Genomic DNA, 57,671 nt, shown 5'->3' with positions numbered 1-57,671 from the left:
GCGCGCTCAGCCGGCCGGACCAGCCGGCGCTGACGAGCCGGATCGCCGGGGACAGCGGAAGCAGTTCGCAGACGGAGGCGATCCGGTCGGGCAGGACCTCGGCGGGGATCGCGATGCCGGAGCCCATCATGGACAGGAACACCACCGGGACCGCGGTGACCTGCGAACTCTCGGTGGTCCGGGTGAAGGACGCGGTGAGCGCGGCCAGCGCGGCACTCAGCACGAGTCCCGAGACCAGCCCGAGCAGCATCAGATACGGCGCCTTGGGCACCCCGGCGTGCAGCAGCACCGCGCAGCCCGCGCACAGCAGCAGGGCCTGGGTGAGGCCGAGAACGACGGCGGGCAGGGCCGTGCCGGTGAGGATCTCGGCGTCGGAGAGCTCGCCGGTGCGCAGCCGCTTGAGGACGAGTTCCTCGCGGCGGGCGACGTAGGCGTTGACCAGGGAGGTGTAGACGGCGAAGAGGAAGGAGAAGCCGACCGCGGCCGTCATCATCACCGCGCCGGCGGTCAGCCCCTCCTTCTTCAGGTCCAACTGGTCGATGGCCGGCCGCACGCTGAACGGCAGCGAGAGCGGTACGACGAGTGCGACGAACACGACACCGCGGTTGCGGCCGAGGAGGGTGAGCTCGGCGCGGGTCAGCGCGCGCAGTCGGCGGCCCGCCGGTGCCCAGGTGACGGTGCCCCCGCTCATGCCCCGACCTCCTGCTCCTGTGCGATCCCGAGGAACGCCTCCTCCAGCGAGGCCGAGCGCACCTCCAGCCGGCGCAGCTCGACCCCGGCCCGCTCGGCCCAGGCCAGCACCCGGGTGGCGGTCCGCTGGAGTTCCCGGGTGCGCAGCCGTACGACCCTGCCGTCGAGCTCGTGCCCGCACACCCCCAGTTCGGCGAGCGGCGGCAGGTCGCCGAGGAAGTACCCCGCGGGCAGTTCGAAGGAGATCCGGGACGGTCGGCCCGCGGTCACCTCGGCGGGGGTCCCGGACGTGGCGATGCGCCCCTCGTGCAGGATCGCGAGACGGTCGGCGAGGCCCTCCGCCTCCTCCAGGTAGTGCGTGGTCAGCAGCACGGTGGTGCCCGCGTCGCGCAGCGCCCGTACCAACTCCCAGGTGTCCCGGCGCCCTTCGACGTCGAGCCCGGTCGTCGGCTCGTCCAGGAAGAGCACCTCGGGCTCGCCGAGCAGCGCGAGCGCCAGGTCCAGGCGCCGCCGCTCCCCGCCGGACAGCTGCTTGACCCGCACCTGGCTCTTCCCGCCCAGCCCGACCAGGCCGAGGGCTTCGGCCTCGGGACGGGCGCCGGTGGTGCATCCCGCCCACATCCGGGCGGTCTCCGAAACGGTCAGGTCCGAGGGGAATCCGCCCTCCTGAAGCATCACGCCGGTGCGTGGGCGTACGGCGGCCCGCTCCAGGAACGGGTCGTGGCCGAGGACCCGCACCCGGCCGCCGGACGGAGGCGCGAGCCCCTCCAGCAGTTCGACCGTCGACGTCTTTCCGGCGCCGTTGGTGCCCAGCAGCGCGAAGACCTCCCCGCGGGTCACGGAGAAACCGATGCCGCGCACCGCCTCGAACCCGCCCCCGTAGACACGCCGGAGGTCGGTGACCTCGATCACGTGCTCGTGCTCGTCGATGTTCATGGCTCAAGCGTCCCGGCGCCCCGGGCCGGGCAGCAGTGCGCGCTGTCATCACTCGGCATGACAAATGTCAGACGCGTACGGGAACGAAAAAACCCCGGTCGCGTTGACCGGGGCTTCCCTGGAGCGGACGACGAGGCTCGAACTCGCGACCTCAACCTTGGCAAGGTTGCGCTCTACCAACTGAGCTACGTCCGCACTGCTCCCGATCGGCTCCCACCGATCGGTGCGAGCACCAGCCTACCTGATCCACAAGCGTGCTTGTGGCGGTAGTGGTGCCAGAGCGGGTGACAGGAATTGCACACTGCGCCTTCCCCCTGGAAGGGGGATGTTCTGCTACTGAACTACACCCGCATGTACTCCGTGGGTCTCGGCCCTTCGGCCTCGCCCCTCGGCGTGCTCCAGACATTAGCTGATCAGCAGGGGGGTAGCGCAAGTCGGTTGCCCGCGGCGCCGCCGCCGGCCGCTCGCGGCGGCCAAGTCGGCTGTCCTCAGGGCCCGGTGACGGACCCTGAGGACCACCCCTCGCGGGCGTCACTGTGCCGCGCTGAAAGCCTCGTAGACCTTCTTGGGGATGCGGCCGCGTGCGGGCACGTCCATCTTGTTCGCCTGCGCCCAGGCGCGGACGGCGGCGGGGTCGGGTGCGACCTCCGTCTGGCGGTACGCCTTGCCCGACTTCGCCCGCTTGCGGCCGGCCGCCACGTAGGGCTCCAGGGCCTTGCGCAGTTTCTTGGCATTGGCTTGATTCAGGTCGATCTCGTACGACTTGCCGTCGAGTCCGAAGGCGATCGTTTCCGCCGCTTCCGAGCCGTCGATGTCGTCAAAGAGCGTGACCACGACCTTCTGCGCCACGAATATCGGTCCCTTCGTGCGACACCCCGTCTTGCGATGACGTGCCAAGACGCCACGGCGTTACGGCGGAGATGTCGACTGTCCGCCTGTTATTGGGCAAAGTATCGGCTATTGCCAATTCATTTGTACAGTGCCCGGCATTGCAATGTGAAGCCCGACTAAATCCTTCCGCGTGTCCGGGCGCAATAGGTGCCACGGACGGATCACCGAACTTTCCCAGATTTTTTCGCCAGGTCCCCTGCTCGACACCTGATCGTGATGCCCATCACGTAGTTTCCTACAACTCTACCCGCGTAGAAATTTTGTGCAGGTAGTCTGAAGGGACCTGCTCAGCACCACACACCGGGAGTGCCAGTGGCACGCGTCGTAGTCGACGTCATGCTCAAGCCGGAGATCCTCGACCCCCAGGGCCAGGCGGTGCAGCGCGCACTGCCGCGGCTGGGATTCGAAGGCATCTCGGACGTCCGTCAGGGAAAGCGATTCGAACTGGAAGTTGACGGGCCGGTCGACGAGGCCGCGCTCGCCCGCATCCACGATCTTGCGGAATCCTTCCTCGCCAACACCGTGATCGAGGACTTCACCGTCAAGGTGGAGGAAGTCGCGGAGGCCGCGAAGTGACCGCTCGTATTGGCGTCGTCACTTTCCCGGGAAGTCTCGACGACCGGGACACCCAGCGCGCGATCCGCCTCGCGGGCGCAGAACCGGTCGCCCTCTGGCACAAGGACAAGGACCTCAAGCAGGTCGACGCCGTGGTGCTGCCCGGCGGTTTCTCCTACGGCGACTATCTGCGGGCCGGGGCCATCTCCCGGTTCTCGCCGGTGATGGAGACCGTCATCGAGCAGGCGAAGGCCGGACTTCCGGTCCTCGGTATCTGCAACGGCTTCCAGATCCTCACCGAGGCCCACCTCCTTCCCGGCGGGATGCTCGGCAACGACCACCTCCACTTCATCTGCCGCGACCAGAAGCTGCGGGTGGAGAACGCGGAGACCTCCTGGACCAGCGACTACACCGCCGGTCAGGAGATCCACATCCCGCTGAAGAACATGGACGGCCGGTACGTCGCCGACGCGTACACGCTCGACAAGCTGGAGGCCGAGGGCCGGGTCGCCTTCCGGTACCTGGACTTCAACCCGAACGGCTCGCTGCGGGACATCGCCGGCATCACCAACGAGGCCGGGAACGTCGTCGGCCTCATGCCGCACCCCGAGCACGCCGTCGAGCCGCTGATCGGTACGGGCCGTACCGACGGCCTCCCGTTCTTCACCTCGATCCTCAAGAAGCTGGTCAACGCATGAGCCGGACGCCTCTGGACACGGTCGAGCACGCGGCCGGGACCCCCGACGTCGCGCTGCCCTGGGCCGAACTCGGCCTGAAGAAGGACGAGTACGAGCGGATCGTCGAGATCCTGGGCCGTCGCCCGACCGGTGCCGAGCTCGCCATGTACTCCGTCATGTGGTCCGAGCACTGCTCGTACAAGTCGTCGAAGGTGCATCTGCGCCAGTTCGGCGAGAAGGCCCCGCAGAGCGACGCGCTGCTCGTCGGCATCGGCGAGAACGCCGGTGTCGTGGACGTCGGCCAGGGCTACGCGGTCACCTTCAAGGTCGAGTCGCACAACCACCCGTCGTACGTCGAGCCCTACCAGGGCGCGGCCACCGGCGTCGGCGGCATCGTCCGCGACATCATCGCGATGGGCGCCCGCCCGGTCGCGGTCGTCGACCCGCTGCGCTTCGGCGCCGCCGACCACCCCGACACCAAGCGCGTCCTGCCGGGCGTCGTCGCCGGCATCGGCGGCTACGGCAACTGCCTGGGCCTGCCCAACATCGGCGGCGAGGTCGTCTTCGACTCCTGCTACCAGGGCAACCCGCTGGTCAACGCCGGTGCCATCGGCGTCATGCGGCACGAGGACATCCACCTCGCGAAGGCGTCCGGCGCGGGCAACAAGGTCGTCCTGTACGGCGCCCGTACCGGCGGCGACGGCATCGGCGGCGCCTCGATCCTCGCCTCCGAGACCTTCGACGACGCCAAGCCCTCCAAGCGTCCCGCCGTCCAGGTCGGTGACCCCTTCCAGGAGAAGCTCCTCATCGAGTGCACCCTGGAGGCCTTCAAGGAGAAGCTGGTCGTCGGCATCCAGGACCTCGGCGCGGCCGGCCTGTCCTGCGCCACCTCCGAGCTCGCCTCCAACGGCTCCGGCGGCATGCGCGTCACGCTGGACGATGTGCCGCTGCGCGACTCCACGCTCTCGCCCGAGGAGATCCTCATGAGCGAGTCGCAGGAGCGCATGTGCGCGGTCGTCGAGCCGGAGAAGGTCGACCGCTTCCTGGAGATCTGCGCCAAGTGGGACGTCATCGCCACCGTCATCGGTGAGGTGACCGACGGCGACCGCCTGGAGATCTACTGGCACGGCGGCAAGATCGTCGACGTCGACCCGCGGACCGTGGCCCACGAGGGCCCGGTGTACGAGCGCCCGTACGCCCGCCCGTCCTGGCAGGACGAGCTCCAGGCGGACGACGCGAACAAGCTGCCGCGCCCGGCGACCGCCGCGGAGCTGAAGGACCAGGTCCTGAAGCTGGTGGGCTCGCCCAACCAGGCCTCCAAGAAGTGGATCACCTCGCAGTACGACCACTTCGTGCAGGGCAACACCGTCCTCGCCCAGCCCGAGGACTCCGGCATGATCCGCGTCGACGAGGAGACCGGCCTCGGCGTCGCGATCGCCACGGACGGCAACGGCCGGTACGCCAAGCTCGACCCGTACGCGGGCGCCCAGCTGGCCCTCGCCGAGGCCTACCGCAATGTGGCCACCACCGGTGCCAAGCCGCTGGCCGTCTCCGACTGCCTGAACTTCGGCTCGCCCGAGGACCCGGCCGTCATGTGGCAGTTCGCCGAGGCCGTGCGCGGTCTGGCCGACGCCTGCCAGCAGCTGGGCACCCCGGTGACCGGCGGCAACGTCTCGCTCTACAACCAGACGGGCGAGGTGGCCATCCACCCGACTCCGGTCGTTGCGGTCCTCGGCGTCATCGACGACGTGGCGCGCCGCACGCCGGTCGCCTTCCAGGAGGAGGGGCAGCTGCTCTACCTCCTCGGCGACACCCGTGAGGAGTTCGGCGGCTCGGCCTGGTCCCAGGTCGTCCACGACCACCTCGGCGGCCTGCCCCCGAAGGTCGACCTGGAGCGCGAGCGGCTGCTCGGCGAGATCCTGATCTCCGCCTCCCGCGACGGCATGATCGACTCCGCGCACGACCTGTCCGACGGCGGTCTGATCCAGGCGGTCGTCGAGTCGGCCCTGCTCGGCGGCAAGGGTGCGCGGCTGGTCGTACCGGACGGGCTCGACGCGTTCACCTTCCTGCTGTCCGAGTCGGCGGGCCGCGCGGTCGTCGCCGTGCCGCGCTCGGAAGAGGTCCGCTTCAACGACATGTGCGGTGCGCGCGGCCTCCCGGCCACCCGCATCGGTGTCGTCGACGGCGACGCGGTGGAGGTCCAGGGCGAGTTCGCGCTCTCCCTGACGGAACTGCGCGAGGCCCACGAGGCGACCATCCCGGCGCTGCTGGCCTAGTTCCCGCACACCGCGAAGGCCCCGCCCGTTTCGACGGGCGGGGCCTTCGGCCTGCTCGGGCTCAGGCCGGCACCGTCTCCCGTACCGGCTCCGCCAGGGCGGGCCGGGGCCTCGGCAGGCGCAGGGCGAGCAGCAGGCACAGCGCCATCACACCGGCACCGCACAGGTACACCGTGTCCATCGCCGAGACGTACGCCTCGACGCCGGCCGTGTGCGCCGCGCCCCGCAGCGAGGCGAGGGCGCCGACGTCGCCGGGGCCGTCGTACAGGCGGGTGAGCAGGCTGCCGAAGAGGGCGACGCCGAGGGCGGTGCCGAGGGTCTGGAAGAAGCGGACGCCGGTGGTGGCGACGCCCAGCTGTTCGCGCGGGGCGGCGTTCTGGACCAGCTGGACCAGCTGGCCGAGCAGCTGGCCGAAGCCGATGCCGACGAGCAGCAGTTCGGCGCGCAGCTGCGACAGGGAGGTGTTGCCGGTGGTGGTGGCGAGGAGCAGGAAGGCGGCCAGGGAGACGGCCGACCCGCTGATCACGAAGGTCCGCTCGGACCAGCCGCGTTCGGCGAGGTGGCCGGTGCCGACGCCGACGACGGCGATGCCGAGGGCCATCGGGAGGAGGAAGAGCCCCGCCGAGGAGCTGGTGATGCCGCGGGCCACCTGGAGGTAGACCAGCACGTAGTACATGGCGCCGACCATGGCCGCGCCCATCAGACCCTGGATCGCGAAGCCCAGGCGCAGTTCCGGGACCCGGAACAGGGTGGGCGGCAGGATCGGTTCGGCGGTGGTGAACTGGCGCCGCAGGAACAGGGCGAGCGTGCCGGCGCAGGCCAGGGCGAGCCCCATGATCTGCGGGGACGACCAGGCGTACTGCTTGCCGCCCCACTCGGTGACGAGCAGGAGGGTGGTGGAGAAGGCGGCCGCGAGGGCCGCGCCGGTGAAGTCGATCGAGCGGCTTCGGGCCTGCTGGGGCAGCTTGAGGACCACGACGGCCGCGGCGAGGGCGGCGAGACCGAGTGGCAGGTTCATGTAGAAGGCCCAGCGCCAGCTCGCGTGGTCGGCGAGCACCCCGCCGAGCCACGGGCCGACCGCCATGCCGCCGCCGGCCACCATCCCGCCCGTCCCGGCGCCCTTGCCCTTCTTCTCCTCCGGCCCCTTGAGCTGGGCGATCACCACCATCGTGACGCTCATCAGACCGCCCGCCCCGATGCCCTGCACAGCCCGGGACGCGATGAGCTGGCCGATCGACTGGGCCGCGCCGCAGAGCGCCGAGCCCGCCAGGAAGGTGCCGAGGGCGCCGAGGAACACCCGCTTGGCACCGAGGACGTCGCACAGCCTTCCGTACAGCGGGAGCATCGCGGCCGACGCCAGCGAAAAGGCGCTGACCAGCCAGGGGATCTTGTCGATGCCGTGGCCGGGGTCCAGGTCGCGGACGATCGGCACGGTGGCGGCGGACACGATCTGCATGTCCAGGACGGCCAGGACGATCGTCACGAGGCAGACGAGGAAGCTGATTTTGCGCTGGGTCTCGGTCATGGGCACCACCATGCAGCCTTTTTGTGTACTGAGTCAATGTATTGGCTGGGATTAGATTTCATCCCGGCTCAAATCTGAGCTCGGCTTAAACTTCATCTTGGTAAGGTGGTTGCATGGCTGAGGCGATGGGGCTGCGCGAGCGCAAGAAGCTGCAGACGGCGATGCGGATCTACCAGGTCGCGGTCGGGCTCTTCGCCGAGCGGGGTTTCGACGCCGTCTCCGTGCAGGAGATCGCCGACGCCTCCGAGGTCTCGAAGATGACCGTCTTCAACTACTTCGGTACCAAGGAGGACCTGGTCTTCCGGCCGATGGAGGAGCACTTCGGCGACGCGGCCCGCGCGGTGCGCGAGCGGCAGCCGGGCGAGTCCGCCGTCGACGCCGTACGCCGCCAGTTCCTGGAACTGGTCGAGACGAGGGACCCCTCCATCGGCCTCAACCCCGAACCCTTCACCCGGCAGGTGCGCCGGCTCGTCCTGGAGACGCCGGTCCTGATGGAGCGCGTCTTCCTCGCCGTACAGAAGGGCACCCGGGAGCTGGCCGACGTGCTGGCGGCCGAGACCGGTGACCTGATGGTGGCCACGGTCGCCGCCGCCACGCTCAGCGCCGCCCGCAACGCCCTCGTCGAGGAGCACCACCGCCGCATCGACGAGGGCGAGAGCCCCGACCAGGTCGCCGCCGACGCGCCCGAACGCGTCCGCAAGGCCTTCGACCTGGTCGAAAAGGGCCTGAAGGACTACGCCGTGAAGGCATAGGGTCGCCGTCATGCCCACGGCCAGGAAGCGCGCCCGTACCTACGACCCCGCCAAGATCCGCGGGGCGGTGTTCGCCCAGCTCGACAACGTGCGCGAAGCCGTCCGTGGCCTCGGCCCCGAGCAGCTCGCCCTCCCCACACGGCTGGGCGAGTGGACCGTACGGGACCTGATCGCGCACATCGGGATGGCGGTCACCGCCGTCCACCGGTCCCTCGAACTGCCGGCCCCGGCCCGGCAGGACGTCACCGTGGTCCAGTGGCCCTTCGCCACCGCCGCCAACTCCGCCGCCATCGCGGACTTCACCCGGCACCTCGCCGAGGAGCACCCCGATCTCGACGCCTACCTCGCCGACATCGACCGGAGCCTCGGCCTGCTCCTCGACGAGCACCCCGGCTCCCGGCTCCTCGACACCAGCGCGGGCTCCCTGCCGCTCGACGACTACCTCGTCACCCGCACCGTCGAACTCGTCGTCCACACCGACGACCTCAACGCCGCCGTGCCGGGCCTGGACGTGCCCCACGACCGGCAGGCCCTCGCCGCGGCCACCCGGCTCCTCGCCGACGCGCTCGCCGAGAAGGCGCCCGGCGGTTCCACCGAGGTGCGGATCCCGCCGTACGCCGTCGTGCAGTGCGTCGAGGGGCCCCGGCACACCCGCGGCACCCCGCCCAACGTCGTCGAGACCGACCCGCTCACCTGGATCCGGCTCGCCACCGGACGCCTCGCCTGGCCGGACGCCCTGAAGGCGGCACAGGTCAGCGCGAGCGGGGAGCGGTCGGACCTCGGCGGGCTGCTGCCGGTGATGTCGTAGCGGGAGCGGGCCGACGTGTCCTGACCGTGGCCCACGGGCCGCGCCGCCCCCAGGGGAACCGCCCGCCGCGCAAGCCCGTCGAATCGGCATGTACAGGCACACGCAGCGCATGGTCCTGACGGCCGCCGCGGCCCTCGTCCCGCTCGTGGCCGCCTGCGGCGCCAAGACCGGCGGCAGCGCGAACGTCGGCGGTGGCTCCGCGGGCAGCGGGAGCGCCGGCGGTGGATCCGCAGCGGTCCGGCAGCAGGTCACCGGCGTGGGCTGGGCCGTGGACAGCCTCACCGTGGACGGCGTCACCCAGCGCGCCCCGGCCGGTGCCCGGCTGGAGATCGACGACCGGGGCAGGGCCCAGGGCAACTACGGCTGCAACCTCTTCGGCGCGCGAGCCTCCTTCGACGGCGACCGCGTCCGGCTCAGCGACACCTCGGCCACCGAGATGGCCTGCGCGTCGCGGCCCATGGCCTTCGAACGCACCCTCGCCCAGGCCCTCGCCGGGGGCCCGCTCACCACCGCGGTCAAGGGCGACAAGCTCACCCTGACCACCGCCACCGGCGACCGCGTCCGGCTCAGCAAGGAGGAGGACGCCCCTCTGTACGGCACCGAGTGGATCGTCACGACACCACGTGCCAAGGGCCGGGCCCACCTCACCTTCGACAAGAGGACGGGCAAAGTGACCGGCAGCCTGGGCTGCAATCACGTCACCGCCGATGCCACGGTGCGCGACGCACGTATCACGCTGGGCAGGGCCGCCACCACCCGAATGGTGTGCGACGCCTCACTCATGCACGCGGAAAAGAGCCTGCTCCGGCTCTTCGACGGAGTGGTCAGCTACCGGCTGGATTCCCGCACCCTCACGCTGACCAGCAAAAACGGCGAACGAGTAGCCGCCGTCGCGGCCGGCTGAGCGCCGAGGGCCGCGCGGGCCGGGGCACTCACCAATTCGGACCAGTGGTCGATCTCGCCTACACTCGGTGCCGTGGCACGTGGTGACGGTCGACTCAATCACGATCTGCTCCCCGGCGAGAAAGGCCCCCAGGACGCGTGTGGCGTCTTCGGTGTCTGGGCTCCGGGTGAAGAGGTCGCAAAGCTCACGTACTTCGGGCTCTACGCCCTCCAGCATCGGGGTCAGGAATCCGCGGGAATCGCGGTCAGCAACGGCTCCCAGATCCTCGTCTTCAAGGACATGGGCCTCGTGTCCCAGGTCTTCGACGAAACCTCTCTCGGTTCGCTCCAGGGTCATATCGCGGTCGGACACGCCCGCTACTCGACCACCGGAGCCTCCGTGTGGGAGAACGCCCAGCCGACGTTCCGTGCCACCGCGCACGGTTCCATCGCGCTCGGCCACAACGGCAACCTGGTGAACACGGCGCAGCTCGCCGAGATGGTCGCCGCGCTGCCCAAGGACACCAACGGCCGCTCCACCCGGGTCGCGGCCACCAACGACACCGACCTGCTCACCGCGCTCCTCGCGGCCCAGGTCGACGAGGACGGCAAGCCGCTGACCATCGAGGAGGGCGCGCACGCGATCCTCCCGCAGGTCAAGGGCGCCTTCTCGCTCGTCTTCATGGACGAGCACACCCTCTACGCGGCCCGTGACCCGCAGGGCATCCGCCCGCTGGTCCTCGGCCGCCTGGAGCGCGGCTGGGTCGTCGCCTCCGAGTCCGCCGCCCTCGACATCTGCGGCGCCAGCTTCGTCCGCGAGATCGAGCCGGGCGAGTTCATCGCCATCGACGAGAACGGCCTGCGTACCTCTCGATTCGCGGAAGCGAAGCCCAAGGGCTGCGTCTTCGAATACGTGTACCTGGCCCGCCCGGACACCGACATCGCGGGCCGGAACGTCTACCTCTCCCGCGTCGAGATGGGCCGCCGCCTGGCCAAGGAGGCCCCCGTCGAGGCCGACCTGGTGATAGCGACACCGGAGTCCGGCACCCCGGCCGCCATCGGCTACGCCGAGGCCTCGGGCATCCCGTTCGGCGCCGGCCTGGTCAAGAACGCGTACGTCGGCCGGACCTTCATCCAGCCCTCGCAGACCATCCGGCAGCTCGGCATCCGCCTGAAGCTGAACCCGCTCAAGGAAGTCATCAAGGGCAAGCGCCTGGTCGTCGTCGACGACTCCATCGTGCGCGGCAACACCCAGCGGGCCCTCGTGCGCATGCTCCGCGAGGCGGGCGCCGCCGAGGTCCACATCCGGATCTCCTCGCCGCCCGTGAAGTGGCCCTGCTTCTTCGGCATCGACTTCGCCACCCGCGCCGAGCTCATCGCCAACGGCATGACGATCGACGAGATCGGCACCTCGCTCGGCGCCGACTCCCTGGCCTACATCTCCATCGACGGCATGATCGAGGCGACCACCATCGCCAAGCCGAACCTGTGCCGCGCCTGCTTCGACGGCGAGTACCCGATGGAGCTCCCGGACCCCGAGCTGCTCGGCAAGCAGCTCCTGGAGACCGAGCTGGCCGCAGGGCCCGCAGCCACGGCCGCGGCCGACGCGATCCGTCGCCCGTAAGCCCCGTAGAAACCAACCCGAAAGATCCCAGGCAATGTCTGAGACCCGTTCCACCGGTGCTTCCTACGCGGCTGCCGGAGTCGACATCGAGGCGGGCGACCGCGCAGTCGAGCTGATGAAGGAGTGGGTGAAGAAGACGCAGCGCCCCGAGGTCCTCGGCGGCCTCGGCGGCTTCGCCGGCCTCTTCGACGCCTCCGCCCTCAAGCGCTACGAGCGTCCGCTGCTCGCCTCCGCCACGGACGGCGTGGGCACCAAGGTCGACATCGCGCGCCAGATGGGCGTGTACGACTCGATCGGCCACGACCTGGTCGCCATGGTCATGGACGACATCGTGGTGTGCGGCGCCGAGCCGCTGTTCATGACCGACTACATCTGCGTCGGCAAGGTCCACCCCGAGCGCGTGGCCGCCATCGTGAAGGGCATCGCGGAGGGCTGTGTGCTGGCCGGCTGCGCCCTGGTCGGCGGCGAGACGGCCGAGCACCCGGGTCTGCTGGGCGAGGACGACTTCGACGTCGCCGGCGCCGGTACGGGCGTCGTGGAGGCCGACCGGCTGCTCGGCGCGGATCGTATCCGTACGGGTGACGCGGTGATCGCCATGGCGTCCTCCGGGCTTCACTCGAACGGGTACTCCCTGGTCCGGCATGTCCTGCTGAACCGGGCCGGGCTGTCGCTGGACGCGCACTTCGAGGAGCTCGGCCGCTCGCTCGGCGAGGAGCTCCTGGAGCCCACCAAGATCTACTCGCTGGACTGCCTGGCGCTGACCCGCACCACCGATGTGCACGCCTTCAGCCACATCACCGGCGGCGGGCTCGCCGCCAACCTCGCCCGGGTCGTCCCGGACGGCCTGCACGCGATCGTGGACCGCTCCACCTGGACCCCGGGCGCGATCTTCGACCTCGTCGGCAGGACCGGCGACGTCGAGCGCCTGGAGCTGGAGAAGACCCTCAACATGGGCGTCGGCATGATGGCGATCGTGCCGCAGGATTCGGCGGACGCGGCGCTCGCGACGCTGGCCGACCGCGGGGTCGAGGCCTGGGTCGCGGGCGAGATCACGGACCGGGGCGAGCACGAGACCGGCGCCGCCCTGATCGGCGACTACGCCTGACACCCGAGGGGCCCTGCCGCCTGAGCGTCAGGGCCCAAGGCCTTGTGGCCCCGGTGGGCAGCACGAAACCCGGTCCGGCGCTGAGGCCCCGGACCGGATGAAGTGCAGTCGCTACGAAACCGCGAAACCGCGAAACGCGCTACGTCAAGCGCCGCGACGATGCGACGTGGGACCGGACTGGTCGTCCTCGTCGTCCTCATCGTCGTCGTTGTAGAGATCCGCGTACTGGGCGTACGGGTCGTCTTCCTCGTCGTCGTCCTCGAACGGCTCGCCGTTCGGCGGCTGGCTCGAAGTCGAAGCGCCCAGCTCGCTGGCCAGACGCGACAGGTCAGTCCCGCCGCTGTTGTACTTCAGCTGGCGGGCGACCTTCGTCTGCTTGGCCTTGGCCCGGCCGCGCCCCATGGCTCGACCCCCTCGGTGACGGGGCTCGACGGCCCCAGAGTCTTGACACGCGTTCATGATCTGGAACGGACTCTCTGGAGAGAGACCGGTCCGTAGGGCTTCCACGGTACCTGAGCCCGCGCCCATACGGTACGTCGCCCGCATGACGTGCCTCGGCCCAGAACCCGCGGGGCGCCCCGTCCCCGCTGGTCAACCGCGATTTTAACCACTTATTGGCGGCCGACCCGCCGACGAACGTGAGAGTTCTCTCCAACTGTCCGCCGACGGGTACCGGCAAACCCCACGGAACCTCAGCGTCCGCGTGCCGCGGCCGCCTCGTGCATCCGCTGCTCGGCGATCCGGTCGGCCGCGGCGGCCGGCGGGATCCCGTCTTCCTTCGCACGTGCGAAGATCGCGAGCGTGGTGTCGAAGATCTTCGCCGCCTTCGCCCGGCACCGCTCGAAGTCGAACCCGTGCAGCTCGTCGGCGACCTGGATGACACCGCCGGCGTTGACCACGTAGTCCGGTGCGTAGAGGATCCCGCGGTCGGCGAGGTCCTTCTCCACGCCCGGGTGGGCGAGCTGGTTGTTGGCGGCGCCGCACACGACCTTGGCCGTGAGCACCGGCACCGAGTCGTCGTTCAGGGCCCCGCCGAGCGCGCAGGGGGCGTAGATGTCGAGCCCCTCCACCCGGATCAGCGCGTCGGTGTCGGCGACCGCCGTCACACCCTCGGGGTGCTGGTCGAGGATCCGTCGTACGGCGTCCTCGCGCACGTCCGTGATCACGACCTCGGCGCCCTCGTCCCGCAGGTGCCGGACCAGGTGGTGCCCGACCTTGCCGACGCCGGCGATGCCGACCCGGCGGCCGCGCAGCGAGGGGTCGCCCCACAGGTGCTGGGCGGAGGCGCGCATGCCCTGGTAGACGCCGAACGCGGTGAGGACGGAGGAGTCGCCCGCGCCGCCGTTCTCGGGCGAGCGGCCGGTGGTCCAGCGGCACTCGCGGGCCACGACGTCCATGTCCACGACGTAGGTACCGACGTCGCAGGCGGTGACGTAGCGGCCGCCGAGCGAGGCCACCATTCGCCCGTAGGCGAGCAGCAGCTCCTCGGTCTTGTCGCGCTCCGGATCCCCGATGATCACGGCCTTGCCGCCGCCGTGGTCCAGGCCGGCCATGGCGTTCTTGTACGACATGCCGCGCGCCAGGTTGAGGGCGTCGGCAACGGCCTCGGCCTCGGTCGCGTAAGGGTAGAAGCGCGTACCGCCGAGCGCGGGGCCCAGAGCGGTGGAATGGATGGCGATCACGGCCTTGAGGCCGCTGGCGCGGTCCTGGCAGAGCACAACCTGCTCATGGCCCCCCTGGTCCGAGTGGAACAGGGTGTGCAGGACATCAGCAGGTGCGCCGGTTACGTCGGTCACTGTGGTGACTCCTGAGTAAGTAGCGGCGGGTGGTGACCAGCTCCCGTGCGGGTGGCGGGTGCCGTGGCATGAGCGTAGAGCCTGTGCCCGCCCACCATCCGCGCAGTGTTCAGGATCACCCCCGCGGGGCTTCGGCGCACGTATTCGCGTGGCACGATTTGCAGTGGTTTCCCGCTCGGCCGGGCACGTCACCCACGAGGCCCGTACGGGTTTCGAGCCGGGTCCGATGGGGAGGGAGCAGGCGTGCCCAAGGTGTCCTCGGTGATCGTGCCCTACGCGACGTACCTGCGCGTGTACGAGCCGCTGGCCGCCTTCCCGGAGTCGGAGCGCGGTCACTGGGCGCGCTACGCCCGCCGCCCCGAACACCCCTCCTACCAAGACGAACTCCGCCGCTCCCTGGCCGACTTGCTGCCCACCCCGCCGGTCGTGGTGCCGGTCCAGGAGAGCGCGGACGCGTTCGTGCTGGACGTCGACGGGGTGGTCTGTGTCTGTCCCTGGCGCACCCGGCTGCGCGGCTGGCAGGCCCTGGGCGGACTCGCCGACGAGCTCCCGCCGCCGGTCCTGGACGCCGTACTGCCCCCGGTCGTGCGCCGCCAGGCCGGCCAGGACTACGAGCGCTGGCTCGCCCGCAACCCGGACGCCCGCCCCTGGATCCGCACCGCCACCTGGCAGGTGCCGCTGAACTGGTTCGTGCTGGTGTCCGACGAGGAGCGGGAGTACGCCAAGGGGAGTGCCGAGGAGGCCCCCCTGCTGCGCTACCGGACGCCCATGGTGCAGGCCAGACGGCGGGTGGCGCGGGCGCTGCGCACGCTCAGGGACTCCATCGAGGAAGGGCCGCTGATCGACGGCCTGGTGGATGTGGGGCGCTGGCTGGAGGAGTTCCATCCGCGATCCCTCGTGGAGTTGGACTACGGAGGCCTGGTGCACGTGGTGCCGGCCGACGAGCTGGAGGGCGATCACTCGGCGGCCGACGTCGCGGAGGGCATCGACGCGCTGCGCCGGGGCGACGGGCTCGCCGCGGGCGCGGCGTACGGGCGGCTCGTGGACCGCTGGCGGACGGTGCGGGACCGGCGTTCGGCGAACTGACGGTGTCACGCGGGTGGACCACAGGCAGCCAGCGTGACGCGTGTGACCTGAATCACAGCTGAGGAGTCGTCTAACAGCGTACCGTCATGGCGTTTAGGTCACTTGACGGGATGTTGGTCCTGATCCGGGCTTTTGCGTCAAGGGTGATGGAGCGCACTTACGCGGACCTTGCGCCGCTTGCCCTCCCTCATGCCAAAATAGGACAAGGAGTCCGGGGAGACTCCATCCGTCCAACTGTGCTCCATTCTGGCCGGAATCTCTGCATTGCACGCTTTGGGGGGTCTCGTGACTCCTGATCGCCGCTGTGACTGATCGTCACAGTGGCGTGACTGTCCGCTATGGCATGGTCCATCGGCTTCCGCGGCTGATGACTACCTGGGATGGCAATTCCATCGGTTTGGCCGACGCGGCTGGACAGATGGTGTAGTTGTAGTGCCGAGGACAAGCCGTTCGTCCTATAACCGACTCGACCCGCGTCCACCATTTCGGGCAACGCGGGTCAAGGTGCAGAATTTAGAGGAAAGAACCGAGAAGGTTCGGTTCTCCCGAGGAGGCCGCTCATGACCGCTCGCACCCCTGATGCCGAGCCGCTGCTGACCCCGGCTGAGGTCGCCACGATGTTCCGCGTCGACCCCAAGACGGTCACGCGGTGGGCGAAGGCCGGCAAGCTCACTTCGATCCGTACGCTCGGCGGGCACCGCCGCTACCGCGAGGCTGAGGTCCGCGCTCTGCTCGCGGGCATCCCGCAGCAGCGCAGCGAGGCCTGAACAGAGGCCCGAACAACTGCATAACCGGGTAATGCGGCGGTCCCCCAACCGGCCGAAACGCCCGAACCCCTAGCTTCAAGCGACGCGGGACCTGCCCCAACAGGGCCCTCGCCCAGGCCGATCAGAAGTTTCTAGGCAAGCGATACAGGGTGCGTCGTAGATCGCGCTGGACTCCGCCGGGTCCAGCGCGATCTTTTTTGTGTGCTGGTCACCTGGGCGTGGGGGCCCTGTGAGCGGGCTTGTCGGAGTCTGGGGAGGGGTGTCGGATCCTCTGCGGACACCCTCCGAAGGCCGTGCAATTGCACATATTAAATTGACCCGTTGTAGGTGGGTTGTAAGTACCGCCGTTTCAAAAACTCATGCGGTGACACCCGTCACATGTCGGGGTGCTTGTTGGCTTCGGCCCCGGTGCGCTAGAGGAGGCGTGCGTTCCAGCGTCCCACGGTGGAGCGGGTGTTGGAGCCGGCGGGGGTCGGCCGCCGGAGTGGATCACGCCGTGGAGGGGCTCTCGTCCCCGACGGCTTCCTCGGTCGTCTCGGGCGTACTGGAGCCGGTGGCCATCGCCAGCCGCAGCAGGTGACGACAGATGGGGCAGTGGCGCGTCAGATGTCGGTAGGGCGAGGCGGCCGACAGATGCGCCCGGAGCAGCGCCCGCGTCTCGTGCCTGACCGATGCCGCCATACGCCACCTCCAGGGGCCGTACGAGGGGGAACGGGCCCTGCTTTCTGGGTACCGACGGAATGTGACGCCGTCAAGAAGCACAGCGCCACCCGCCTCGGGCGGGTGGCGAACAAGCAGAAGGCCCGCATCCGTTTCCGGATGCGGGCCTCGATCGCGGTCCTGACGGGATTTGAACCCGCGGCCTCCACCTTGACAGGGTGGCGAGCACTCCAAACTGCTCCACAGGACCAGATTTCGCTGCGCCCGCCCGGCGGAGCCGGATATCGGCACTGCGTGCGTTGCGCTGCGAGAACAGACTGTACAGGAGGGTGAGGGTCCTGGTCGAACTCACCCAGCGTGCACGCCCGGCTACGGAACCTCGGCGTCGATCGCCTTGACGATCCGCTTGTCGGAAACGGGGTACGCCGTGCCCAACGCGTGGGCGAAGTAGCTGACCCGGAGCTCCTCGATCATCCAGCGGATGTCCAGGACGGAGGACGGCACGGGACGGCCCTGCGGCAACTGCTCCAGCAGCCAGGCGTACTCGTCCCGCATCTCGTGGACCTTCTCCATGCGCGTGGTGTCCCGTTGGACACCCGTCGGCATCTGCTGGAGACGCCGGTCCGCCGCGACCAGATAGCGCATCAGGTCGGGCAGCCGCCGTATCCCCGCCCACGTCACGAAGCCGGGCTTCACGAGGTCGTCCAGCTGGGCGCGTACGTCCGCGAGGTTCGCCAGCAGGGCGGGGCTGCGTACGGCCTTCAGGCGGCGCTCACAGGCCTGCCAGGCGGCGAGGACCTGCTGCACCTGCGCGACCGTACGGACCGTCGTGTCGACGATCTCCGCGCGCACCTTGTCGTACAGCTTCCGGTACGACTCCTCGTCCCACACCGGCCCGCCGAAGTCGCCGACCAGCTTGTCCGCCGCCGCCATCGCACAGTCGTCGAACAGCGCCTGGATGGAGCCGTGCGGGTTCGCCGACAGCGCGAGCTTCTGCGCGTTCGTCAGCTTCTCGGACGCGAACTTCGCCGGATTGACCGGGATGTTGCGCAGGATCAGCCGGCGTGTGCCCTTCCACATCGCCTCCGCCTGCTCCGCCTCCGTGTCGAAGAGCCGCACGGAGACCGTGTCGCCGTCGTCGACCAGCGCCGGGTACGCCTTCACCGGCTGGCCGGCCCGACGCGTCTCGAAGACGCGGGTCAGGGAGCCGATCGTCCAGTCGGTCAGGCCCGCGCGCTCCAGGGACTCGCCACCCTGACGCTCGGCGGTGGCCGCCGCGGCCTGCGACAGCGCCTGGCGGGCCTTCGGCTTCAGTTGCAGTCTCAGCGCCTCCAGGTCCTTGTCCTCGGCCAGCTTGCGGCGCCGTTCGTCGACGATCCGGAAGGTGATGCGCAGATGGTCGGGCACCTTCGCCCGGTCGAAGTCGTCGGCGGTGAACGGGACGCCGACCATGCGCTTCAGCTCGCGCGCCATCGTCACCGTCAGCGGCTCCTGCAGGGGCACCGCCTTGTCCAGGAACGCCTTCGCATAGTTCGGCGCGGGCACGTAGTGGCGGCGGATCGGCTTCGGCAGGGACCGGATCAGCTCCGTCACCAGCTCCTCCCGCAGACCCGGGATCTGCCAGTCGAAGCCCTCGTCCGTGACCTGGTTGAGGACCTGCAGCGGGACGTGGACCGTCACACCGTCCGCGTCCGCGCCCGGCTCGAACTGGTACGTCACCCGGAACTTCAGCTGCCCCTGCCGCCACGTGTCGGGATAGTCGGCCTTGGTGACCGCCTCCGCCGACTCCCGGATGAGCATCGCCCGTTCGAAGTCGAGGAAGTCGGGCTGCTCCTGCCGCTTGTGCTTCCACCAGGAGTCGAAGTGCGCGCCCGAGACCACGTGCTCGGGCACCCGCTGGTCGTAGAAGTCGAACAGCGTCTCGTCGTCGACGACGATGTCCCGGCGCCGGGCACGGTGCTCCAGCTCCTCGACCTCGCTCAGCAGCTTGCGGTTGTCGGCGAAGAACTTGTGGTGGGTGCGCCAGTCGCCCTCGACGAGCGCGTTGCGGATGAAAAGCTCCCGGCTGAGCTCGGGGTCGACCCGGCCGTAGTTCACCTTCCGCTGCGCGACGATCGGTACGCCGTACAACGTGACCTTCTCGTACGCCAGCACCGCCGCCTGGTCCTTCTCCCAGTGCGGTTCGCTGTAGGTCCGCTTGAGGAGGTGCTCGGCGAGCGGCTCGACCCACTCGGGTTCGATCCTGGCGTTGACGCGGGCCCACAGGCGGCTCGTCTCCACCAGCTCCGCCGACATCACGAACCGCGGGGGCTTCTTGAAGAGGGCCGAGCCCGGGAAGATCGCGAACTTGGCGTTGCGGGCGCCCAGGTACTCGTTGCGGCCGCCCTCCTTGCGGGGGCCGGAGTCCTTGGACTCCTTCACGTCCTTCATGCCGATGTGCGAGAGCAGACCGGCGAGCAGGGAGACGTGCACGCGGTCCGCGCCGGCGTCCTCCTCGTTGAGGTGGATGCCCATCTGCTTGGCGACCGTGCGCAACTGGGTGTAGATGTCCTGCCATTCGCGAATGCGCAGGAAGTTGAGGTACTCCTGCTTGCACATGCGCCGGAAGGACGAGGAACCCCGCTCCTTCTGCTGCTCGCGCACGTACCGCCACAGGTTGAGATAGGCGAGGAAGTCGCTCGTCTCGTCCCGGAAGCGGGCGTGCTGCTGATCGGCCTGCGTCTGCTTGTCGGCGGGGCGCTCGCGCGGGTCCTGGATGGACAGCGCGGCGGCGATGACCATGACCTCGCGGACACAGCCGTTCTTGTCGGCCTCCAGCACCATGCGGGCCAGCCGGGGGTCGACCGGGAGCTGGGCGAGCTTGCGGCCGTTGTCGGTGAGCCGCTTGCGCGGGTCCTTCTGCGCCGGGTCCAACGCGCCCAGCTCCTGCAGCAGCTGCACGCCGTCACGGATGTTGCGGTGGTCCGGCGGGTCGATGAAGGGGAACTTCTCGATGTCGCCGAGGCCGGCCGCGGTCATCTGCAGGATGACCGAGGCGAGGTTCGTCCGCAGGATCTCGGCGTCGGTGAACTCCGGCCGGGCGGCGAAGTCGTCCTCGCCGTACAGCCGGATGCAGATGCCGTCGGACGTACGACCGCAGCGGCCCTTGCGCTGGTTGGCGCTCGCCTGCGAGACCGGCTCGATGGGCAGCCGCTGGACCTTGGTGCGGTGGCTGTAGCGGCTGATCCGGGCGAAGCCGGGGTCGATGACGTACTTGATGCCGGGGACGGTCAGCGAGGTCTCGGCGACGTTGGTGGCCAGAACGATCCGTCGACCGGTGTGCGGCTGGAAGACCCGGTGCTGCTCCGCGTGCGAGAGCCGGGCGTACAGCGGGAGGATCTCGGTGAAGCGGTACTGCTTCTTGGTGAGCGCGTCCGCGGTGTCCCGGATCTCCCGCTCACCGGACAGGAAGACGAGGATGTCGCCCTTCCCCTCGCCCATCAGCTCCTCGACCGCGTCGGTGATCGCGGTGATCTGGTCCCGGTCGGCGTCCGCAGCGTCCTCGGCATACTCCTCCAGAAGCGGCCGGTAGCGCACCTCCACCGGATACGTCCGGCCGCTCACCTCGATGATCGGGGCGTCGCCGAAATGCCGGGAGAAACGCTCGGGGTCGATCGTGGCCGAGGTGATGACGACCTTCAGGTCCGGCCGCTTCGGCAGCAACTGGGCGAGATAGCCGAGCAGGAAGTCGATGTTGAGGGACCGCTCGTGGGCCTCGTCGATGATGATCGTGTCGTAGGCGCGCAGCTCGCGGTCCGTCTGGATCTCGGCGAGCAGGATGCCGTCCGTCATCAGCTTGACGAACGTGGCCTCGGGGTCCACCTGGTCGGTGAACCGCACCTTCCAGCCGACGGCCTCGCCGAGGGGCGTCCGCAGCTCCTCGGCGACCCGCTCGGCGACCGTACGGGCGGCGATCCGGCGGGGCTGGGTGTGCCCGATCATGCCGCGGACGCCGCGCCCGAGCTCCATACAGATCTTCGGGATCTGCGTGGTCTTCCCGGATCCGGTCTCACCGGCGACGATGACGACCTGGTGATCGCGTATGGCGTCGGCGATCAGGTCCTTCTTCTGGCTGACCGGCAGCTGCTCGGGGTAGGTGACCTCGGGTACCCGGGCACGCCGCTCGCCCATCCGTACCTCGGCCTTCGCGACCTCGGCCTCGATCTCGGCGATGACGGCGGCTCGTGCCTCCGGCTTACGGATCTTTCGCGCACCTTCCAGCCTCCGGCCGAGTCGGTGCGCGTCGCGCAGCGTGAGCTCGGTCAGACGGGGGGCGAGGGCGCCGAGGGCGGGGGCGGGATGCGTAGACATACGCCGTCCAGGATCTCACCTCGCCGAAATACGTGGCGAACGCTTTTGCCTCCGGCGGTGCGGCCGGGGCGTCACCCTGTCGTCACGGGGTGCGCTGCGGCGGCGGCACCGGTGACGGCTCCCGCAGCCGCGAGCCGTCACCCAGGGCGATCGACCTGGCGGTGTTGGAGACGGCCTTGATGCCGAGGTAGGCCGTGGTCATGGTGCTGACCGCCGTGAACGCGGCCGTGAGCACACCCACGATCACCGCCTTGTCCCCGTCGAGCCGCCACACCCCGAAGATGGCCACCCCGGCGATCGCCAGATTGCTGACCACCACCGCGAGCAGCCCGTACCGTGCCCGGTCCTTCTCCAGCTCGGTGTCCCGAATGGCTCTGGCCTCATCCCGACTCATCGTTCCCGCCCCCCAGAAATCACGGTCGACCAGCCAAAACGTAGCGCTGCGCGGTAGCCGTGCCAAGCCGGGCGCAGAACAAACCAAAACCTGAACAATCCCCCGTGGCGATGACCGTGTTCGGCGTTACTGTCCGGAGTTCCTGGCCGCGCGGAGCATGTCGGCCACGGGGCTGCCTTCGGCGTTCGGCCCCTTCTCGATCACCGCGACGTTGCGGTAGAGGTGCATGCCCTTGATCCGGGGGTCGGTGGCCAGCGGTTCCCGCGCGTCGGAACGGAGGAACTCCTCGTGATGAAGGCCGTCGACCAGCGTCTTGAGGAAGCCGACGGTGTAGTTCGGATCACTGAGATCCGTGTCGTTTCCGTGGAACACCCCTGGCCAGTACGCCGTGTGCAGGTCCTCGATGACGTACAGGCCGGTGGGACGCACATGGGGGAACAGGTGCCGGAAGGTGGTGATGACGTCCTGACTGATGTGGCTGCCGTCGTCGATGACGATGTCGAAGGGCCCGTGGCGCTCGGCGAACGCGGTGAGCTGCTCCGGGTTCGACTGGTCCGCGGTGACGGTCGTCAGCCGGGGGGCGTCGAGCGGGCGCTTGTCGACGATGTCGATCCCGTAGATCAGCGCCCGTGGGAAGAAGTGCTTCCACATACGCAGGGACGCGCCGCCCGCCTCGGGATCGTCGTAGCCGCCGATCCCGATTTCGAGAATCGTCAGCCGGTGGTCGCGCAGCGGGGCGAAGTGCCTCTCGTAGTGCTGCGGGTACTGGTGCAGCGCTCCCCACTTGTCGGTACCGCACCGGACGGCGAGCTCCGTCAGATCGGCCGGCTCCCGGCGGTCCAGGACCCGCACCACGCGCTGCGCCACGGCGTAGTAGGACGGGGGCGTGGCCACGCGTCCGAGAGAGCGGGCGATGATCTCGCTACCGGGCCACTGGATGGTGCGCGTGGCCGCCGAGACGAGTTCGCGGGGTCCGAAGAGGGCCTGTGCCACCTCGCTCATCTCCTGAGAGACGACCGGCGGCGGCAGTTCGCCGTCCAGGGCGGTGCCCTCGGTCGATCCGTCGTGGACGCCGAGTCCCTTGGATCCCACCGCGATGGTGGCCGTCTGGCCGCGTTCTCGGTGGCGGAGCATGAGAACCAGGGAGGTCCTGCCGTCCGGAAGGGGGACGACCTCCTGGAGGCGGGACCGGAAGATGACCTCGTCGAACAGTACGTGCGCCGTCTCTTCCGCACCGAGCTCGTCGATCACGGCGGCGACATCGTTGTCGCGGGTGGAGGTGGCGGCGAGCAGCCTCCTGATGATCTCGGTCGATGCCTCGGCACCGTTCGGCCTGCCGACCCTTTCCGTCACCGTGGTCATGAATTACTCCTCGTGTCGGGCTTCAACCGAAAATCGCCTTCTCCCAGAGCGGCACCAGGCAACTGATCGTCTGCTGCGCCGCCCGGACGCGGGCGGCTTCACCCATTCCCACGCGCATGTCGTGGTCATGGGCGAGGGCACTCAAAAAATGCCCCCATTCGTCGTCGTGGCGTACCAGGTACCCGGTAATTCCGTCTTGGACGTAGTCCTGATAGGGCCGCACGGCGGACGCGACGACGGGGATGCCAAGAGCCCCGCACTCGATGGCCTTGAGCGCGGATTTGCTCTGATTGAAAATATGCTCTCTCAATGGAGCGATGCCGACGTGGTAGTCGATGGTCCGGAGATACTCCTCCACGTTGGCCACCCATGGTGTGAACCGGGCGCGTTCTTGCGGAACGCCCACCATGCCGACGTAATTGACGCCGAGGCAATGAATCTCTGCTTGAGGGTGGGAGTCGAGGAAGCGGTGGATTTGCCCACCGTGCCGTTCCCAGTCCATTCGGTGGGTCGCCCCGCCGCCCCAGCCGAGGGTGATGGTGCCGTCGTCGCGCTGTCGTGGCTGGTGGGCGAGGAGCCAGTCCGGAACCGCGTTGGGAATGAGGTGCACGTTCGGATTCCACTGCCGCAGGCGATCGGCCAGTGGTTCGGTGGTCACCGTTACTGCCGCCGCGACCTCGATGTTGCGCCGAAGATTGGCTCGGATCTCCTCGTCCCCGAAAAACTTGTGGTCTCTCGGGGAGGAGGGATCGATGTTCCACAAATCATCATCGATCTCGAAGACGAGCTTGTGTCCTTCGGCGGCCAAGTCCTGCCACAGCCGGGTGGCGTGAGGATGGCAGATACGTTGCCCGATGACGATCGTGTTTACGTCATCGCGCACAAAGTCCGGCATGCAGACACTGCTCGCAGTGGTGTGTCCGCGTGCCGCAAGCTCCTGGAGAGGAAGCTGAATGCGATAATATCCGCCGGCCTGGTCGGCCTGCCAACCGAAGACTTCGATATCGGTCATTCAGGTGCTCCAGAGGTCCATCAAGGAAGAAACGGCAAGGAGACGACTCTCCCAACTGGAGGTGAGGCGTTCGAGTAGGCGCGCCGAATCTTGACTTCTCCACGGCGGTCACACCGGTCACCGCAAATGGCATTGCGAGGCTGCATACGAAAACACCCCCGACCGGAGACCCGGCGGGGGTGTTCGCCCTGGTAGGGCGGTGGTGGCTGGGGCCGGGGTCGAACCGGCGACCTATCGCTTTTCAGGCGATCGCTCGTACCAACTGAGCTACCCAGCCACGAGGCTTCCGAGGAAGCCTCAGCGGTCCTGACGGGATTTGAACCCGCGGCCTCCACCTTGACAGGGTGGCGAGCACTCCAAACTGCTCCACAGGACCAAGCGTTCGCGTGCAACAGTGTCGCACACGGTCTTGCGTGCCCCCAACGGGATTCGAACCCGTGCTACCGCCTTGAAAGGGCGGCGTCCTAGGCCGCTAGACGATGAGGGCTATCGGCCCGCCTGGGCGCTTCTCAGCGCGTCGGGGACGTGAGAAGCATATGGGATGGCGGGGAGTATCGCCAAAACGGTTTACGGGCCCGGGGCCGTCGACCTCCCGGAGGGTGGCACGGACGGGGTCGTGGGGCCGGGTGTGGCCCCTGGTTGGTTCTCCTCCGGGAGGTGGCGGCTGACCTCGGCCGTCGTCAGCCCCAGCCCGCCCAGCTTGATCGCGTCCCAGGCCTGCAGCCGCCGCGTGTCCCGGTCGAAGTAGAGGATCGACGCCTCGATCGGCGCCGGGTACTTGTGCTCCACGGCCCGCAGCCCACTGCCGCCCGTGGACCCTTCCAGCCGCAGCCGAGTGCCGTACCGCATGACCTCCGTCTCCTCGTGGTGCAGATGGCCGGCCAGGACCAGCGGCACCTCCCCGTCCGTCTCGCGCGCCGCCGCGGGCTCGTGGGCGATCGCCACGTCCACCGGCCTCCCGGCCGCCCGCTGGTCGCGCAGCGCGGAGGCGAGGCGGTCCCCGGCCAGCCGCTCCGCCGCGTCGCCGCCGGGCCGCACGGCGCGGTCGGGGGTGAACTGCGGGTCGCCGATGCCGGCGAACCGCAGGCCGGCGACCGTCTCGGCCCGTCCGTCGTCCAGGACACGCACGTTCTTCATCCGTTCCAGGTACCGCTGGGTGACGGGTGAGTCGTGGTTGCCGCGGACCCAGACGTACGGCACCCCCAGCTCCGCGATCGGGTCCAGGAAGGCGTTCTCGGCCGCCGTGCCGTGATCCATCGTGTCGCCGGAGTCGACGATCACGTTCACGTCGTACTGCTTCACCAGCGACGCGACGATCTTCCAGCTGGCGGGGTTGAGGTGGATGTCCGAGACGTGCAGCACCCGGATGGTGCTGGGGTCCGGCTGGTAGGCCGGGAGGGTGGAGGTGACGTCGTACAGCTTCGTCACGTTCGTCACCAGGCGCGCCAACTCCTTCTGGTAGACGTCGAATTCGGTGACGATGCTGCGCGCGTTGCCGACCAGGGACGGCGCCGAGGACAGCAGGCCGGAGAAGCGGGGTTCCAGCACGGACTTCGGGTTCCAGGTGGCGTACGCCGTCGCTCCGGAGGCCGCGAGGAGGGCGAGCGCCAGGCCGCCGGCGGCCAGGGCGCGGCGCGGGCGGCGGTAGACCGCGAGGCCGAGTGCCGTCGCGCCCGAGACGACGGCGACGCCGGAGCGTACGGCCAGGTCGAGCGTGCCGTGTTCGACGTCCCGCGCGACCTCCTCCTGGAGGCCGGAGAGGCGTTCGGGATGGTCGATCAGGGCCTGTGAGCGGACCGGGTCGAGCTGGTCGACGTTGACGTCGAGGCGGACGGGGGCCACGTGGCTGTCGAGCGTGAGCGCGCCCAGCGGGGAGACGTTGATCTTCGTGCCGCCGTCCAGGGACGGGCGCAGGGTCATCGTGGTGTTCATGGGGCCGACCTGGGCCCGGACGTTCCCGACGATCAGCAGGCCGAGCCAGGCGCCGACGAGGACGACGGCCGTGAGGCCGAGGGCGCGGCCCCAGGGGCGTGCCTGGGCGGCGAGTTCGAGGGTGGGCAGGGCGCGGGACGCCCGGCGCGAGCGGCTCGGGCGAAACGGGTTCAGGGCTGCGACGGGGACGGGGACGCGGACCATTGGTCCCGTATGCCCAAGTAGGGGCACGGGTATGCGGGGGCGGGAGCGACGGTGCCCGTGCCCGCCCGGCCGACGCCCGTGCGGATCCGCCGCCGACCTCGCACGACTCCGCTGCCGTCGCCCGCACCGCTCGGCGCCTCTCGTACGGTCGTTCCGTACCGGACAATGACCCTGTGCTGGAGATGACGCGCGAGGAGTTCGAGGAACTGGTCGCCGAGGCGCTCGACCGGATCCCGCCGGAGTTGACGCGGCTGATGGACAACGTCGCGGTGTTCGTCGAGGACGAACCGCCCGCCGACGACCCCGAGCTGCTCGGGCTGTACGAGGGGACCCCGCTGACCGACCGCGGCGAGTGGTACGCGGGCGTGCTGCCGGACCGGATCACCGTCTACCGGGGGCCGACGCTGCGCATGTGCGAGACGCGGGCGGACGTCGTCGCGGAGACCGAGGTCACCGTGGTCCACGAGATCGCCCACCACTTCGGCATCGACGACGAGCGGCTGCACGCCCTCGGATACGGCTGACGGCGGCGGCCGGGGCCGACGCGGAGACGTACACGAGTGCGACCGGCGCCCACGCGAGACGTCCGCGAGTGGCGTCCGCTTCGAACGGGCCGCGTGTCCTCTTGCGGGCGGCGGGAGTTGGGCACGGCGACTCCTTCATCCTCCCCCGGAGGTGGCCGCCGTGCGCCCCTTGTACGTACCCGTCCGTCTGGCCGCCACGGTGCTGATCGCGGCCGCCGCCGCCGGCTGTGTGAACGTGGGCGACGACGACGGCCGCCGGGCCACGCCCTCGCACGCGGCGGGACAGCGCGGCGGCGAGGCGCCGGACGGCGGTTCCGCGTGGTCGGGCGGGGGCGTGGGGTACGACGGCCGGGCGGGTGACGGCAAGCACGAGCACGGCGGGAAGACGAAGCCGGGGAAGTCCGCGTCGGCGTCGGCCAGCCCGTCGGCGGCGGGCAGCGGATCCGCGTCCGCGGCCGGGCCGGGACCGTCGCACAAGCCGGTCCCGACGGACCCGGGACCGACCAAGGCGCAGCCGACACCCACTCCGACGCCCCCGGTGACCGAGCCCCCGGCATCCTCCGAGCCGCCGCCGGTCACGGACCCGCCGACCGCCGAGCCGTCGTCGTCCGCGCACGAGGAGACGGGGCCGCAGCTGGTGCAGCGGGAGCCCGCGCCGGTGGCCGGGTCGCCGGTGTTGAGCCGTAGCGCCGGTGCGGCGACGTGACGAGCGTCTCCAGGGTTCGGTTTGCCTTGGGGGGCGGTGGGTGCGTATGGTGGTAGATCGTTTGATCCCATTTGCCCGGCGCCAAGGCAGAGCGCGCCGTGTGGCGCGTACTCTCCCTTGCCGTGGCGGACCGCATCGAGGCGGTCGTAATGCGAATCACGGAGTTGACGGGCGCGTGCCGACGAGACTCCGGAAGGTTTCGCATTCGCATGTCCATTTCCAGTACTGATCACGCCGTCGTGCCCGAGGCCGTCGAGGCCCCCGAGGCCCTCGTCGCCGAGGAGACCGTCGACAGCGGCGTCGAGGAGACCCCCGAGGTCACCTTCGCCGACCTCGGTCTCCCCGAGGGCGTCGTGCGCAAGCTCGCGCAGAACGGCGTGACGGTCCCCTTCCCGATCCAGGCCGCGACCATCCCGGACGCCCTGGTCGGCAAGGACATCCTCGGCCGTGGCCGCACCGGCTCCGGCAAGACCCTCTCCTTCGGTCTGCCGACCCTGGCCACGCTGGCCGGCGGCCGCACCGAGAAGAAGCGCCCCCGCGCCGTCATCCTCACGCCGACGCGTGAGCTGGCCATGCAGGTGGCGGACGCCCTGCAGCCGTACGGCGACGTCGTCGGCCTGAAGATGAAGGTCGTCTGCGGCGGCACGTCGATGGGCAACCAGATCTACGCCCTGGAGCGCGGCGTCGACATCCTCGTCGCCACCCCGGGCCGGCTGCGCGACATCATCAACCGCGGCGCCTGCTCCCTGGAGGACGTGCAGATCACCGTTCTCGACGAGGCCGACCAGATGTCCGACCTGGGCTTCCTGCCCGAGGTCACCGAGCTGCTCGACCAGGTCCCGGCGGGCGGCCAGCGGATGCTGTTCTCCGCGACGATGGAGAACGAAATCCAGACCCTCGTCGACCGTTACCTCAACGCCCCCGTCTCGCACGAGGTGGACGCGGCGCAGGGCGCGGTGACGACCATGTCGCACCACATCCTCATCGTGAAGCCCAAGGACAAGGCGCCGGTCACCGCGGCCATCGCCTCCCGCAAGGGCCGCACCATCATCTTCGTCCGCACCCAGCTGGGCGCCGACCGTGTCGCCGAGCAGCTGCGCGACGCGGGCGTGAAGGCGGACGCGCTGCACGGCGGCATGACCCAGGGCGCGCGCACCCGCACGCTGGCGGACTTCAAGGACGGTTACGTCAACGTCCTCGTCGCCACCGACGTCGCCGCCCGCGGTATCCACGTCGACGGCATCGACCTGGTCCTGAACGTGGACCCGGCCGGCGACCACAAGGACTACCTGCACCGCGCGGGCCGCACCGCGCGGGCCGGCCGCACCGGCACGGTCGTCTCGCTGTCCCTGCCGCACCAGCGCCGTCAGATCTTCCGTCTGATGGAGGACGCGGGCGTCGACGCCGCGCGCCACATCATCCAGGGCGGTGCCGCCTTCGAGCCGGAGGTCGCCGAGATCACCGGCGCCCGGTCCATGACCGAGGTCCAGGCCGAGTCCGCGGGCAACGCCGCGCAGCAGGCCGAGCGCGAGGTCGCGCAGCTCACCAAGCAGCTGGAGCGTGCGCAGCGGCGCGCGTCCGAGCTGCGCGAGGAGGCCGACCGGCTGGTCGCCCGGGTCGCCCGCGAGCGGGGCGAGGACCCGGAGGCGGCGGTGGCCCAGGCGCAGGAGCAGGCCGAGGCCGAGGTCCAGGCGGCGGTCGAGGTCTCCGTCCCGGAGCAGCCGGCCGCGCGGGACTTCGACCGTGGCGCCCGCGAGGAGCGTCCGGCGTCCACGTCGTCGTACGAGCGCCGCGAGCGTCGTGACGACCGTGGTGGCCGTTCCTTCGAGCGTCGTGACGACCGCGGTGGCTTCAACCGTGACCGCGACAACCGCGACAACCGTGAGCGTGGCGGGTTCGGCCGCGACCGTGGGTTCGAGCGTCGTGACGACCGTGGTGGCCGTTCCTTCGAGCGCCGTGACGACCGCGGGGGCTTCCGCCGGGACGAGCGTGGCGGCCACCGTGGCAGCGACCGCCCGTTCAACCGGGACCGTCGCGACGACCGCCCGGGCTTCCGCTCCGCCGGCCACGACCGCCCCTTCGGCCGTCGTGACGACCACCGGGGCGGCACCGGCTCCTTCGGCCGCCGCGACGACAAGCCGCGCTGGAAGCGCAACGGCTGACGCCGGGAGCACCGGCTGACGCCGAGACCACCGGCGCGCGCCGAGTGACCTGACCGACAAGGGCCCGTACGACTTCGTTCGTGCGGGCCCTTGCGTTGTTTCCGTCGCGCACTTTTTGCCTACCGATGCCGCTGACGTGGTTGCTACGATCCACTTGCTTGGCATGGACAGAGCGGGCGAGGGGGAATCGCCGCCGTCATGCCGTTCTTGCTTCCCTGGGGAGGGACCCTTTGACTCGGCGTGTACGCGCACGCTCTTTTGTGGTCCGGCGTGGCCGGATCGCCCTGACTCTCGCGAGCCTGGCCGCACTGGGCGCCGGCTCGCTGACCACCGCGGGCCCGGCGGCCGCGGACACCACCCCCACGCCGATCACGACCGACGGCGTGTGGGGCATCGACTACGCGGGCGGCTTTCTGACCAGCGTGGAGAACACCCCGAGCGGCTACCAGTGGGTGATCGGTCGGCAGATCTCCGCCGACGGCTCCACGGTGCTGGCCAAGACGACGCGTGGTTACGCCGACGTGTTCGCGGTCGGCAGCCACGTCCAGCGGGTGCCGTGCGACGCCGGCTCGCAGGGCTGCGTGCCGCTGCGCTCCTTCGGCAACACGTACACCGGCTACTTCATGGACGACGGCAGCGGCAAGCAGGTGGCACAGGTCCACCTGACCCAGGACTCGCTGAGCGGCACGGACGAGCCGACGGTCACCGGCGGCCGCTTCGTCGACGCCACCGGCCGCTACTACGTCTACCAGGCGTCCTCGACCGGCAAGCAGTACGTCGACGCGGTCCACCCCTACCGCACCGAGGACGTGCGGCTGACCCGGCGCATCACGGCCGCCTCCGTGTGGGGTGCGGCGCTGTGGACGCCGGGCTCGGGCAACGGGGTCGTGACCGCGTACGACCTGGAGTCGAAGAAGACGGTCGCGACCGTCTCCACCGGCGCTCCCTGCACGGTCAAGGAGCTGCAGGTCATCGGCCGCTGGATCTACTGGAACTGCGGCCCGACGGGCGCCGCGGGCGTGTACGACCGTTCGGCGAAGAAGAAGATCACGCTGCCCTCCGGCCCCGCCCTCGTCGGTGACGGCTACCTCGTCCGGCACGACCGGACAGCCGGCAAGCTGATGCTGAGCGACTACCACTCCGGTACGGCCGCCGCCCCGCGCGCGATCGCCGACCTGCCGGCCGGGAGGACCGCCGACCAGCGGCGGCTGACCTGGACGGTGGACAAGCTCGGCGGCGACATCGCGTACGTCGGCGAGGACAAGTCGATCCGGATCGTGCAGAGCGGGGTGCCCACGCAGTCCCTGGCGAAGATCGAGTCGGACGTGGCCGGGGACTCGGTGGACGTGAAGGGTAACAACGGGGTCAACTACTGGGACAGCATCTGGCAGTTGAACAAGCCGGCGCACTGGACCTTCACCGTGAAGGACGCGCTGGGGCACACCGAGCGCACCCTCACCGGCAGCGGCGCGCACGTCGAGGTGAACTGGGACCTGAAGACGGACTCCGGCGCCTTCCCCTACAACGGCCCCAAGACCTGGAGCCTGCAAGCCACGGCCGACGACGGTGGGGGCACGTACACCACGGGCGGCAAACTGGCCTACAACGGCGGCCGTCAGGGGTTCCACGACCAGGGGTACTCCAGCAACGGCGAGTTGGTCACGCTCAACTCCTCGGGCGCTCTGAGCCTGCACTACACCAAGGGCGACGGCACCTTCGGCTCCACGTACTCCGGCTCCGGCTGGCCCGCCGGTACGGTGGCCGTCCCCTTCGGCGACATGGACAAGGACCGGTGCGCCGAAATGCTGGTCCGCATGCCGAACGGCGAGTTGCGGCGCTACGCGGGCCGGTGCGGCTGGGAATACACCCCCTCGAACAGCCACACCTCCCTCGGCACCGGCTGGAACGCGTACAACGTGCTCACCGCCCCCGGCGACCTGACCGGTGACGGCCGTACCGACCTGCTGGCGCGCAAGGCTTCGACCGGTGACGTCTATCTGTTCGCCAACGACGGCGCCGGGAAGCTGAAGGCGGGCGTCAAGATCCGGGCGTGGTCGGCGTACAAGCGGATCGTCGGCGCCGGCGACCTGAACGGCGACGGCTTCGGCGACGTCCTGGCGCTGGACAGGTCGGGCACGCTGTGGCGCTACGACGGCACCGGGGCGGGCCGGCTGAAGGGGCGCGTGAAGGTCTTCTCCGGCTGGGGCGCGTCGTACAACGCGGTCGTCGGCGTCGGGGACATCACCGGTGACGGCAAGAACGACCTGGTCGCGCGGGACACCGCGGGCAACCTGTACCGCCAGACCGGCACCGGTAGGGGCTCGTTCGCGGCACGGGTGAAGATCGGGACGGGCTGGCAGAGCTACAAGGGCCTCTTCTAGTCAGCCCCGAACCGGCCGATCCCTGACGGTTCCTGCGCCGTTCCGGCCACTTCGCCACCCCCGACGCGGCCGCGTCCCCGATACCCGATCGGAGACGCGGCCGCGTCCGGCTATGCTCGGGGAGGCAACATCGCCTGGGCCCTTAGCTCAATTGGCAGAGCAGTGGACTTTTAATCCATTGGTTGTGGGTTCGAGTCCCACAGGGCCTACGGCTGCGGGGGAGGGTTCACCCCCTCTGACCTGCCACGCGGCGCTCGGGTCGGCTTCGGTCGGCTCGGGCGCCGTCTCATCGAGACACCGGGAAGCCGCCGGTTTCGAGACGTCAGGACCGCCGGCGCGCACCGCGACGTCGATTCCGGGCAACGCCTTCGGCGTCAGCCCGCGCTGAGCTCCGCCAGCGGCAGCGTGTGCTGGGTCTGCAGCACCTTCGCGCGCAGGTAGCGGACGTTGTGGGCGGTGGTGAACACGCCCGTCGGGACGCGGTCGCGGACCTCGATGCCCAGGTCGCGCAGTTGCTCGGCCTTGTCGGGGTTGTTGGAGAGCAGGTCGAGCTCGCCGATGCCCAGGGCGCGCAGCATCTGGGCGGCGGCCGTGTAGTCGCGGGCGTCCTCCGGCAGGCCGAGGGCGGCGTTGGCCTCGTACGTGTCGAGACCCTGGTCCTGGAGGGCGTACGCGTCGAGCTTGTTGTAGAGGCCGATGCCGCGTCCCTCCTGTCGCAGGTACAGCAGAACGCCGCCGCGGTCGGCGATGCGCTCGACGGCCTCGCGCAGCTGCGGGCCGCAGTCGCAGCGGGCGGAGCCGAAGACGTCTCCGGTCAGGCACTCGGAGTGCAGGCGGACCAGCGGGACCGGGCCGGGGTCGCCGAGGACGACGGCCAGGTGCTCCTGGCCGTCCGTCAGGCCGTGGAAGGTGACGAGTTCGGCGTCGACGGCGTAGCCGTCCTGGAAGCGCAGCGGTACCCGGACACGGGCGCGCGGCGTGGCGGCGGGGAAGTCGGACATGCGGGTTCTCCGGGTTCCGTGACCTTGTGCTGCTTCAGGGACACCTGCTTCGGGGCCTGTTTCAGATTTGAAGCAGATCCTCGGTTGTGGACCCTACCCCATGCTTTAAAGTTGAAGCAACAGCTTTGTGGTGGGACTCATGAACAGGGCGACGACGGTGCCGAGCGCCGCAGCCACGGCACATCGCCGGCCGGTCCGCCCGGATCCTCGCCCTGGAGCCCTTGCGCGACCCCCGTGAAGATCTCCTCCAGCTGCTCCACCTGTCGCGGGGTGAGCCGGTCGAACAGGAGGGCGCGGACCGTGTCGACATGCCCGGGCGCCGTGCGCTCCAGTACGGCCATCCCCTCGTCGGTCAGGGCGGCGACGCTGCCCCGCTTGTCCGAGGGGCAGCCCTCCCGCCGCACCAGCCCGTCCTTCTCCAGGCGTGCCACCGCGTACGTCAGCCGGCTGCGGGTGATCTTCGACCGCTCCGCGAGCTCGGTCATCCGCAGCCGGCGCTCCGGGCTCTCGGAGAGGTTGGCCAGGATGGAGTAATACAGGTGGGGCATGCCGGCGTCCTGCTGGAGCTGCCGGTCGATCGCGTCCTCCAGGAGGTGCGTCGCGGCGATGTACGCGCGCCAGGCGCGCTGCTCCTCGGGGGTGAGCCAGCGGGTCGTCATACCGCCAGTGTAAGTTTGTTTCAAACTTGAACCAAGCCCATGTTTCTCACCGACCTTCACCAGGGAGAGCGCGCCGATGCCGTACCCGTACGTCCTGCTGTCCGCCGCCGTCTCCCTCGACGGCCATCTGGACGACACCGGCCCCGAGCGGCTCCTCCTGTCCGGACCGGCCGACTTCGACCGCGTCGACGAGGTGCGGGCCTCGGTCGACGCCATCCTGATCGGCGCCGGCACGATCCGCGCGGACAACCCGCGCCTGCTGGTGTACTCGCCCGAGCGGCGGGCCGCCCGCGTCGCGGCCGGACGGCCGGAGTACCCCCTCAAGGTCACGGTCAGCGGCTCCGGCGACCTGGACCCGGACGCGAAGTTCTGGCACACCGGCGGCGACAAGGTCCTCTACACGACCGAGAAGGGCGCGGAGCGGGCCCGGGGGCTCGGTCTCGCGGCCGACGTCGTCCCGCTGGGCCCCGACCTGGACTGGCCGGCCCTGCTCACGCACCTGTACGAGGAGCGCGGCGTCCGGCGCCTGATGGTCGAGGGCGGCGGCACCGTCCACACCCAGTTGCTCCAGCAGGGCCTCGCCGACGAACTCCAGCTGGTCCTCGCGCCGTTGTTCGTCGGGGATCCGCGGGCACCCCGGCTGTTCGGACCCGGGAGCTACCAGGGCGGCCGGCTGCGGCTCGTGGAGACGCGCCGGATCGAGGACGTCGTCCTGATGCGCTACGAGCCGACCGCCCCCGGAACCGGGCTGTCGGTCACCGCGGCCGACCGGCACTGGATGCGGATCGCGTGCGAGCTGGCGGCGCTGTGCCCGCCCTCGGGGACGGCGTTCAGCGTGGGCGCGGTCGTGGTGGCCGCCGACGGGACGGAGCTGGCGCGCGGGTACTCGCGCGAGGGCGACGATCCCGTCGTGCACGCCGAGGAGGCGGCGCTGGCGAAGATCGATCCCGCCGACCCGAGGCTGCCCGCCGCCACCGTCTACAGCAGCCTGGAGCCCTGTGCGCGGCGCGCCTCGCGGCCCGCGCCCTGCGCCCGGCTGATCCTGCGCGCCGGGGTGCGGCGGGTGGTCACGGCCTGGCGGGAGCCGGACACCTTCGTGGCGGGCGCCGACGGGAGCGGGCTGCTCGCGGCCGAGGGCGTCGACGTCGTCGTACTGCCGGAATTCGAGGCCCGTGCCAAGGAGCCGAACCGTCATCTACTGACCGGTGAATAAACCCTGGTGCTGGGCGTCCCGCGCATGGCGTATGCTGGTGTCACCGACGCGGGGTGGAGCAGCTCGGTAGCTCGCTGGGCTCATAACCCAGAGGTCGCAGGTTCAAATCCTGTCCCCGCTACTGAAGGCTCAGGGCCGGAATCCAGTTCATGGATTCCGGCCCTGAGTGCTTCCGGCCCGGGTGTCCCCTCCCGGGCGCCTACCGGCCCGTTGTCACGAACAGTGATCGGACGGAAGCCCTCCGCATAACGACTGACGCACCGTCAGATGAGGCCGGCCTTCCGGGTGCGTACGGGGGTGCGGTCAAGTCGCCCGATTTTCACCGCTCATGGAGGGTTAAGTCCCGCCTGAAATTCGTTAACGATCAAGAAGAAGAGCTTGGAATCTGGCCACTGGGTCTATTAACGTTCGATAACGCAGCGCGGTCGTCCCAGCCGTCACAAGAGTCGGCTCCGTGCGCACGCGCCGAATCCCGCGAGGGAACCGGGGAACCACCACCTTGGGGTGAATCGCGCCAATGCCGCCGTGTAACCACGGCCGGTATACGCGCGTAGGAGACCTTCCTGCTCCGAACCCGTCAGCTAACCCGGTAGGCGGAGGAAGGAAAGGAGTACGCCCGAGTGGCGTCCAACCGGCCTGCCCCCACAGCCCCCTTCGTGCCGAGCCAGCGCACCGAGACCTTCGGCTACGACAGCTACCGCACCGACGAGGGCCCCTGGGAGGAGTGGAACCCCACCGAGGAGTCCCTCCCCCCGGTACGCGGCCGGCACCGGGTCTCCAAGCAGCGCGGCGGCGGACTCGCCCGCAGCTCCACGGTTCTGGGCGTCGGCGTCATAGCCGCCGTCGGCGCGGGCGGCATGGCCAGCGCCAACACCGGCAAGCCGCCGGTGTCCATCTCCATGCCCGACCTCCCCTCCGTCGGCTCCCTGCTCGGCGAGGACGGCTCCTCCACCCCGGCGCCCCAGGGCTCCGCGACCGCGCTCAGCAGCGTCGGCGTGACCTCCGCCGACACCGCCCAGGGCACGCACGACGCCGGTGAGGCGCTGCGCAACCGGATCATGGCCCAGGCCGAGAGGCAGCAGGGCCAGGTCGACACCAAGGCCGCTGCCGCCGCCGTGGCCGCCGCCGACAAGCAGGCCGCCGCCGCGGCCGCCAAGGCCGAGCAGGCCGCCGCCGCCAAGGCCGCTGCCGCCAAGGAGAAGGCGGAGGCCGAGGCCAAGCGGAAGGCCGAGGCCGAGCGGCTGGCCGCGCTGGCCAAGCAGTACACGCTGCCGACCTCCTCGTACACGATCACCTCGACCTTCGGTCAGGCCGGCGCCATGTGGTCCTCCGGCTACCACACCGGCCTCGACTTCGCCGCCCCCACGGGCACGCTGATCAAGGCCATCCACAGCGGCACGATCACCGAGGCGGGCTGGGCCGGCTCCTACGGCTACCGGACGATCCTCACCCTCGACGACGGCACCGAGCTGTGGTTCTGCCACCAGTCCTCGATCAACGTCTCCGCCGGCCAGAAGGTCAGCACCGGCGACGTCATCGGCCGCGTCGGCGCCACCGGCAACGTCACCGGACCGCACCTCCACCTGGAGGTCCACCCCGGCGGCCAGGCCACCGGCATCGACCCGATGACGTGGCTGCGCGGCAAGGGCCTCACCCCCTGACCCTTCCCCCGGGTCGCTGACGGGTCCCCGGCTCCTTCCCCCTCCGGTCTTTCCCCCTCCGGTCCCCGGCGGTCCTGACGACAACCCCCCGACGTCAGGACTGCCGGTCGGTGTTTGCGGGATCTTTGCGGTCGGATCCCTCGTCTCGCGGAATCGGCCGGCCCGGATCGCTCGTTGATCCACGACATGACGTCCCTGCACAAGCTCGGCTCCTGGGGACCGCCTGACGGAGGCCTCGGCCTGACGGTGCTTTTGCCCGACTGCGGCTCCGGCCTGACGGCGGCCGGCGGTCAGGTCCGATACGGGTTGTACGCGGGATAGGGCGCAGCCGGTCGGCCGTACGTGTGGCCGTACCCGTACGGCACCGGCACCCCGTACACCGGCCGCGGCGGCGCGGCCGTCCGCGCCGCGTACTCCATGGCCGGTCGCGCGATCTGCCGCCGGTTCCACAGCTCGGTCAGCAACTCCCGCTCCCGTACGACGTAGTCGGCCCCCGCCCGCCCGCGGCGCCCCCGGTGCCGCAGGAAGGCCAGCGACGTCGCGTAGGCCTCGTACTGCGCCACGGCCCGCGCCCCCGGCTTGCCGAGGTGGTGCCCGGCGTACTCCCGGGCCATCCGCCGCGTCCGCATCGAACCGAGCACGAACGGCTCGGAGAGCCCCAGCCAGCCGGCGAGCACATACGCCGGCAACTCCTCCCGCACGGTCCGCAGCTCCCGCTGCCGCGTCCAGATCGCCAGCCAGGTCAGCACCCCGAACGCGGGCACCATGAACGCCCCGTACACGGCGAAGAAGCCGTACGGGCCGAAGGTCGAGGAGCCGTTCCAGAGCGCGTGCATGCTCATCGCGAGCAGCAGCCCGCCCAGCGGCACCAGGACGCGCCGCGCACGCTGCCGGTCGGCGGAGAGCGCGGCGATGCCGAAGCCGAGGCCGGTCATGACGGTGAAGAGGGGGTGCGCGAACGGCGACATGATCACGCGCACGAAGAAGGTGGCGGCGGTGACGGAGGCGATGCCGCGGCCGCCGTTGAGCTGGTCGGCCCCGAAGGCCGTGCCGAGATAGAGGATGTTCTCGGTGAAGGCGAACCCGGTGGCGGTCACCCCGGCTATCACCACGCCGTCGACGATCCCGGTGAAGTCCCGCCTGCGGAACAGGAACACCAGGAGCACGGCAGCCGCCTTGGCCGACTCCTCGACGATGGGCGCTATGACGGTGGCGCCCAGGGTGTCGGCGCTGCTCGGATCCGCGGTGGCCGTGGCTATCCACTTGGTGGCGAAGCTGTTGGCCACGATGGCTATCAGCGCCGCCGCGCAGGCGCCCCAGGCGAACGCGAACAGCAGGTTCCGCCAGGGTCCCGGCTCCACCTGGTCCAGCCAGCGGAAGGCGGCCACGAGCAGCGGCACGGGCAGCACGGCGAGCCCGATCCCGACCAGGAACCCCTCGGTGCCGGTCTGTTCGCGCACGAGCGCGAGGATGACGAGCCCGGAGACCGCGAGCAGCGTGATGATCGCCGTGTACCGCACCCCTTTGCGCTGCCACCAGCGCGGGTGTCGGAGCGGACTCTCGAAGGAGCCTGCGGTCGGCGTCGGGTACGGCGGGAAGGTGGCCACGGCATCGACCCTAACGAGGACTCCGGTTACTGCTGCTCCCGGTGCTGTACGCGACGAAAGAGCAGATCATTCACCACATGTCCTTTGTCCAGTCCCTGACCCTCGAAACGGGTCAGCGGCCGGAAGCCGGGACGGGGCGCGAAACCGCCTTCGGGACAGGTGTTCTCGAAGTCCGGGTGCGCCGTCAGCACTTCCAGCATCTGCTCGGCGTACGGCTCCCAGTCGGTCGCGCAGTGCACGATCGCACCCGGCTTGAGTCGGGTGGCGGCCAGGCTGAGGAACTCCGGCTGGATGAGCCGCCGCTTGTGGTGCCGCTTCTTGGGCCACGGGTCGGGGAAGTAGACGCGCAGCCCGTCGAGCGAGTCGGGGCGCAGCATCTCCCGCAGCAGGATGATCGCGTCCCCGTTGCCCACGCGGACATTGGACAGCCCGTGGTGATCGGCGAGGTTGAGCAGGTTCCCCTGCCCCGGGGTGTGCACGTCGACGGCGAGGATGTTGGTGCCGAGGTCCCCGGCGGCCATCGCGGCGGTCGCCTCGCCCATCCCGAAGCCGATCTCCAGCACGACGGGACCGTCGTTGCCGAACAGGTCGCCGAGATCGATCACCTGCTGACCGTCGATGTCCAGCCCCCACTTGGGCCACAACCGCTGCAGGGCGTCCGCCTGCCCGGCCGTCACCCGGCTGCGCCGCGGCTGGAAGCTCCGGATCCGTCGCTCGAAGTGCGAGCCGGCCGGATCGGCCTTGGGGCCGTCGGGAAAGCGCGGCTCGCCCTTGGCCCGGGTGCGCCGGACGGAGATGCCGGGGACGTGCCGGGGGGTGTCGGGGGTGTTCAGCGAGTCAGCCACAATGAGTCGATTTTACGGGGTGGGGCGCGCCGGACACCGACGCGGAGCGGTCCTCTTCCGTCGCACGCCTCACACCGACGACAGGACCGCCAGCGCTCTGCGGGCCACCTCCCTGCCGATCGGCAGCGAAGCCGTGGCCGCCGGCGACGGCGCGTTCAGCACGTGCACGGCCCGTGCCCCCTCCCGGATCAGGAAGTCGTCGACGAGCGTCCCGTCCCGCAGCACCGCCTGCGCCCGCACACCGGAGGCGGCCGGCACCAGGTCCTCCTCGCGCACCGCGGGCAACAGCCGGCGCACCGCCTCCGTGAAGGCTCCCCGTGACACGGAACGCCGCAGCTCACCGGCGCCGTACCGCCAGTGCCGCCCCGCCATCCGCCAGGCCCCCGGCCATACCACGGTCCCGGCCAGCTCCCGGGGCCGTACGACGCCCCAGCCGTACCCCTCCCGTGCCAGCGCGGGCACGGCATTGGGTCCGATGTGCACGCCCCCGTCGATCCCGCGGGTCAGATGCACCCCGAGGAACGGGAACGCCGGATCCGGCACCGGATACACCAGCCCCCGCACCAGATCGGGCCGGGCCAGCTCGTAGTACTCCCCGCGGAACGGCACGATCCGCATTCCGGGCTCGTCCCCGGTGAGCCGGGCCACCTCGTCGCAGTACAGCCCGGCGCAGTTCACCAGCACCCGCCCGCGCACGACGTCCCCGGCCGCCGTCAGCACGGCCACGCCGCGTTCCGGCCGCCGGTCCACCCGGACGACCTGCGACCCGTAGCGGATCTCCGCGCCCGACGCCTGGGCCAGCTGCCGGGCGACCGCCACGAAGTCGCACACGCCCGTCGTCCCGACGTGTATGGCGGCGAGGCCGCGCACCTCCGGCTCGTACTCGCCGATCTGGGCGACCCCGAGCTCCCGCACCGGGATCCCGTTCTCCCGGCCGCGCTGCACGAGCGCGTGCAGGCGCGGCAGCTCGTCCCGCTCGGTGGCGACGATCAGCTTGCCGGTGACGGCGTGCGCGATGCCGTACTCGGCGCAGAACTTCACCATCTCGGCGGCGCCCCGCACCCCGTATCGCGCCTTCAGCGAGCCCGGCCGGTAATAGATCCCGCTGTGGATGACGCCGCTGTTGCGACCCGTCTGGTGCCGGGCGGGGCCCGGCTCCTTCTCCAGCACGGTCACCCGCGTGCCCGGCGCGGCACGCGTGATCGCATACGCCGTCGACAGACCGACGATCCCGCCACCGATCACCAGCACGTCACAGTCGTACGCACCCTCTCGCACCTGCACCACCTCCCGGCATCGATAGTGCACTGCGCCACTGACAACGTCTTCAAACCCGGCGGGAGGGGCCGGCGCAGCCGTGGCCCCGAGGGGCGCGGGGAACTGCGCGACAAGCCGCAGATCACCCGCGGCCCCAGGACCACAGTGACCCGGCAGACGCCAAGGACCCGGCACCCCGAGCGGAGCGCTTACGCGGGAGCCAGCAGCGGACGTGCCCGCTCCCGCAACTCCACCACACGAGGTTCGTCGCCGTACGGCTCCAGCCGGTGCAGCAGGTCCTTCACGTACTCGGTGGTGCGCGCCGACGATATGCGCCCGGCGACCTCCACGGCCCGTACGCCCTGCTCGCAGGCCGCGTCCAGGTTGCCCGACTCCAGTTCGGCGACCGCCGAGACGACCAGACGCAGCCCGTGCGAGCGCACGAACTCCTCCGTCGGCTTCGACAGCGCCTGCTCGGTGAAGCGGCGGACCTGGCGCGGTGCCTTCAGGTCGCGGTAGCACTCCGCGGCGTCGGCGGCGAACCGGTCGTAGGAGTAGAAGCCGAGCCAGGACGGGTCGTTGTCCCCCTCCCGGGCCCGCTCCAGCCAGCCCTCGGCGGCCTTCAGGGCCGCGCCGGCCGCCTGTGCGTCACTGGCGCGTGCGTGCGCGCGTGCCTCGACCAGGCGGAAGAAGCTCATCGTGCGGGCGGTCGCCAGCCCCCGGTTGCGCTCCACCGCGGCCTGCGCGAGGTCGACGCCCTCGTCGCCGAAGCCCCGGTAGGTCGCCTGCAGGGACATGGACGCCAGGACGTAGCCCCCGAGGGGGACGTCGGCGGCCGCACGCGCGAGGCGCAGCGCCTGGATGTAGTACCGCTGCGCCGCCTCCTGCTGGCCGGTGTCGAAGGCCATCCAGCCTGCGAGCCGGGTCAGTTCGGCGGACGCCCCGAACAGGGCGCGGCCGACCTCGTCGGAGTACGAGCCGAGCAGCAGCGGTGCCGCCTCCACCCGCAGGCACTCCGGCACCATCGACGAACGCCAGTCGCCGCCTCCGTATTTGGAGTCCCAGCGCCTGGCGTCCTCCGCGGCCTCCCGCAGCTTCTGCACATCGCTGTGGCCGACTTTGATCGGTGCCCCGGAGCCCTCGGAAGGGTTCGCGTCCCGTGCCACCGAGGTGTCGGCGGGGGTTATCAGCCACCGTGAGGCGGGCGTTGCGTATGCGCTCACCGCGAACGATCCGGCGAGCGACTGCCAGATGCCGCCGGAGCCGGCCCGGCGTCCGGCGAGGTCGAGACGGTACAACTCCGTCGCCGACCGCACCGCCTGTCCGACGTCCCTGGGGAAGGCGAGACCCACTTCCGGCGCGGGATCCGCGTCCGCCAGGCCGATCTCGTGGAGCGGCACCGGGCGGCCGAGCTTCTGTCCTATCGCGGCGGCGATGAGGTGCGGCGCGGCGCCCTGCGGCACCATGCCCTTCGACACCCAGCGCGCCACCGACGTCTTGTCGTAGCGAAGTGTCAACCCGCGTTGAGCGCCAAGATCGTTGACGCGGCGCGCGAGTCCTGCGTTGCTGATTCCCGCGAGGGCGAGAACGGCGCCGAGCTTTTCGTTCGGCCCGCGTTGCTCCCTGGACATGCGCCACCCCTCGACACAGACGGCTGCCGCGCTGGCATAACCACGCGGCATTCGTAAACCCAGCGTAGTTCGCCGGATCCCAAGCGTTAAGGGGCATTGTTCCGGTTGGCGGGATTGTGGTCCGTGCCGGACGTCCCGCCCTGTACGCACCGTGCACGGCACCCCGTGGCGTGCCCCCGTTGTGTGGCCGTGCGCCCGTCCGTGCGCTCTTCTCCGGCCACCGGGGGAGCGGTTCCATGGCTCTTGCGTGGGTCGGCCCGCTGTACTGGATCCAGCGGGCTGGGGGACACCGCCACCTTCATCCCCGCGGGTGGCGGACCGGTCCGGGAGGCGATGCCCGCCTCCCGGACTGTGCGCTGTCCGCGCGGTGCGCGGACCCTGTACGGAGCGTGTGCAAACCTGTTCCCGCGTCGCCGATTTGGCTGAAAACCGACCCCCCTTCTCGCGGGCGATTACCGCTCCTACCACGGGAGTTGAGGGCGCTAAGGGCGTTTTTGGGGAGCGTTTCGGGGGCGCATTCGAGTCGCAGTTCCCTTGCGTCGTACGAGGGTTCGCTTCCGTGCGTGCGGGCGTGCGTCGGCGCGTTCCCTGCATCGAAGGCGGCGCCGCCGCCCCTCCGGGGCGCGTTCTTCATGGCAGCATGGTGAACCGTTCGTACCGTGCAGTGGTTGTCCACAGCCTGTGGAGGCGTCGATGCGGTGGTTGGTGGGATGGAGCAGCGCCGCCGCCGGTGCCGCCACGATCGGCTCCGCCGGCGCCACCGGATACGACGGCGAGACCGTGCACCCGGTCGGCTCCCAACTCCTGTGGGGCGACCCCGATCCCCTGTGGGCGGTCGGCGACTGGCGCCCCGACGAGGTCCGCGTGGTGCGGGCCGACGCGCAGAACCGGATCGCCGTCCTCGGCACCTGTGGCGCCTCCGACGAGGAACTGCGGCTCGGCCTCTTCACCGCGCGTGGGGGCGCACTTCGGCATCTGACGGCCTGGTCCGGCAGCTACACGGCCGTCGCGCAGGTGGGCCGCCGGATCACCGTCTGCGGCGATCTGGCAGGTGCCCGCCCGGTCTTCCACACCCCGTGGGCGGGCGGCACGGCCTATGCGACCGCCGCGCTCCCCCTCGCCGACCTGATCGAGGCCAACCTCGACTTCGGCCATCTCGCGGCCCTGCTCGCCGCCCCGGACGTACCGGCCGCACTGCACGACTCGACCCCCTACGACGGTGTACGACGCGTCCCGCCGGGCCACGCGCTGATCCTGCGCAACGGAGCCCGCGAGATCGCCGGGTACGAGCCGGTCGCCTCCCTCGCGGTGGCGGCGCCCCCGGCCGACCCGGACAGTGCCGTGGACGCCGTCCGGGACGCGCTGGTGGAGGCGGTACGCGCCCGCCTGTCCGCGCCCCGGCACGTCCCCGGCACCGACATCGACCCCGGCCCGGTCCCCGGCATGGGCCCGGCCGAACGGCGTGCCGCGCGCGGGATGCCCGTGGCCGGCATCGGGGCCGACCTGTCCGGGGGGCCCGCCTCGGGGACGCTGGCCCTGCTGGCCGCGGGCATGCCCGGCATGCCCGGCATGCCCCTGGGCCACGGCACCGGCGCCGGCGAGCGGCTGCTGGCCGTCACCTTCAACGACCTGGCCGTCGGCGGCCGCGAGGCGGAGCTGGAGCGGGCGGGTGCGCTCGCCGCCAACCCCCGCCTGCACCACGTCGTGGTGACCGGCGCCGAGGAGGTGCTCCCGTACGCCGATCTGGACGGCCCGCTGACGGACGAACCGGGACCGTCCCTCATCGCGGCGGCCCGCCACCGCGCCCGGCTGGCCTCCGGCAGCGCGGACCACTTCACCGGCTACGGCGCCCGCCAGGTCCTGGACGCCCACCCGGCCCGCCTCGCGGACCTCCTCATGGACCGCAAGCGGCGCCACCTGGTGCGCCCGGTCGCCGCCCTGGCCAAGGCGGACGGCTCGGTGATGGTCCCCGCGCGCGTGTACGGCGCGGCACGGCGGCTGGCACGGACGCCGTACCGGGCGGGCGTGGAAGTGCTGGCCGAACGGCTGCTGCGCCGCCGCTTCGACGAACCCGGAGGCGCGGTGGGCGCGTCCCTCGCGGCGCTCACCTGGGCCAGACCGGGGCCGGCGGCCCGCTGGCTGACCGGGGAAGCACTCGCTGAAGTATCGGTTCTTCTCCAGGGGGCGGCGAACCGCTCCGGAATCGGCCCCGGCCAGCGTCCCGGCGACTATCGCGCGCGTGCCGCGCTGGCCCGGTACGCGGCGGACATCCGGATCCTGGAACAGGCGGCCGAGATCCGCTCCCAGCGGCTGCACGCCCCGTTCCTCGACAACCAGGTCGTCCGCGCCTGCCGTGCCCTTCCCGAGGCCCTGCGCGTCCAGCCCGGCGCCCGCGCCGCGATCCTCCGTACGGTCCTGGAAGGCGCCGGCATCACCGACCTGCCGCCCGGCTGGGGCGCCCCCTCCCACGCCTCCTCGGCGGTCGCCACCCGCACCGGGCTGCGCGTCGCCGCCGACTCCCTCGTCTCCTTGTTCACCACACCGCTGCTCGCCGAGGCGGGCCTGATCGAGGCCCGGGTGGTCCGCAAGGCGCTGCGCGGCGCGGCGGCCGGCGAACCACTGCCCCTCGACGGCCTCGCGGACCTCGTCTCCCTGGAACTCTGGCTCCGCCGCCTCCTGGCCCGCCGGGGCACCTGCTGGACGGGAACCCCGGCACGCGCGCGTGCGGTCCCCGCCGGTATCACCCCGAGGAGGGACGCGCTGGCGTCTGGCGCGTAAGCGTCGCCCTGGGGAGAGACCAACGGGCCGCGGTGCAGGTTGTCGGGGGTTTGGTGGCGGGGGTTTCGTGCCGGGCGGGGATCGGTGGTTCACGGGGGCTTCGCACGGGCCCCAGTCCTGTGAGTCCCGTGGGATCTTCGCCCCGAGCCCGAGCCCGAGCCCGGTTCCGGTGTTTTCCGGGGGCTTCGTGCTGGGCGCGGATGCGGTGATTGCCGGGGGCGTGCTGGGCGCGGGTCTGATGATCCGGGGGCTTCGCCCCGGGCCCGGTTCCGGTGGTTGTTGATGACTTCGCGTCGGGCGCGGCCCCGGTGGTTCCTGGGGGCTTCGCGTCGGGCCCGGTTCCGGTGGTTGTTGATGGCTTCGCGTCGGGCGCGGCTCCGGTGGTTCCTGGGGGCTTCGCGTCGGGCGCGGCTCCGGTGGTTCCTGGGGGCTTCGCCCCGGGCCCGGTTCCGGTGGTTGTCGATGGCTTCGCGTCGGGCGCGGCTCCGGTGGTTTTTGGGGGCTTCGCGTCGGGTGGGGATCGGTGGTTCCTGGGGGCTTCGCACGGGTCCCAGACCCTGGGAATCCCCTTGGTCCCCTGGGGTCTTCGCACCGGGCCCGGGGCCCCGTTCGTGATTCCGGGGACTCTGTGTTGCGCGCGGGTCTGGTGATTCGAAGGCCCCGCCCAGGGCCCGGCTCCGATGGTTCTCGGGGTTCCGCACCGGCCGCCGCTCCGGCGACGCCCGGAGCCTCACGCCGCACCTGGATCCGAAACCCGGTGCCCCGCCCCCACGCCCCGGTGACAATGACCCGGTGCGGTTCAGAATTCTGGGTGTGACCCAAGCGGCGGACGATCAGGGCACCGCCATGGCCATCGGCGGCCCCCGTCTGCGCTCGCTGCTCGCCGCGCTCGCCCTGCGTCCCGGCCGCACCCTCACCCCCGAGGCCCTGATCGACGAGGTCTGGGTGGACGACCCGCCGCAGGACGCCCCGGCCGCCCTCCAGGCCCTGGTCGGTCGGCTCCGCCGTACCGTCGGCCGGGACACCGTCGTCTCCACCCCCGGCGGCTACCGCCTCGAAGCGACCGAGGACGACGTCGACCTGTACGTCTTCGAGCGGCTGGTCCGCGCCGGCACCGCCGCCCTCGACCGCGGCGACCCGGCCACCGCCGCCCGCACCCTCACCGAGGCCCTCGCGCTCTGGCACGGCCCCGCCCTGGCCGACCTCCCCGACCGCACCGCCGCGACCCGCCCGGAGGCCCTGCGCCAGGAGGCGACCCGCGCCCGCGCCGAGGCCGCCCTCCGCCTGGGACGCGCCCAGGACGTCGTACCGGAGCTGAGGGAGCTGACCACGGCCCACCCGTACGACGAACCGCTGCACGCCCTCCTCGTCCGCGCCCTGCGCGACAGCGGCCGACCCGCCGACGCCCTCGCCGCGTACGAGACGGCCCGCCGCACCCTCGCCGACGGCCTGGGCGCCGACCCGGGCCCGGAACTTCGAGCACTGCACACGGAGTTGCTCACGCAGGAGGCTCCGGCGCCCGCCGCCCCGATCCAGCCCCGGGAACGGACCGGCAACCTCCGCCCCCGCCTCACCTCCTTCGTCGGGCGGGAACCGGAGCTCGAAGCCATTCGTTCCGAAGTGCACAGGGCCCGCCTCGTCACCCTCACCGGAGCGGGCGGCTCGGGAAAGACCCGCCTCGCCGAGGAAGCCGCCGCCGGCCTCCCGCAGGCATGGCTCGTCGAACTCGCCCCGCTCGACCGGCCCGAGGCGGTGCCCGGCGCGGTGGTCAGCGCGCTCGGTCTGCGCGAGACCGTGCTCATGACCAACGACCTGGTCAGCACCCAGGACGACCCGCTCGCCCTGCTCGTCGAGTACTGCGCCCCGCGCAGCCAACTCCTGATCCTCGACAACTGCGAACACGTCATCGGCGCGGCCGCCGACCTCGCCGAGACCCTGCTCACCCGCTGCCCGGACCTCACGATCCTCGCCACCAGCCGCGAACCCCTGGGCGTCCCCGGCGAGTCGGTGCGTCCGGTCGAGCCCCTCGTCCCCGAGCAGGCGCACCGCCTCTTCGCCGAGCGCGCGGCGGCCGTCCGCCCCGACGCCGACGTCGCGCTCCGGGACACCGAGGCGGTCGACGAGATCTGCCGGCGCCTCGACGGCCTGCCCCTGGCCATCGAACTGGCGGCGGCCCGGCTGCGCCTGCTCACCCCCCGGCAGATCGCCGACCGCCTCGACGACCGCTTCCGCCTGCTCACCTCCGGAAGCCGCACGGTCCTGCCCCGCCAGCAGACCCTGCGTGCCGTCGTCGACTGGTCCTGGGAACTGCTCGACGAGCGCGAGCGGACGGTCCTGTGCGAGGTGTCGGTGTTCGCCGGCGGCTGGGACCTCGCGGCGGCGGAGGCCGTGTGCACCGGACCCGCCGCCGACCTCGTCGGCGCGCTCGTCGACAAGTCCCTGATCGTGGCCGACCCGGCCGGTCCCGACGGCTCCGCGGGCATGCGGTACCGCATGCTGGAGACCATCCACGAGTACGCCACCGAGCGTGCCGCCGAGGTCCCCGGCCTGCGCGCGGCGGCCGAGCGGCGGCACCGCGCGTGGGTGCGCGCGCTGGTCGAGCTGGCGGATCCGCTGCTCAGGTCCGAGGCGCAACTGCCCTGGATCTCCCGCCTGGAGACCGAACTGGACAACATCCGCGCGGCCCTCGACCGCGCGCTGTCCGACGGCGACGAGGAGGAGACGGGCGCGATGGTCCTCGCGGTCGGCTGGTTCTGGTGGCTGCGGAACTACCGGCGGGAGGGCGTGGAATGGGTGCGGGCGGCGCTGCGCCTGGGCGTCGCCCTGGACACCCTGCCCGAGGGCGCCCCGGCCGCGGTCCGGCACCGGCTCGCCGCCGAGGCCGACCCGGTGGGCGCCTTTCTCGCCGCCCCCGACGCGGAGGCGGGACATCCGCTGCACGGCCGGCGCACCGACCTCCGCATGCTCGACATGTTCCTGACCGCCGAGTCCGGTGCCCCGGACCTGATGACGGACGAGCGGGGCCCGCGGTACGTCGCGCGCGTGCGGGCCGCGTACGAGTGCGGCGGACCGCAGGCCGCCCGGCTGCCGGGCCTCATCTGGCCGCTGACCGCCTACTACCTCGGGGGTCCCGGGGAGGTGGGCCCCGATATGCACGCGTCGCTCGCGAACTGCCGTGCCTACGGCGGCGACTGGGAGATCGGCGTCGCCCTGATGTACCGCGCCCACATGAGCGTCGACTCCCCGGGCAATCTGCGCGGCGTCGACGAGGACCTGGCGGAGCTGCGGGTGCTCAGCAAGCGGGTGGGGGACCGCTGGATGCGGGCCCAGGTGTGCAGCGCGGCCGGCGAGGCGGCCATGGCACGCGGCCTGTTCGAGGAGGCCGGGCGCGAGTACGAGGAGGCGCTGCGGCTCGCCTACGAGGTGGGCGCGTACGCCGAGTCGCCGTTCCTGATGGCGCGGCTCGCCGAGATCGCCTACCGCTCGGGCGACCGGGTGGGCGCGCTCGCCGCCCTGGACGAGGCGAGCGCGGCCGCCGACCGCTACGGGGTACCGGAGTCCAGGGCGTTCGTGCTGATGCTGCGGGCGCACATCGCCCAGCACGACGGCGACCTGGCACGCGCGCGTGAGCTGTTCGATCAGACCCGCGCCGCGGCGGCGGGCGGGACCCCGCCCCCTCAGTTCACGGCGGCGGTGCGCATGGTCGAGGCCCTGGTCACGGCCGGCGAGTCCGGTCCGGGGAAGGGGCTGCCGATCGTCGCCGAGGCGCTGCGCGAGGCCGTGGAGCGGCACTGCGCCGAGATGGTCGTCGCGTCACTCGTGGACGTCGCGGCCGACCTGCTGGCCCGGCTCGGCGACCTGGCGGGCGCGGTACGGCTGTTCGCCGCCGCCGACCACTGGCGGGACGGCCATCCCCGCCCCGAACCGGAGCGCTCCGGCGCCGAACACATCGACGTCACCGCCCGCGTGGAGCTGTCCCCGGACCAGTACGCGGCCGAGCGCGCCCGGGGAGCGTCCTACGGCGTGGACGACGTGCTGCGCGAGCTGGACCGCGCGCCCACTGCCGCCGGCGGCTGATCCTCTACCGGCAGGTGAACCGCGACTCCGCCCAGTCCGCGAGCGCCGCCGAGTCGAGGACGTTGCTGTGCGGCTCCACCATCAGCCGGACGGTCCTGTGCCCGGTCAGGTTCACATGGACGGGGATCGCCGGGTCCCCGCCCTTGACCGTCCCGGACTCCCACAAACGCGTCCCGTCCGCGTAGACCGAGAAGGAGACCTTGCCGAGCCGCAGGGTCAGGTCGTCGACGCCGACCATCGCGTCGTACGCGGAGCACGGGCGGTTGAGGTCGATCGTGACGGAGGAGCTGCCGTGCACGGTCACCCCGCGCGCGTACCGCTGGTCGTCGATCGAGAGGCCGTAGCGCCGCCACACCCAGCTGCTCTCCGTCAGCCGCATCTCGGGCCGGGTGCCGTCGCCGACGATGTCGTACCGCAGATCCCTCCACTGGTAGACGACCGGCGTCGGAGGGGGAGGCGGTGGGGGAGTCGGGGTGGGGGTGGGGGTGGGGGTGGGCCGCGGCATCGGCTCGGGGCTGGGCGTCGCCGAAGGCGTGGGCACCTGGGGCGGCTTCCGGCTCGGCCTTGAGGTGGGCGTGGGCTCGGGCGACGCGGTGTGCGAGGGCGACGGGGCCGACGCGGGGACCACCAGCGCCTCGGCCGGGGGCTTCTCCCTCTTCGACGGCGCGGGGGAGGGCACCGTCGGCTGGACGGCCGGCGGGGACGGGGCCGGCTTGGCGACCTCCTTGGCGGGGTGGCCGTTGTTCGCCAGCGCGAGTGCCACCGCGGCGGCGGCCACCGCGACCACCCCGGCCGCGACACCGGCCTTCACCGACGCGGCCACCCCCTCCGAGGCGGCCGCGCCACCCGCACCCGCACCGCCGGACGAGCCGCCCGCCGCGGCGGCGGCGCCCGCGGCGCCCACCGAGGCGCCCCCGGCGACGAGTCCCAGCGCCTTCGCGTACCCGGCGGCGCCGAACCAGCCGATGACCGCGACCGGCACGACGGCGGGGATGCCGCTCGCGACCTCCTCGATCTGGGTGGCCGCCAGCCGGCACTTGGCGCACTCCTCCAGGTGCCCCCGCAGACCCCGCTCGGCGCGGGTGCGCAGCCTGCGGCGGGCGTACGTGCCGAGCTGGTCGGCGTAGCGCGCGCACTCCTCGTCGCCCGCGAGCGCGGCGCTGACATGGGCCTGGAGGTAGGCCTGCTTGAGGCCCTCACGGGCGCGACTGGCCAGCACGCGCGTGCCGTTGGCGTCCAGCCCGAACAGGATGGCCACCTGGCTCGGCGACTCGTCCTCCACCTCGGTGTGCCACAGCACGGCCTGCCAGCGCTCCGGCAGCGAGCGGAAGGCCCGCATCGCCATGGACTGCTCGGCCTCGTGCATCGCCCGGACCTCGGCGCCCAGGTCCGGCCCCGCTCCGAGGGGGCCGAGGGACGAGGTGCCCTCGGACGCCGCGGTCCCGCGCGAGGCCTGCGTGGCGAACACCGCGAAGTCGTCGACCAGCTGCTCGCGCCGGGCGGACTTGGTCCAGTGCGCGGCGACGCGCCGCACCGAGGTGAGCAGGTAGGCGCGTACGGCGTGTTCGGGTCCGGCGCCGCCGCGCACCGCTTGGAGCATGCGGGCGAAGACCTCGGCGGTCAGGTCGTCGGCGGTGTGGCCGTCGCGGCAGCAGGTGCGGGCGTAGCGGCGCACCGCGTCCGCGTGCCGCCGGTACAGCTCCTCGTACGCCGAGTCGTCGCCCGCGCGCATCCGCTCGATCAGCGTGCCGTCGGCCGACGGCACGGTGCGCGGCGGCAGGACGCTGCTCTCGCGCTGGGCGGGGAGGCTGCCCCGGCCCGGGTCGCCGGGTGCCGGCGGGCCGGCCGGGCCGCCCTGGTTCGGCACCTGCGGTGAGGTCAGGCCGCCGGCCTCCGGGTCACCCTCGCCGCGGGACTCGTCCCACCCGTCAACGCTCATCGCGGTAAGCCCCCGACGCCTGCCAGCCCGACCCGATCACCGGGTCAGAGTGCCACACCGGCTTTTTTCAGGACCCCACAGTACGGGCCGTCCACTCGTCCGTGGGGGGCTTACCGCGCAGCAGTACCAGCCGTCACCCGGACGGGGAAGGATCAACGAGCCGACCCCGTCCGGACTTGGCCTCGCTCATACTGGCCGGGACCGCAGCCCCTCCAGCAGGATGTCCAGCAACCGCGCCGAGGCCGCCGCCTGGTGGGCCGCGTCCGGCAGCGACGGGGCCGCCGTGGCGATCACCAGCAGGACGTCGGACACCGACACGTCCGGCCGCAGCTCGCCCGCCGCACGGGCCCGGTCCACGAGCTGGCCCACCACGTCGAGCAGCGCCGCCGCACCCGCGTCGTCGACCGCGGCCTGCGGCTCGTCGGACACCAGCCGCAGCTCACCGGCCGCCGGCTGCGTCCGCTGCTGCGGCACCCTCGGCTCCTCCGCGACGGAGTCCTCCTCGTCGGCGACTCCCACCCGCAGCACCTGCGGCGGCAGCAGCCGGCCGGCGCCCGAGGCCACCGACGTGCGCAGGAAGCGCGACAGCGCCGACCACGGCTCGTCCTCCTGACCGAGCGCCGCACGCGCCTGGTCGGTCAGCCTGGAGGTCTCCTCCTCGGCTATGCGCCGGACCAGGACGTCCTTGCTCGGGAAGCGCCGGTACACCGTGCCGACGCCGACCCGCGCCCGACGCGCCACGTCCTCCATCGGCGCGCCGTAACCCAGCTCGCCGAAGACCTCGCGCGCCGCACGCAACACGTGCTCCAGATTGCGCTGTGCGTCCACCCGCAGCGGCGTCGTACGCGAACTGTCCGCGCGTCCGTTGCTCGCCGCCGCGCTCACCGCCCCGCCACCAGGCGCGATGGCAGATGCGGAAGACCAATGCGTGTCCTGAATGTGCATAAGCGTTCCCCCGGTTAATGACGTCTCCCCCCGGAGACTCTCCCCGCCACTGAATCCGGAGTGCGCGGAACGGGTGCCGTTCCTGACCGGGTCCGCCCGTCGCGGAACCGTTCGCCCACATCCCCTACACCCCGTCGACACACGAACATAGTTGAGAGGGAGTCAATTCAGAAGGGGCAGGTTCCGCACAGTGCGCCCCCCGATCGGAGTACGGAGCATATACGTCCCGATTGCGTACCCTCGCGCCCTCCTGTCCGCCCCCGTTGACCTGCCCCCTTTCGTCCCGGTCCGACCCCCCGGCCAACGGGCGTACAGCCGGTCGCCGGTCACACAAATTGCCGAGGCTGTGGACAAACAGGAGCGCCGGGTGCGTCATGGGATGGTGAAGGAACGTGCGCGCATTCTCGTTGTCGGTGGCGGCTACGTCGGGATGTACACCGCCCTGCGCCTTCAGCGGAAGCTGAAACACGAGCTCAAGCGGGGTGACGTCGAGATCACCGTGGTCACTCCGGACCCGTACATGACGTACCAGCCGTTCCTCCCCGAAGCGGCCGCCGGTTCGATTTCTCCTCGTCATGTCGTCGTACCGCTGCGCCGCGTCCTGCACCAGTGCCATGTCGTCATCGGCGAGGTGACGTCCATCGACCACGCCAAGCGGACCGCGGCCCTCACCACGCTCGCCACCCACGAGGAGGGCCAGGGCGGCGACCGCCTCGACTACGACGAACTCGTCCTCGCGCCCGGCTCGGTCGCGCGCACGCTCCCCATCCCCGGCCTCGCCGAGTACGCCATCGGCTTCAAGACCGTCGAGGAGGCCATCGGGCTGCGCAACCACGTCATCGAGCAGATGGACATCGCCTCCTCCACCCGCGACCCCGCGATCCGCGACGCGGCCCTGACCTTCGTCTTCGTCGGCGGCGGCTACGCCGGCGTCGAGGCGCTCGGCGAACTGGAGGACATGGCCCGCTACACCACGCGGTACTACCACAACCTGCGGCCCGAGGACCTGAAGTGGATCCTCGTGGAGGCCACCGACCGCATCCTCCCCGAGGTCGGCGAGGAGATGGGCCGCTACACCGTCACCGAGCTGCGCCGCCGCAACATCCAGGTACTGCTCGACACCCGCCTCGAATCCTGCGCCGACCGCGTCGCCGTACTCAGCGACGGCCAGCGCTTCCCGACCCGTACGGTCGTCTGGACCGCCGGCGTCAAACCGCACCCCCTCCTCGCCGCCACGGACCTGCCGCTGGACACACGCGGACGCCTCACCTGCACGCCCCAGCTGACCGTCGACGGCGTCGAGCACGCGTGGGCCGCGGGCGACGCCGCCGCCGTCCCCGACGTCACCGCCGAGGAACCCGGCAGGCAGACCGCCCCCAACGCCCAGCACGCGCTGCGCCAGGCCAAGGTCCTCGGCGACAACCTCGCCCACGCCCTGCGCGGCGAGCCCCTGGACACGTACGCGCACGCCTACGTCGGCTCGGTCGCCTCCCTGGGACTGCACAAAGGCGTCGCGCAGATCTACGGGCGCAGGCTGAAGGGCTACCCTGCCTGGTTCATGCACCGCCTCTACCACCTCAGCCGGGTGCCCACCTTCAACCGCAAGGCCCGCGTGCTCGCCGAATGGACGCTGTCCGGGCTCTTCAAGCGGGAGATCGTCTCCCTGGGTTCGCTCGAACATCCGCGAGCGGAGTTCGAACTCGCGGCCGGTGGAAAGCCTCATCACGACCCCTCGGACGACCCGAAGGGGTCGTCCTGACCGGACCGAGGAACTCCACGGGCCACCCCGGCGTCTGACGGATGTCGCCGCGGTCGGCCACACTGCCAGACTGCCCCACGACCTCGGACGGGTACCCCGCCCGTCCTCAGCACCCACGAGGCTTCTTCCCAAGTGAACTTCACGCGCTGGAGCGCCCGGCTCCCCGGAACGCAGCGCCGCGCCGCAGCGCGGACCGAGCACGCGGTCACCCCGGACCGGCGGGGGGAAGGCTCCGTGCCCGCGGCCCGCGCCGAACAACTGACCGACGAGGCATCGCCCGTACCCGCCGTCGACGAACTCCCCGCCCGCGAGGTCCTGGACCGCGTTCCGGCACTCGTCGCCCTCGTCCACGGCCCCGACCACCGCACCGCGTACGTCAACGACGCCTACGTCCTGGCCTTCGGCGCACGGCCTCTGGGCGAACCCGCCCGCGAAGCCCTCCCGGAACTCGCCGAACTGGGCCTGCTGCCCCTCCTCGACCAGGTCCTGCGCAGCGGCAAGCCCCGCACTCTCAAGTCCCGCAAGGCCCCCGACGGCCGCTCCTACACCTTCACCTGCACCCCCGTCGCCGAGGACGGCGGCGACGGCGCGGTGCTGGTCTTCGCCACCGACGTCACCGACCACGCCGAGGCCGCCGAACGCCTGCGCGCCAGCGAACGCCGCCAGCGCGAGACCGCGGTGACCCTGCAACGCTCACTGCTCCCGCAGGAACTCGAACAGCCGGACGACCTGCGGATCGCGGCGACCTACCAGCCCGGCGGCACGGAGGCCGCGGTCGGCGGCGACTGGTACGACGTGATCACCCTCGGCGGCGGCCGCACGGCCCTGGTCATCGGCGACGTGATGGGCAGAGGCGTACGGGCGGCCGCGGTCATGGGCCAGCTCCGCACGGCCGTCCGCGCGTACGCCCGCCTCGACCTGCCCCCGCACGAGGTGCTCCAACTGCTCGACGGCCTCGCCACCGAGATCGACGCCAACCAGATCGCCACCTGCGTCTACGCCGTCCACGACCCGAACGAGGGCCGCCTGGTGTACGCCTCCGCCGGCCACCTCCCGATCCTGGTCCGCGACGAGAGCGGCACGGTCCTGCGCGCCGACGAACCGACCGGACCCCCGCTCGGCACCGGCGGCTGGATCCACACCTCGGGCTCGATCCCCCTCGGCCCCGGCTCGACCGCCGTCCTCTACACGGACGGCCTCGTCGAACGCCGCGACGAGGACCTCGACGAGGGCATCGCGGCCCTGGAACACGCCCTGGCCGGGGCCTCGGGCACCCCCCAGGTGATCTGCGACCGCCTCGTCCGCTCCGCCGGCGTCACCGCCGACCACGACGACGACGTGGCGGTCCTGGTCCTCCAGCACCCCGCCCGCACGGGCCCCGACGGCGACCTCTTCCGCAACGCCGCCCTGGAACTCCTCGGCGGCGTGGAAGCGGCCCCACGCGCGCGTGCCTTCGCCTCCGGCGTGCTCACCAGCTGGCGCTTCCCGGCCGACCTGCACGACCTGGGCGTCCTGGCCACGAGCGAGCTGGTCGCCAACTCCCTCCAGCACGGCACCCCGCCCATGCGTCTGCGGCTACGCCGCACCGACCGCCGCCTGATCGTCGAGGTCACCGACGGCGACGACCACCTCCCGCGCCGCCGCCGGGCGGAGCCGGGCGACGAATCGGGCAGGGGTATCGCCATCGTCGCGACCATCGCCTCCAACTGGGGGTCGCGCAGGACGCCGGGAGGCGGAAAGGCGGTGTGGTGCGAGTTCGTGCTGCCCTGCGAGTAGCTCGCGCCGCTGCGCGCGCGGGAAGCGCGTAGCGGCGCGAGAAGGGGTTACGCCTCCGCCGCCACCGGCTCCGTGGGCGCCTCGCCCCGGGCCACCACCCGGCTCCGCGCGGCCGACGACGGCTGGTCCTGCGCGGGCGTGAGCTGCCGCCCGAGCCGGAGCGCGAGCACCGTGATCCCGAGCGAGAACAGCAGGAACGTGACGACGTACGGCCCGTGCAGCGAGGCGGCCATGGGCCCGCCCACCGCCGGCCCGACGGCCAGCGCGAGCTGCTTGACCAGGGCGAAGGCCGAGTTGTACTGCCCGGCCAGCCCGCTCGGCGCCAGATCGGCGACCAGCGGCGCCACGGTCGGCGACAGCATCGCCTCACCGAGCCCGAACAGCGCGTACGTCGACACGAACGCGGCCGTGGCCATCTCCTGGCTGCCGTGCCCGAGCCCCGCGTACCCGGCCACGATCCACGCCACGGCCCAGATGAGACCGACGGCCGCGATCACCCGGGACCGGCGACGCCGCTCGACGAACTTCAGAACCGCGAACTGCGCGACCACGATCATCAGCGTGTTGGCGGCCAGGGCCGTACCCAGCGCGGAGGTCGAGATTCCGGCGGCCTCCACTCCGTACGCGCTCAGGCCCGACTCGAACTGCCCGTAGCAGGCGAAGAACAGGACGAAGCCCAGCACCATCAGCTGCACCATGGCCCGGTTCCCCAGCAGCTGCTTCCAGTTGCCCTTCGCCGAGCGCGCCGGCGCGTCCCCGAACCGGGGCGAGTGCGGCATCCGCACCGTCGACATCACCACGACCAGCAGCAGGAACATCGCCGCCTCGATCGCGAACAGCAGCGTGAAGGAGGAGACGCGGGTCGTGTCGACCAGATGCCCGCCGATGAGACCGCCGACCCCGAGACCCAGGTTCTGCAGGAAGAACTGCGTCGCGAACGCCCGCGACCGCGTCTGTGCCGACGAGCAGTCCACGATCATCGTCGCCAGCGCCGGCTGCATCACGGCCTGCCCGGCCCCCAGCGCCGCCGCCGACAGCAGCACCGTCGCCGCGCTGCCCGCGAGCCCCAGGCTGAGCGCGCCCAGCGCGGCCGTGACCAGGGCGGCGAGCAGGACCGGCAGCGGGCCGCGCCGCACGATCGCCCGACCGGCGAACGGCAGCACGATGAGCGCGGCGACGGCGAAGACGGCGAGCACGAGTCCCGCGGTCATGGCTCCCAGCCCCCGCACCTGCGCCACATAGACGTACAGGTAGGGGACGGTGAAGCCGAGCCCGAACGCGCTGAGTGCGTTGCCCACGTGGATCCGGCGCATCGCTGCGCCCATCGCCCTGGTCACGTTCACCTCTCTCAGGTAGTCGGTCCGCGTAGTTGCGGAACCTCAGGTCTTAGAACCGAAGACTTCGAAGATAAATTTCGAAGCTAAACAGTACATGCCGAAGAACTTCAACGCCAAGCAGCTCCATGCGATACTGGGGCCCATGGGTGACACCCCCGGCAGGACCGGCATCGGCAGCGAGCCGAGCCTCGAAGAGCAGATCGCCGCGTACCAGCGCGAGTTCCAGGACCTCGACCCCCAGGTCGAGAAGATCGTCTCGGCACTGTCCCGCCTGAACCGTCGGATGAACGTCGCCTACGGCCGTCAGACCTCCGCCCTCGGCATCAGCAACGCCGAGTGGGAGGTCCTCAAGGCGCTGGTCCTCTCCGGAGCCCCCTACCGGATGGGCCCCAGCGAGCTCGCCAAGCGCCTCGGCCTCACGCCGGCCGCGATGACTCACCGCATCGACCGGATGGTGGCGGAGGGTCTCGTCACCCGGGAGCGGGACGAGTCCAACCGCGTTCGGGTGATCGTGGAGCTCACCACCGAGGGCCGTGAGAAGTGGCTGGAGGCCATGCGGCTCGCCTCGGTCTTCGAGGAGGACCTCCTCCAGGACCTGTCCGCGGAGGAGCGCACGGTTCTCGGCGAGGCCCTCACCCGCCTCCTGCGCCGGGTGGAACACGCCCAGCCGGACGCCGGCGGACGCCTCACCGACCTGGACTGACTCCGCGAAGAAAAGATCTTGACAGGGGTGGTTGACAGCCCCCTGTCGGATCCGTAGAGTTCTTCGGGTTGCCACGGGGCCGTAACGGTTCCCCGGCAACACCTCCGCCGCAGCAGCGGCACACCAAACCACCAGCACGATCGCCCAGCAGGGTTGTTTTCGGCGTGCCCGAATTCAATCCGATTTTGGGACTCGGTGGCGTCCGTTCGAGTCGCAAGGCCCGATTGGGAATCGCCGAGAGAATCCGCTAAGGTTTGAGGCGTCGGAACGGCCCAACGGCCGGGAAGACAAACCCCGCTGACTGGGAATCAGGCCCGAAGGGATCTGATAGAGTCGGAGTCGCCGGAAAGGGAAACGCGGAAGCGGAAACCTGGAAAGCACCGAGGAAATCGGATCGAGAAAAGATCTGATAGAGTCGGAAACGCA

General features: G+C 71.1%; 42 protein-coding genes, 8 tRNA genes and 1 riboswitch (1 of these 51 running past the window's edge). Of the genes, 23 read left to right on the top strand and 27 right to left on the bottom strand.

Annotated features, from left to right (window positions below; all coding sequences use genetic code 11):
* The 5 genes from ACWGKT_RS32260 to ACWGKT_RS32240 form a co-directional block, all read right to left on the bottom strand.
* A protein-coding gene (locus ACWGKT_RS32260) for an ABC transporter permease (RefSeq protein WP_453276448.1) crosses the window boundary here: on the bottom strand, nucleotides 1-691 show its 5' portion. It extends 95 nt beyond the left edge of the window; 691 of the gene's 786 nt are visible here — the first part of the coding sequence; it begins with the start codon at nucleotides 689-691; the stop codon falls past the left edge of the window.
* A complete protein-coding gene (locus tag ACWGKT_RS32255; protein WP_453276447.1) occupies nucleotides 688-1,626 on the bottom strand; it encodes an ABC transporter ATP-binding protein in 939 nt (312 codons plus the stop codon). The genes ACWGKT_RS32260 and ACWGKT_RS32255 overlap by 4 nt, the downstream gene beginning before the upstream one ends.
* Before the next feature lie 119 nt (nucleotides 1,627-1,745).
* A tRNA-Gly gene (locus ACWGKT_RS32250) sits at nucleotides 1,746-1,821 on the bottom strand.
* Nucleotides 1,822-1,905: 84 nt separating this feature from the next.
* Nucleotides 1,906-1,977, bottom strand: a tRNA-Gly gene (locus ACWGKT_RS32245).
* Between the two features lie 180 nt (nucleotides 1,978-2,157).
* Nucleotides 2,158-2,475, bottom strand: coding sequence for a histone-like nucleoid-structuring protein Lsr2 (locus ACWGKT_RS32240; RefSeq protein ID WP_235457578.1), 318 nt, complete (start codon nucleotides 2,473-2,475; stop codon nucleotides 2,158-2,160).
* 354 nt (nucleotides 2,476-2,829) lie between these two features.
* On the opposite strand from ACWGKT_RS32240, the gene purS reads away from it, so the two are divergent.
* From purS to purL, 3 genes are read left to right on the top strand one after another with little or no spacing between them, the layout of a single operon-like run.
* Nucleotides 2,830-3,093, top strand: coding sequence for a phosphoribosylformylglycinamidine synthase subunit PurS (gene purS / locus ACWGKT_RS32235; protein ID WP_015659417.1), 264 nt, complete (start codon nucleotides 2,830-2,832; stop codon nucleotides 3,091-3,093).
* Nucleotides 3,090-3,770: a phosphoribosylformylglycinamidine synthase subunit PurQ gene (purQ, locus tag ACWGKT_RS32230; RefSeq protein WP_235457577.1), complete on the top strand. Its 681-nt coding sequence runs from the start codon at nucleotides 3,090-3,092 to the stop codon at nucleotides 3,768-3,770. The genes purS and purQ overlap by 4 nt, the downstream gene beginning before the upstream one ends.
* Nucleotides 3,767-6,025 carry a phosphoribosylformylglycinamidine synthase subunit PurL gene (purL, locus tag ACWGKT_RS32225; protein WP_356155751.1) on the top strand — a complete coding sequence of 753 codons (2,259 nt, stop codon included), beginning with the start codon at nucleotides 3,767-3,769 and terminating at the stop codon, nucleotides 6,023-6,025. Before purQ ends, purL begins: the two co-directional genes overlap by 4 nt.
* Before the next feature lie 61 nt (nucleotides 6,026-6,086).
* Here the strand turns inward: purL and ACWGKT_RS32220 are convergent, their stop codons facing one another.
* Nucleotides 6,087-7,550, bottom strand: a complete 1,464-nt coding sequence (locus ACWGKT_RS32220; RefSeq protein ID WP_453276446.1) for an MFS transporter — start codon at nucleotides 7,548-7,550, stop codon at nucleotides 6,087-6,089.
* Between the two features lie 113 nt (nucleotides 7,551-7,663).
* Here ACWGKT_RS32220 and ACWGKT_RS32215 point away from each other — a divergent pair, with 113 nt between their 5' ends.
* The 5 genes from ACWGKT_RS32215 (at nucleotide 7,664) to purM (ending at nucleotide 12,721) form a co-directional block, all read left to right on the top strand.
* Nucleotides 7,664-8,302, top strand: coding sequence for a TetR/AcrR family transcriptional regulator (locus ACWGKT_RS32215; RefSeq protein WP_356155746.1), 639 nt, complete (start codon nucleotides 7,664-7,666; stop codon nucleotides 8,300-8,302).
* Nucleotides 8,303-8,312: 10 nt separating this feature from the next.
* A complete protein-coding gene (locus tag ACWGKT_RS32210; protein WP_453276445.1) occupies nucleotides 8,313-9,110 on the top strand; it encodes a sterol carrier family protein in 798 nt (265 codons plus the stop codon).
* Between the two features lie 88 nt (nucleotides 9,111-9,198).
* Nucleotides 9,199-10,014: an META domain-containing protein gene (locus ACWGKT_RS32205; protein ID WP_453276444.1), complete on the top strand. Its 816-nt coding sequence runs from the start codon at nucleotides 9,199-9,201 to the stop codon at nucleotides 10,012-10,014.
* Between the two features lie 72 nt (nucleotides 10,015-10,086).
* Entirely contained in the window at nucleotides 10,087-11,616 is a 1,530-nt protein-coding gene (gene purF / locus ACWGKT_RS32200; protein ID WP_356155738.1) for an amidophosphoribosyltransferase, read from the top strand.
* A 34-nt stretch (nucleotides 11,617-11,650) separates the two neighbouring features.
* Entirely contained in the window at nucleotides 11,651-12,721 is a 1,071-nt protein-coding gene (gene purM, locus ACWGKT_RS32195) for a phosphoribosylformylglycinamidine cyclo-ligase (protein WP_453276443.1), read from the top strand.
* A gap of 144 nt (nucleotides 12,722-12,865) precedes the next feature.
* On the opposite strand, the gene ACWGKT_RS32190 is transcribed toward purM, so the two are convergent.
* Nucleotides 12,866-13,123 carry a DUF3073 domain-containing protein gene (locus ACWGKT_RS32190; protein WP_356155732.1) on the bottom strand — a complete coding sequence of 86 codons (258 nt, stop codon included), beginning with the start codon at nucleotides 13,121-13,123 and terminating at the stop codon, nucleotides 12,866-12,868.
* Nucleotides 13,124-13,413: 290 nt separating this feature from the next.
* Nucleotides 13,414-14,517, bottom strand: coding sequence for a Leu/Phe/Val dehydrogenase (locus tag ACWGKT_RS32185; RefSeq protein ID WP_453276442.1), 1,104 nt, complete (start codon nucleotides 14,515-14,517; stop codon nucleotides 13,414-13,416).
* A gap of 243 nt (nucleotides 14,518-14,760) precedes the next feature.
* Here ACWGKT_RS32185 and ACWGKT_RS32180 point away from each other — a divergent pair, with 243 nt between their 5' ends.
* Both ACWGKT_RS32180 and bldC read left to right on the top strand, forming a co-directional pair.
* The gene (locus ACWGKT_RS32180; RefSeq protein WP_453276441.1) at nucleotides 14,761-15,603 is read left to right on the top strand and encodes a hypothetical protein; all 843 of its coding nucleotides are present in this window, start codon (nucleotides 14,761-14,763) and stop codon (nucleotides 15,601-15,603) included.
* A gap of 560 nt (nucleotides 15,604-16,163) precedes the next feature.
* Nucleotides 16,164-16,370 (top strand): developmental transcriptional regulator BldC, encoded by a 207-nt coding sequence (gene bldC, locus ACWGKT_RS32175; RefSeq protein WP_003949541.1) that lies wholly within the window; start codon nucleotides 16,164-16,166, stop codon nucleotides 16,368-16,370.
* Between the two features lie 489 nt (nucleotides 16,371-16,859).
* Here the strand turns inward: bldC and ACWGKT_RS32170 are convergent, their stop codons facing one another.
* The 10 genes from ACWGKT_RS32170 to ACWGKT_RS32125 form a co-directional block, all read right to left on the bottom strand.
* On the bottom strand, nucleotides 16,860-17,051 hold the full coding sequence (locus ACWGKT_RS32170) for a DUF6274 family protein (protein WP_356155724.1): 192 nt from the start codon (nucleotides 17,049-17,051) through the stop codon (nucleotides 16,860-16,862).
* A gap of 154 nt (nucleotides 17,052-17,205) precedes the next feature.
* Nucleotides 17,206-17,280: transfer RNA gene (locus ACWGKT_RS32165), tRNA-Asp, on the bottom strand.
* A 119-nt stretch (nucleotides 17,281-17,399) separates the two neighbouring features.
* The gene (gene hrpA, locus ACWGKT_RS32160; RefSeq protein WP_453276440.1) at nucleotides 17,400-21,380 is read right to left on the bottom strand and encodes an ATP-dependent RNA helicase HrpA; all 3,981 of its coding nucleotides are present in this window, start codon (nucleotides 21,378-21,380) and stop codon (nucleotides 17,400-17,402) included.
* Between the two features lie 82 nt (nucleotides 21,381-21,462).
* Nucleotides 21,463-21,774 carry a 6TM ABC transporter family protein gene (locus ACWGKT_RS32155; RefSeq protein WP_356155719.1) on the bottom strand — a complete coding sequence of 104 codons (312 nt, stop codon included), beginning with the start codon at nucleotides 21,772-21,774 and terminating at the stop codon, nucleotides 21,463-21,465.
* 126 nt (nucleotides 21,775-21,900) lie between these two features.
* On the bottom strand, nucleotides 21,901-23,136 hold the full coding sequence (locus ACWGKT_RS32150) for a hypothetical protein (RefSeq protein ID WP_453276439.1): 1,236 nt from the start codon (nucleotides 23,134-23,136) through the stop codon (nucleotides 21,901-21,903).
* A 22-nt stretch (nucleotides 23,137-23,158) separates the two neighbouring features.
* A complete protein-coding gene (locus ACWGKT_RS32145; RefSeq protein ID WP_453276438.1) occupies nucleotides 23,159-24,148 on the bottom strand; it encodes a glycosyltransferase in 990 nt (329 codons plus the stop codon).
* A gap of 200 nt (nucleotides 24,149-24,348) precedes the next feature.
* Nucleotides 24,349-24,425 (bottom strand) — tRNA-Phe (locus ACWGKT_RS32140).
* Nucleotides 24,426-24,449: 24 nt separating this feature from the next.
* Nucleotides 24,450-24,524: transfer RNA gene (locus ACWGKT_RS32135), tRNA-Asp, on the bottom strand.
* Between the two features lie 38 nt (nucleotides 24,525-24,562).
* Nucleotides 24,563-24,635: transfer RNA gene (locus ACWGKT_RS32130), tRNA-Glu, on the bottom strand.
* 80 nt (nucleotides 24,636-24,715) lie between these two features.
* The gene (locus tag ACWGKT_RS32125; protein WP_453276437.1) at nucleotides 24,716-26,284 is read right to left on the bottom strand and encodes a metallophosphoesterase family protein; all 1,569 of its coding nucleotides are present in this window, start codon (nucleotides 26,282-26,284) and stop codon (nucleotides 24,716-24,718) included.
* Nucleotides 26,285-26,457: 173 nt separating this feature from the next.
* Between ACWGKT_RS32125 and ACWGKT_RS32120 the strand changes: the two genes are divergently transcribed.
* From ACWGKT_RS32120 to ACWGKT_RS32100, 5 genes are all read left to right on the top strand, one after another.
* Nucleotides 26,458-26,808: a metallopeptidase family protein gene (locus ACWGKT_RS32120; protein ID WP_356155709.1), complete on the top strand. Its 351-nt coding sequence runs from the start codon at nucleotides 26,458-26,460 to the stop codon at nucleotides 26,806-26,808.
* A 160-nt stretch (nucleotides 26,809-26,968) separates the two neighbouring features.
* Complete coding sequence (locus ACWGKT_RS32115; protein WP_356155706.1) at nucleotides 26,969-27,514, top strand: hypothetical protein; 546 nt, start codon at nucleotides 26,969-26,971, stop codon at nucleotides 27,512-27,514.
* Nucleotides 27,515-27,723: 209 nt separating this feature from the next.
* Complete coding sequence (locus tag ACWGKT_RS32110; RefSeq protein ID WP_453276436.1) at nucleotides 27,724-29,676, top strand: DEAD/DEAH box helicase; 1,953 nt, start codon at nucleotides 27,724-27,726, stop codon at nucleotides 29,674-29,676.
* Between the two features lie 230 nt (nucleotides 29,677-29,906).
* A complete protein-coding gene (locus ACWGKT_RS32105; protein WP_453276435.1) occupies nucleotides 29,907-32,057 on the top strand; it encodes an FG-GAP repeat domain-containing protein in 2,151 nt (716 codons plus the stop codon).
* A gap of 136 nt (nucleotides 32,058-32,193) precedes the next feature.
* Nucleotides 32,194-32,266: transfer RNA gene (locus tag ACWGKT_RS32100), tRNA-Lys, on the top strand.
* Between the two features lie 165 nt (nucleotides 32,267-32,431).
* Here the strand turns inward: ACWGKT_RS32100 and ACWGKT_RS32095 are convergent.
* Nucleotides 32,432-33,058 carry a GTP cyclohydrolase II gene (locus ACWGKT_RS32095; RefSeq protein ID WP_356156415.1) on the bottom strand — a complete coding sequence of 209 codons (627 nt, stop codon included), beginning with the start codon at nucleotides 33,056-33,058 and terminating at the stop codon, nucleotides 32,432-32,434.
* Between the two features lie 137 nt (nucleotides 33,059-33,195).
* Complete coding sequence (locus ACWGKT_RS32090) at nucleotides 33,196-33,717, bottom strand: MarR family winged helix-turn-helix transcriptional regulator (RefSeq protein ID WP_356156412.1); 522 nt, start codon at nucleotides 33,715-33,717, stop codon at nucleotides 33,196-33,198.
* Between the two features lie 76 nt (nucleotides 33,718-33,793).
* On the opposite strand from ACWGKT_RS32090, the gene ACWGKT_RS32085 reads away from it, so the two are divergent.
* From ACWGKT_RS32085 to ACWGKT_RS32075, 3 genes are all read left to right on the top strand, one after another.
* Nucleotides 33,794-34,930 (top strand): dihydrofolate reductase family protein, encoded by a 1,137-nt coding sequence (locus tag ACWGKT_RS32085; RefSeq protein WP_453276434.1) that lies wholly within the window; start codon nucleotides 33,794-33,796, stop codon nucleotides 34,928-34,930.
* Between the two features lie 47 nt (nucleotides 34,931-34,977).
* Nucleotides 34,978-35,051 (top strand) — tRNA-Met (locus tag ACWGKT_RS32080).
* A gap of 332 nt (nucleotides 35,052-35,383) precedes the next feature.
* Nucleotides 35,384-35,541, top strand: a riboswitch (cyclic di-AMP (ydaO/yuaA leader).
* A gap of 9 nt (nucleotides 35,542-35,550) precedes the next feature.
* Complete coding sequence (locus ACWGKT_RS32075) at nucleotides 35,551-36,591, top strand: M23 family metallopeptidase (RefSeq protein WP_453276433.1); 1,041 nt, start codon at nucleotides 35,551-35,553, stop codon at nucleotides 36,589-36,591.
* A gap of 290 nt (nucleotides 36,592-36,881) precedes the next feature.
* Here the strand turns inward: ACWGKT_RS32075 and ACWGKT_RS32070 are convergent, their stop codons facing one another.
* The 4 genes from ACWGKT_RS32070 to ACWGKT_RS32055 form a co-directional block, all read right to left on the bottom strand.
* Nucleotides 36,882-38,198 (bottom strand): PrsW family intramembrane metalloprotease, encoded by a 1,317-nt coding sequence (locus ACWGKT_RS32070; RefSeq protein ID WP_453276432.1) that lies wholly within the window; start codon nucleotides 38,196-38,198, stop codon nucleotides 36,882-36,884.
* 26 nt (nucleotides 38,199-38,224) lie between these two features.
* The gene (gene trmB / locus ACWGKT_RS32065) at nucleotides 38,225-39,043 is read right to left on the bottom strand and encodes a tRNA (guanosine(46)-N7)-methyltransferase TrmB (protein WP_453276431.1); all 819 of its coding nucleotides are present in this window, start codon (nucleotides 39,041-39,043) and stop codon (nucleotides 38,225-38,227) included.
* Nucleotides 39,044-39,112: 69 nt separating this feature from the next.
* Nucleotides 39,113-40,330, bottom strand: a complete 1,218-nt coding sequence (lhgO, locus tag ACWGKT_RS32060) for an L-2-hydroxyglutarate oxidase (RefSeq protein ID WP_453276430.1) — start codon at nucleotides 40,328-40,330, stop codon at nucleotides 39,113-39,115.
* Between the two features lie 179 nt (nucleotides 40,331-40,509).
* Nucleotides 40,510-41,931: an MFS transporter gene (locus ACWGKT_RS32055; RefSeq protein ID WP_453276429.1), complete on the bottom strand. Its 1,422-nt coding sequence runs from the start codon at nucleotides 41,929-41,931 to the stop codon at nucleotides 40,510-40,512.
* 693 nt (nucleotides 41,932-42,624) lie between these two features.
* On the opposite strand from ACWGKT_RS32055, the gene ACWGKT_RS32050 reads away from it, so the two are divergent.
* Together ACWGKT_RS32050 and ACWGKT_RS32045 are read left to right on the top strand one after the other, a co-directional pair.
* A complete protein-coding gene (locus ACWGKT_RS32050) occupies nucleotides 42,625-44,709 on the top strand; it encodes an asparagine synthase-related protein (protein ID WP_453276428.1) in 2,085 nt (694 codons plus the stop codon).
* 792 nt (nucleotides 44,710-45,501) lie between these two features.
* Nucleotides 45,502-48,786: a BTAD domain-containing putative transcriptional regulator gene (locus tag ACWGKT_RS32045; protein ID WP_453276427.1), complete on the top strand. Its 3,285-nt coding sequence runs from the start codon at nucleotides 45,502-45,504 to the stop codon at nucleotides 48,784-48,786.
* 4 nt (nucleotides 48,787-48,790) lie between these two features.
* Here the strand turns inward: ACWGKT_RS32045 and ACWGKT_RS32040 are convergent, their stop codons facing one another.
* Both ACWGKT_RS32040 and ACWGKT_RS32035 read right to left on the bottom strand, forming a co-directional pair.
* Nucleotides 48,791-50,725: a sigma-70 family RNA polymerase sigma factor gene (locus ACWGKT_RS32040; RefSeq protein WP_453276426.1), complete on the bottom strand. Its 1,935-nt coding sequence runs from the start codon at nucleotides 50,723-50,725 to the stop codon at nucleotides 48,791-48,793.
* Nucleotides 50,726-50,911: 186 nt separating this feature from the next.
* Nucleotides 50,912-51,670, bottom strand: a complete 759-nt coding sequence (locus tag ACWGKT_RS32035; RefSeq protein WP_356156383.1) for a TetR/AcrR family transcriptional regulator — start codon at nucleotides 51,668-51,670, stop codon at nucleotides 50,912-50,914.
* 379 nt (nucleotides 51,671-52,049) lie between these two features.
* Here ACWGKT_RS32035 and ACWGKT_RS32030 point away from each other — a divergent pair, with 379 nt between their 5' ends.
* On the top strand, nucleotides 52,050-53,429 hold the full coding sequence (locus tag ACWGKT_RS32030) for an NAD(P)/FAD-dependent oxidoreductase (RefSeq protein WP_453276425.1): 1,380 nt from the start codon (nucleotides 52,050-52,052) through the stop codon (nucleotides 53,427-53,429).
* Nucleotides 53,430-53,561: 132 nt separating this feature from the next.
* Complete coding sequence (locus ACWGKT_RS32025; RefSeq protein ID WP_356156377.1) at nucleotides 53,562-55,205, top strand: ATP-binding SpoIIE family protein phosphatase; 1,644 nt, start codon at nucleotides 53,562-53,564, stop codon at nucleotides 55,203-55,205.
* Nucleotides 55,206-55,252: 47 nt separating this feature from the next.
* Here the strand turns inward: ACWGKT_RS32025 and ACWGKT_RS32020 are convergent, their stop codons facing one another.
* Complete coding sequence (locus tag ACWGKT_RS32020; RefSeq protein ID WP_453276471.1) at nucleotides 55,253-56,530, bottom strand: MFS transporter; 1,278 nt, start codon at nucleotides 56,528-56,530, stop codon at nucleotides 55,253-55,255.
* 154 nt (nucleotides 56,531-56,684) lie between these two features.
* Between ACWGKT_RS32020 and ACWGKT_RS32015 the strand changes: the two genes are divergently transcribed.
* A complete protein-coding gene (locus tag ACWGKT_RS32015) occupies nucleotides 56,685-57,245 on the top strand; it encodes a MarR family winged helix-turn-helix transcriptional regulator (protein WP_356156374.1) in 561 nt (186 codons plus the stop codon).
* The last annotated feature ends 426 nt before the right edge of the window (nucleotides 57,246-57,671 follow it).

This window comes from Streptomyces sp. NPDC054794, assembly GCF_053611585.1.
The sequence above is the reverse complement of the archived record's forward strand: the minus strand, read 5'-3'. Positions and strand labels throughout refer to the sequence as shown.

Coding starts and splice junctions, on each gene's coding strand:
- ACWGKT_RS32210 (WP_453276445.1), top strand. CDS start 8,313: ATGCCCACGGCCAGGAAGCGCGCCCGTACCTACGACCCCGCCAAGATC.
- ACWGKT_RS32030 (WP_453276425.1), top strand. CDS start 52,050: ATGGTGAAGGAACGTGCGCGCATTCTCGTTGTCGGTGGCGGCTACGTC.
- ACWGKT_RS32035 (WP_356156383.1), bottom strand. CDS start 51,670: ATGCACATTCAGGACACGCATTGGTCTTCCGCATCTGCCATCGCGCCT.
- ACWGKT_RS32040 (WP_453276426.1), bottom strand. CDS start 50,725: ATGAGCGTTGACGGGTGGGACGAGTCCCGCGGCGAGGGTGACCCGGAG.
- ACWGKT_RS32090 (WP_356156412.1), bottom strand. CDS start 33,717: ATGACGACCCGCTGGCTCACCCCCGAGGAGCAGCGCGCCTGGCGCGCG.
- ACWGKT_RS32220 (WP_453276446.1), bottom strand. CDS start 7,550: ATGACCGAGACCCAGCGCAAAATCAGCTTCCTCGTCTGCCTCGTGACG.
- hrpA (WP_453276440.1), bottom strand. CDS start 21,380: ATGTCTACGCATCCCGCCCCCGCCCTCGGCGCCCTCGCCCCCCGTCTG.
- ACWGKT_RS32125 (WP_453276437.1), bottom strand. CDS start 26,284: ATGGTCCGCGTCCCCGTCCCCGTCGCAGCCCTGAACCCGTTTCGCCCG.
- ACWGKT_RS32110 (WP_453276436.1), top strand. CDS start 27,724: ATGTCCATTTCCAGTACTGATCACGCCGTCGTGCCCGAGGCCGTCGAG.
- ACWGKT_RS32015 (WP_356156374.1), top strand. CDS start 56,685: ATGGGTGACACCCCCGGCAGGACCGGCATCGGCAGCGAGCCGAGCCTC.
- ACWGKT_RS32085 (WP_453276434.1), top strand. CDS start 33,794: ATGCCGTACCCGTACGTCCTGCTGTCCGCCGCCGTCTCCCTCGACGGC.
- ACWGKT_RS32150 (WP_453276439.1), bottom strand. CDS start 23,136: ATGACCACGGTGACGGAAAGGGTCGGCAGGCCGAACGGTGCCGAGGCA.
- ACWGKT_RS32215 (WP_356155746.1), top strand. CDS start 7,664: ATGGCTGAGGCGATGGGGCTGCGCGAGCGCAAGAAGCTGCAGACGGCG.
- ACWGKT_RS32255 (WP_453276447.1), bottom strand. CDS start 1,626: ATGAACATCGACGAGCACGAGCACGTGATCGAGGTCACCGACCTCCGG.
- ACWGKT_RS32095 (WP_356156415.1), bottom strand. CDS start 33,058: ATGTCCGACTTCCCCGCCGCCACGCCGCGCGCCCGTGTCCGGGTACCG.
- ACWGKT_RS32155 (WP_356155719.1), bottom strand. CDS start 21,774: ATGAGTCGGGATGAGGCCAGAGCCATTCGGGACACCGAGCTGGAGAAG.
- ACWGKT_RS32205 (WP_453276444.1), top strand. CDS start 9,199: ATGTACAGGCACACGCAGCGCATGGTCCTGACGGCCGCCGCGGCCCTC.
- ACWGKT_RS32050 (WP_453276428.1), top strand. CDS start 42,625: ATGCGGTGGTTGGTGGGATGGAGCAGCGCCGCCGCCGGTGCCGCCACG.
- purL (WP_356155751.1), top strand. CDS start 3,767: ATGAGCCGGACGCCTCTGGACACGGTCGAGCACGCGGCCGGGACCCCC.
- purM (WP_453276443.1), top strand. CDS start 11,651: ATGTCTGAGACCCGTTCCACCGGTGCTTCCTACGCGGCTGCCGGAGTC.
- ACWGKT_RS32170 (WP_356155724.1), bottom strand. CDS start 17,051: ATGGCGGCATCGGTCAGGCACGAGACGCGGGCGCTGCTCCGGGCGCAT.
- bldC (WP_003949541.1), top strand. CDS start 16,164: ATGACCGCTCGCACCCCTGATGCCGAGCCGCTGCTGACCCCGGCTGAG.
- ACWGKT_RS32190 (WP_356155732.1), bottom strand. CDS start 13,123: ATGGGGCGCGGCCGGGCCAAGGCCAAGCAGACGAAGGTCGCCCGCCAG.
- ACWGKT_RS32145 (WP_453276438.1), bottom strand. CDS start 24,148: ATGACCGATATCGAAGTCTTCGGTTGGCAGGCCGACCAGGCCGGCGGA.
- ACWGKT_RS32020 (WP_453276471.1), bottom strand. CDS start 56,530: ATGGGCGCAGCGATGCGCCGGATCCACGTGGGCAACGCACTCAGCGCG.
- ACWGKT_RS32055 (WP_453276429.1), bottom strand. CDS start 41,931: ATGTCCAGGGAGCAACGCGGGCCGAACGAAAAGCTCGGCGCCGTTCTC.